This is a genomic window from Paraplanobispora takensis, assembly GCF_016863195.1.
Classification (GTDB): Bacteria; Actinomycetota; Actinomycetes; order Streptosporangiales; family Streptosporangiaceae; genus Planobispora; species Planobispora takensis.
This window is the reverse complement of record NZ_BOOK01000003.1, coordinates 1-53921: the sequence shown is the minus strand read 5'-3', so window position 1 is coordinate 53921 and position 53921 is coordinate 1. Positions and strand designations below refer to the sequence as shown.

Annotated in this window: 43 protein-coding genes, 2 tRNA genes and 2 pseudogenes; 27 read left to right on the top strand and 20 right to left on the bottom strand. The window is 71.6% G+C overall.

The genetic code is table 11. From position 1 onward, the window contains the following. Positions 1 to 167 precede the first annotated feature (167 nt). Positions 168 to 2525 carry a putative bifunctional diguanylate cyclase/phosphodiesterase gene (locus Pta02_RS02625; protein ID WP_203873016.1) on the top strand — a complete coding sequence of 786 codons (2358 nt, stop codon included), beginning with the start codon at positions 168 to 170 and terminating at the stop codon, positions 2523 to 2525. 46 nt (positions 2526 to 2571) lie between these two features. Here Pta02_RS02625 and Pta02_RS02620 read toward each other — a convergent pair whose 3' ends face one another. Beyond that, entirely contained in the window at positions 2572 to 3870 is a 1299-nt protein-coding gene (locus tag Pta02_RS02620; RefSeq protein WP_203873015.1) for a Glu/Leu/Phe/Val family dehydrogenase, read from the bottom strand. Between the two features lie 393 nt (positions 3871 to 4263). On the opposite strand from Pta02_RS02620, the gene Pta02_RS02615 reads away from it, so the two are divergent. The 3 genes from Pta02_RS02615 (at position 4264) to Pta02_RS02605 (ending at position 7663) form a co-directional block, all read left to right on the top strand. Then, positions 4264 to 4875 (top strand): Ohr family peroxiredoxin, encoded by a 612-nt coding sequence (locus Pta02_RS02615; RefSeq protein WP_203873014.1) that lies wholly within the window; start codon positions 4264 to 4266, stop codon positions 4873 to 4875. A 216-nt stretch (positions 4876 to 5091) separates the two neighbouring features. Further along, on the top strand, positions 5092 to 6654 hold the full coding sequence (locus Pta02_RS02610; RefSeq protein ID WP_203873013.1) for an alkaline phosphatase D family protein: 1563 nt from the start codon (positions 5092 to 5094) through the stop codon (positions 6652 to 6654). A gap of 700 nt (positions 6655 to 7354) precedes the next feature. After that, positions 7355 to 7663, top strand: a complete 309-nt coding sequence (locus tag Pta02_RS02605; RefSeq protein WP_203873012.1) for a DUF234 domain-containing protein — start codon at positions 7355 to 7357, stop codon at positions 7661 to 7663. A gap of 174 nt (positions 7664 to 7837) precedes the next feature. Here Pta02_RS02605 and rocD read toward each other — a convergent pair whose 3' ends face one another. From rocD to Pta02_RS41780, 5 genes are all read right to left on the bottom strand, one after another. Continuing rightward, complete coding sequence (gene rocD, locus Pta02_RS02600) at positions 7838 to 9049, bottom strand: ornithine--oxo-acid transaminase (RefSeq protein WP_203873011.1); 1212 nt, start codon at positions 9047 to 9049, stop codon at positions 7838 to 7840. Positions 9050 to 9119: 70 nt separating this feature from the next. Then, positions 9120 to 9914, bottom strand: a complete 795-nt coding sequence (ddaH, locus tag Pta02_RS02595) for a dimethylargininase (protein WP_203873010.1) — start codon at positions 9912 to 9914, stop codon at positions 9120 to 9122. Between the two features lie 111 nt (positions 9915 to 10025). Further along, the gene (locus Pta02_RS02590) at positions 10026 to 10499 is read right to left on the bottom strand and encodes an Lrp/AsnC family transcriptional regulator (protein WP_203873009.1); all 474 of its coding nucleotides are present in this window, start codon (positions 10497 to 10499) and stop codon (positions 10026 to 10028) included. 182 nt (positions 10500 to 10681) lie between these two features. After that, entirely contained in the window at positions 10682 to 11401 is a 720-nt protein-coding gene (locus Pta02_RS41785) for a DUF5941 domain-containing protein (protein WP_203873008.1), read from the bottom strand. Then, positions 11398 to 12978, bottom strand: a complete 1581-nt coding sequence (locus tag Pta02_RS41780) for a CDP-alcohol phosphatidyltransferase family protein (protein ID WP_203873007.1) — start codon at positions 12976 to 12978, stop codon at positions 11398 to 11400. Before Pta02_RS41780 ends, Pta02_RS41785 begins: the two co-directional genes overlap by 4 nt. A gap of 167 nt (positions 12979 to 13145) precedes the next feature. Between Pta02_RS41780 and recO the strand changes: the two genes are divergently transcribed. From recO to Pta02_RS02565, 3 genes are all read left to right on the top strand, one after another. Further along, positions 13146 to 13883, top strand: a complete 738-nt coding sequence (gene recO / locus Pta02_RS02575) for a DNA repair protein RecO (protein WP_203873006.1) — start codon at positions 13146 to 13148, stop codon at positions 13881 to 13883. Then, positions 13880 to 14656: an isoprenyl transferase gene (locus Pta02_RS02570; RefSeq protein ID WP_203873005.1), complete on the top strand. Its 777-nt coding sequence runs from the start codon at positions 13880 to 13882 to the stop codon at positions 14654 to 14656. The genes recO and Pta02_RS02570 overlap by 4 nt, the downstream gene beginning before the upstream one ends. A gap of 84 nt (positions 14657 to 14740) precedes the next feature. Continuing rightward, positions 14741 to 15094, top strand: a complete 354-nt coding sequence (locus Pta02_RS02565) for a cupin domain-containing protein (protein WP_203873004.1) — start codon at positions 14741 to 14743, stop codon at positions 15092 to 15094. A 114-nt stretch (positions 15095 to 15208) separates the two neighbouring features. Here the strand turns inward: Pta02_RS02565 and Pta02_RS02560 are convergent, their stop codons facing one another. From Pta02_RS02560 to Pta02_RS02535, 6 genes are all read right to left on the bottom strand, one after another. Beyond that, on the bottom strand, positions 15209 to 15757 hold the full coding sequence (locus Pta02_RS02560) for a CGNR zinc finger domain-containing protein (protein ID WP_203873003.1): 549 nt from the start codon (positions 15755 to 15757) through the stop codon (positions 15209 to 15211). Positions 15758 to 16009: 252 nt separating this feature from the next. Further along, positions 16010 to 16402 carry a Fur family transcriptional regulator gene (locus Pta02_RS02555; protein WP_203873002.1) on the bottom strand — a complete coding sequence of 131 codons (393 nt, stop codon included), beginning with the start codon at positions 16400 to 16402 and terminating at the stop codon, positions 16010 to 16012. Beyond that, positions 16399 to 17232: a metal ABC transporter permease gene (locus Pta02_RS02550; protein ID WP_203873001.1), complete on the bottom strand. Its 834-nt coding sequence runs from the start codon at positions 17230 to 17232 to the stop codon at positions 16399 to 16401. Before Pta02_RS02550 ends, Pta02_RS02555 begins: the two co-directional genes overlap by 4 nt. Positions 17233 to 17431: 199 nt before the next feature. Then, positions 17432 to 18184 (bottom strand): metal ABC transporter ATP-binding protein, encoded by a 753-nt coding sequence (locus Pta02_RS02545; RefSeq protein WP_203873021.1) that lies wholly within the window; start codon positions 18182 to 18184, stop codon positions 17432 to 17434. Between the two features lie 36 nt (positions 18185 to 18220). Further along, positions 18221 to 19141, bottom strand: coding sequence for a metal ABC transporter substrate-binding protein (locus tag Pta02_RS02540; protein ID WP_239129370.1), 921 nt, complete (start codon positions 19139 to 19141; stop codon positions 18221 to 18223). A 174-nt stretch (positions 19142 to 19315) separates the two neighbouring features. Next, positions 19316 to 20233, bottom strand: coding sequence for an alpha/beta hydrolase (locus Pta02_RS02535; RefSeq protein ID WP_203873000.1), 918 nt, complete (start codon positions 20231 to 20233; stop codon positions 19316 to 19318). A gap of 178 nt (positions 20234 to 20411) precedes the next feature. On the opposite strand from Pta02_RS02535, the pseudogene Pta02_RS42250 reads away from it, so the two are divergent. Beyond that, positions 20412 to 20582, top strand: a pseudogene (locus Pta02_RS42250) (aldehyde dehydrogenase family protein); the annotation flags it as partial. Next, positions 20577 to 21260: an aldehyde dehydrogenase family protein gene (locus Pta02_RS40955; protein WP_373872334.1), complete on the top strand. Its 684-nt coding sequence runs from the start codon at positions 20577 to 20579 to the stop codon at positions 21258 to 21260. The pseudogene Pta02_RS42250 and the gene Pta02_RS40955, both read left to right, overlap by 6 nt. Here Pta02_RS40955 and Pta02_RS02530 read toward each other — a convergent pair. After that, positions 21155 to 22849: pseudogene (locus tag Pta02_RS02530) on the bottom strand (TlrC/CarA/OleB/SrmB family ABC-F type ribosomal protection protein); the annotation flags it as partial. The gene Pta02_RS40955 and the pseudogene Pta02_RS02530 overlap by 106 nt on opposite strands. Before the next feature lie 446 nt (positions 22850 to 23295). Here Pta02_RS02530 and Pta02_RS02525 point away from each other — a divergent pair. Beyond that, the gene (locus tag Pta02_RS02525) at positions 23296 to 24318 is read left to right on the top strand and encodes a methyl-accepting chemotaxis protein (protein WP_203872998.1); all 1023 of its coding nucleotides are present in this window, start codon (positions 23296 to 23298) and stop codon (positions 24316 to 24318) included. A 206-nt stretch (positions 24319 to 24524) separates the two neighbouring features. Here the strand turns inward: Pta02_RS02525 and Pta02_RS02520 are convergent, their stop codons facing one another. Further along, positions 24525 to 24890 (bottom strand): DUF6703 family protein, encoded by a 366-nt coding sequence (locus tag Pta02_RS02520; protein WP_203872997.1) that lies wholly within the window; start codon positions 24888 to 24890, stop codon positions 24525 to 24527. A 481-nt stretch (positions 24891 to 25371) separates the two neighbouring features. Between Pta02_RS02520 and Pta02_RS02515 the strand changes: the two genes are divergently transcribed. The 5 genes from Pta02_RS02515 to Pta02_RS02495 all read left to right on the top strand — a co-directional run bounded on the left by Pta02_RS02515 (position 25372) and on the right by Pta02_RS02495 (position 33018). After that, positions 25372 to 26634, top strand: coding sequence for a BtrH N-terminal domain-containing protein (locus Pta02_RS02515; RefSeq protein WP_203872996.1), 1263 nt, complete (start codon positions 25372 to 25374; stop codon positions 26632 to 26634). A gap of 162 nt (positions 26635 to 26796) precedes the next feature. After that, the gene (locus Pta02_RS02510; RefSeq protein ID WP_203872995.1) at positions 26797 to 27075 is read left to right on the top strand and encodes an antibiotic biosynthesis monooxygenase family protein; all 279 of its coding nucleotides are present in this window, start codon (positions 26797 to 26799) and stop codon (positions 27073 to 27075) included. Between the two features lie 182 nt (positions 27076 to 27257). Further along, on the top strand, positions 27258 to 28643 hold the full coding sequence (locus tag Pta02_RS02505; protein ID WP_203872994.1) for a glycine--tRNA ligase: 1386 nt from the start codon (positions 27258 to 27260) through the stop codon (positions 28641 to 28643). A gap of 396 nt (positions 28644 to 29039) precedes the next feature. Next, positions 29040 to 31682: a pyruvate, phosphate dikinase gene (ppdK, locus tag Pta02_RS02500; RefSeq protein WP_203872993.1), complete on the top strand. Its 2643-nt coding sequence runs from the start codon at positions 29040 to 29042 to the stop codon at positions 31680 to 31682. A 103-nt stretch (positions 31683 to 31785) separates the two neighbouring features. Beyond that, positions 31786 to 33018, top strand: a complete 1233-nt coding sequence (locus tag Pta02_RS02495) for a deoxyguanosinetriphosphate triphosphohydrolase (RefSeq protein WP_203872992.1) — start codon at positions 31786 to 31788, stop codon at positions 33016 to 33018. Positions 33019 to 33097: 79 nt separating this feature from the next. On the opposite strand, the gene Pta02_RS02490 is transcribed toward Pta02_RS02495, so the two are convergent. Then, the gene (locus tag Pta02_RS02490) at positions 33098 to 33925 is read right to left on the bottom strand and encodes a M23 family metallopeptidase (RefSeq protein WP_239129364.1); all 828 of its coding nucleotides are present in this window, start codon (positions 33923 to 33925) and stop codon (positions 33098 to 33100) included. Positions 33926 to 34143: 218 nt separating this feature from the next. On the opposite strand from Pta02_RS02490, the gene dnaG reads away from it, so the two are divergent. From dnaG to Pta02_RS02465, 5 genes are all read left to right on the top strand, one after another. Next, positions 34144 to 35994 (top strand): DNA primase, encoded by a 1851-nt coding sequence (dnaG, locus tag Pta02_RS02485; RefSeq protein WP_203872990.1) that lies wholly within the window; start codon positions 34144 to 34146, stop codon positions 35992 to 35994. Between the two features lie 185 nt (positions 35995 to 36179). Next, complete coding sequence (gene rpoD / locus Pta02_RS02480) at positions 36180 to 37283, top strand: RNA polymerase sigma factor RpoD (RefSeq protein ID WP_239129362.1); 1104 nt, start codon at positions 36180 to 36182, stop codon at positions 37281 to 37283. A 360-nt stretch (positions 37284 to 37643) separates the two neighbouring features. Beyond that, positions 37644 to 38846 carry an iron uptake transporter deferrochelatase/peroxidase subunit gene (gene efeB / locus Pta02_RS02475; RefSeq protein WP_203872989.1) on the top strand — a complete coding sequence of 401 codons (1203 nt, stop codon included), beginning with the start codon at positions 37644 to 37646 and terminating at the stop codon, positions 38844 to 38846. 24 nt (positions 38847 to 38870) lie between these two features. Then, positions 38871 to 40169 carry an MGH1-like glycoside hydrolase domain-containing protein gene (locus Pta02_RS02470; protein WP_203872988.1) on the top strand — a complete coding sequence of 433 codons (1299 nt, stop codon included), beginning with the start codon at positions 38871 to 38873 and terminating at the stop codon, positions 40167 to 40169. Positions 40170 to 40233: 64 nt separating this feature from the next. Next, positions 40234 to 40695, top strand: coding sequence for a hypothetical protein (locus Pta02_RS02465; RefSeq protein ID WP_203872987.1), 462 nt, complete (start codon positions 40234 to 40236; stop codon positions 40693 to 40695). Between the two features lie 155 nt (positions 40696 to 40850). Here the strand turns inward: Pta02_RS02465 and Pta02_RS02460 are convergent, their stop codons facing one another. Beyond that, complete coding sequence (locus tag Pta02_RS02460) at positions 40851 to 41081, bottom strand: YtxH domain-containing protein (RefSeq protein ID WP_373872332.1); 231 nt, start codon at positions 41079 to 41081, stop codon at positions 40851 to 40853. Between the two features lie 210 nt (positions 41082 to 41291). Between Pta02_RS02460 and Pta02_RS02455 the strand changes: the two genes are divergently transcribed. The 3 genes from Pta02_RS02455 (at position 41292) to Pta02_RS02445 (ending at position 43668) form a co-directional block, all read left to right on the top strand. Next, a tRNA-Asn gene (locus Pta02_RS02455) sits at positions 41292 to 41364 on the top strand. Between the two features lie 302 nt (positions 41365 to 41666). Beyond that, a complete protein-coding gene (locus Pta02_RS02450) occupies positions 41667 to 42860 on the top strand; it encodes a nitric oxide synthase oxygenase (protein WP_239129359.1) in 1194 nt (397 codons plus the stop codon). A 34-nt stretch (positions 42861 to 42894) separates the two neighbouring features. Further along, a complete protein-coding gene (locus tag Pta02_RS02445; RefSeq protein WP_203872985.1) occupies positions 42895 to 43668 on the top strand; it encodes an enoyl-CoA hydratase-related protein in 774 nt (257 codons plus the stop codon). 28 nt (positions 43669 to 43696) lie between these two features. Here Pta02_RS02445 and Pta02_RS02440 read toward each other — a convergent pair whose 3' ends face one another. Beyond that, positions 43697 to 45580 (bottom strand): ABC transporter ATP-binding protein, encoded by a 1884-nt coding sequence (locus tag Pta02_RS02440; protein WP_203872984.1) that lies wholly within the window; start codon positions 45578 to 45580, stop codon positions 43697 to 43699. Between the two features lie 302 nt (positions 45581 to 45882). Here Pta02_RS02440 and Pta02_RS02435 point away from each other — a divergent pair, with 302 nt between their 5' ends. After that, on the top strand, positions 45883 to 47280 hold the full coding sequence (locus Pta02_RS02435) for a glycoside hydrolase family 16 protein (protein ID WP_203872983.1): 1398 nt from the start codon (positions 45883 to 45885) through the stop codon (positions 47278 to 47280). A gap of 66 nt (positions 47281 to 47346) precedes the next feature. On the opposite strand, the gene Pta02_RS02430 is transcribed toward Pta02_RS02435, so the two are convergent. After that, a complete protein-coding gene (locus tag Pta02_RS02430) occupies positions 47347 to 47847 on the bottom strand; it encodes a DUF402 domain-containing protein (RefSeq protein ID WP_203872982.1) in 501 nt (166 codons plus the stop codon). 352 nt (positions 47848 to 48199) lie between these two features. Between Pta02_RS02430 and metG the strand changes: the two genes are divergently transcribed. Then, entirely contained in the window at positions 48200 to 49702 is a 1503-nt protein-coding gene (gene metG, locus Pta02_RS02425) for a methionine--tRNA ligase (protein WP_203872981.1), read from the top strand. Positions 49703 to 49729: 27 nt separating this feature from the next. Here the strand turns inward: metG and Pta02_RS02420 are convergent, their stop codons facing one another. Further along, positions 49730 to 51079 carry a 2-isopropylmalate synthase gene (locus Pta02_RS02420; RefSeq protein WP_239129356.1) on the bottom strand — a complete coding sequence of 450 codons (1350 nt, stop codon included), beginning with the start codon at positions 51077 to 51079 and terminating at the stop codon, positions 49730 to 49732. Positions 51080 to 51244: 165 nt separating this feature from the next. Here Pta02_RS02420 and Pta02_RS02415 point away from each other — a divergent pair, with 165 nt between their 5' ends. Then, positions 51245 to 51952, top strand: a complete 708-nt coding sequence (locus Pta02_RS02415; RefSeq protein ID WP_203872980.1) for a FadR/GntR family transcriptional regulator — start codon at positions 51245 to 51247, stop codon at positions 51950 to 51952. 320 nt (positions 51953 to 52272) lie between these two features. On the opposite strand, the gene galK is transcribed toward Pta02_RS02415, so the two are convergent. Then, positions 52273 to 53391, bottom strand: coding sequence for a galactokinase (gene galK, locus Pta02_RS02410; protein ID WP_203872979.1), 1119 nt, complete (start codon positions 53389 to 53391; stop codon positions 52273 to 52275). 150 nt (positions 53392 to 53541) lie between these two features. Between galK and Pta02_RS02405 the strand changes: the two genes are divergently transcribed. Then, positions 53542 to 53615: transfer RNA gene (locus Pta02_RS02405), tRNA-Ile, on the top strand. Positions 53616 to 53921: the final 306 nt, after the last annotated feature.

The window sequence follows — 53921 nt, the reverse complement described above, 5'->3', positions numbered from 1 at the left end:
GGGCGCGGAGAAGACCCAGGGCGCGGAGAAGACCCAGGGCGCGGAGAAGGCCCAGGGCACGGAAAAGACTCAGGGCCGCCCTCATGCAGCCGATGGGACGCTCGACCGGTCGACTCGTCGCGTCGACCGGCCGGCACGCCCGCGACCGGAGGAAAAGGGGGACAGCCTTGTCCACGGCGTTCTTCGGCGTCCTGTCACGTCTGGTCCGCGGTCCCCGGAGCTGGGCGGCCTTCCTCCTGCTCGGCGCCGCGCTGACCGCCGCCACCCCCTACCTCGCCTCCGTCTCATCGGGGCTGGAGGTGTTGTCGTGGGTGGTGCTCCAGGGAGCCTCGGCCGCGGCCGTCTTCGTGAGCATCCGCCGGTACGGCCTGACCGCGCTGTGGCCGTGGCGGCTGTTGTGCACGGCGGCCGTGGCCGCGTGGGTGAGCACCACCGTCGCCTGGGGGGTGGGCTCGGTCTGGCTGCAGCTCTCCGGCGCCATGGGCCTGTACCGGGCCGGCACCGTGGTGACCTATCTGCTGTCGCTGGTCGCCCTGACACTGCTGAGCATGCGGACCGAGGGCTCGCGCGGAGCCGGGCTGCTGGACGCGGGCATCATCACCGTCGGCGTGGCCATGCCGTTCTGGACCTTCCTGCTCGGCCCGATGGTCGGCGGGAGCGGACGGACCGGCATGGACCTGGCGTTCGCCGTCGCCATTCCCGTCATCGACCTGTTCACGTTCGGCCTCCTCATGCGGCTGGCCCTCGACAACGGCCGCGCACGGTGGCTGCTCCTGCTGAGCGTCTCCTATGTCTCCCTGTTCACGGGCGACAGCGCCTACATGATCGACCAGATCGCGGGCCGGTCCTCCGGCGTCGTCTCGGCGATCGGCTGGCTGGGTTTCTCGGTCCTGGTCGGCGGGGCCGTGCTGCACCCGAGCATCGCCGCCGCACCGAGCCGGCTGCGCAGCCCGGCCGTCTCCGGCAGGGGACGGGTCGTGATGTTCCTGGCGCTGGCGCTCCTGAGCCCGCTGATCTCAGGGTTCGGGCAGATGCTCCTGGAGTCGCGGGGCATGGAGCACTCCTCCAACGAGATGGTGATCATGGTGCTGACCGTGGTCCTGGCCGTCCTGCTGGTGCTGCGCCTGAACACCGTCGCCCGCCTGGCCGAGGACCACGCCGCAGAGCTGGGCATCGCCCTGCGCCAGCGGGAGGTCCTGCAGCGCAGCCTGTCGTATCGCGCGCTGCACGACCCGCTGACCGGGCTGGCCAACCGCACCCTGCTCGGCCAGGCCATGCAGCACGCCATCGCCGACACCGCCCCCGGCGCGGAGCCGCCGGCGTTGCTCCTGCTGGACCTGGACGGCTTCAAGGACGTCAACGACAGCTTCGGCCACCCGGTCGGCGACGAGCTGCTCACCCACGTCACCCGGCGCCTGACCGGCCTGCTGGCCTCCGGCCAGACACTGGCCCGGCTGGGCGGCGACGAGTTCGCGCTGGTGCTGCCCGGGACCGGCCGACAGGACGCGCTCGCCGTGGCCGAGCGCATCCTGACCGCGCTGCAGGCGCCCTACCGGCTGAGCAGCCGGGAGGTGTACCTGACCACCAGCATCGGCGTGCTGGCCGGGCTGCCGACGGCCACCCCGTCGGAGGCGCTGCGCGATGCCGACCTGGCCCTGTACGCGGCCAAGAACGCCGGCAAGAACCAGATCACGGCCTTCGACCCGGCCCTGCGCCACGCTCATCTGGAGCGCACCCGCCTGCTCACCGGCCTGCGCCGGGCACTCGCCCACGGCGAGTTCACCCTGAACTACCAGCCGGTCGTCGACCTGGTCAGCGGGGACATCCGCGCGGTGGAGGCGCTGCTGCGCTGGAACCCGACCGGCTCGCGTCCGGTGCCGCCGGATGTGTTCATCCCGGTCGCCGAGGAGAGCGGGCTGATCGTGCCGATCGGCACCTGGGTGCTGGAGCAGGCCTGCGCCGACGCCCGGCGCTGGTACGAGCGGCACGGCGTCTCGGTGACCGTCAACGTCTCGGGCCGTCAGCTGCGCGAGCCCGACTTCGCCGAGACGGTGCTGGACATCCTGGCCCGGCACGGCCTGCCCGAGCAGGCGCTGGTGCTGGAGATCACCGAGAGCATGCTGCTGGCCACCACCCCGGCCGAGACCGCCCGCATCATCGCGGCCCTGGCCACGCTCCGGGAGCACGGCGTGCGGGTCGCCCTGGACGACTTCGGCACCGGCTACTCCTCGCTGTCGTACCTGCGCACCCTCCCGGTGGACATCCTCAAGATCGACAAATCCTTCGCGGCCCCGGCCGGGCACGCCGACCACCACCAGATGCGCGCCTTCACCAAGGCGATCCTGGAGCTGTCGTCCAGCCTGCGCCTGGACACCATCGTCGAGGGCGTGGAGTCGCAGGAGCAGGCGGCCCTGCTCCAGCGGATGGGCTGCCCGCTGGTGCAGGGCTACCTGTTCTCCCCGCCCGCGCCCGCCCGGCAGATCGACGGCCTGCTGACCATCACGCCCTGGCAGGACGCGGCTTGACCGTCACACCCCGGCGGGACGCGGCCCGGCCCTCGGCGCCGCGGCGTCAGGGGTACAGGCCCCGCAGCCGGTGGGCCTCGGCGACCCGGTCCACGCCGATGATGTGGGCGGCCTGGCGCAGGGTGACGCCGTGCTCGGCCGACATCGCCGAGACCGCGTCGAAGGCGCTCTCCATCAGGTCGCGCAGCTTCATCTCCACCTCGCCCGCGCTCCAGGAGTAGGCCTGCGTGTTCTGCACCCACTCCAGGTAGGAGACGATCACACCGCCCGCGTTGGCCAGGATGTCCGGGACCACCGTGACGCCGGCGTCGGCCAGGACGCGGTCCGCCTCGGGTGTGGTGGGGCCGTTGGCGCCCTCCACGACCAGGCGGGCCCGGATCCGCGGGGCGTTCTCCTCGGTGATCACGCCCTCCAGCGCGGCGGGGACGAGGACGTCGACGTCCAGCTCCAGCAGCTCGGCGTGGGACAGGGCCTCGGCGTGGCGGTAGCCGTACACGCCGCCGCTCTCCCGCACCCAGGCCCGCAGGTCGTCGACGTCGAGACCGGAGCGGTTGACCACCGCGCCGGTGACGTCGGAGACCGCGACCACGCGGCAGCCCGCGTCGGCGAGGTAGCGGGCGGCCAGGGCGCCGACCTTGCCGAAGCCCTGGACCGCGACGGTGCGGCCCTCGGGCGAGCCCGGAAGGGCTCTCAGCGCGCAGATCTGCACGCCGCGGGAGGTGGCCCCGGCTCTGCCCAGGGAGCCGCCGAGGGTCATGGGCTTGCCGGTCACCACGCCGGGGACGGGATAGCCGGCGTTCACCGAGTAGGTGTCCATGATCCAGGCCATGGTCTGCTCGTCGGTGCCGACGTCGGGGGCCGGGATGTCCTTCTCCGGGCCGATGATCGGCAGGATCTCGTTGACGTAGCGCCGGGTGACCCGCTCCAGCTCGCGCGAGGTCAGCGAGGCCGGGTCCACCGCGACGCCGCCCTTGGCGCCGCCGTACGGGATGCCGACCAGCGCGCACTTCCAGGTCATCCACATCGCCAGCGCGGTGACCTCGTGGATGTCGGTGGAGGGGTGGAAACGGATGCCGCCCTTGGCCGGGCCGCGGGTGATGTTGTGCTGGACCCGGAAGCCCTGCACCACGTCCATGCGCCCGTCCTCGCGGCGCACGGGCACCGCGACGGTGAGCGAGCGGCGCGGGGTGGCGAGCATCGTGCGCAGGCCGTCGTCCAGGCCGAGCCGGTCGGCCGCCTGGTCGAGCTGGAAGAGGGCGGAGTCGAGGGCCTGCCGGCCCGGGGTGATCAGAGAGGTGGTCGGGGAGGTGGTTGCCGGCGTCGTTGACGGCACCGTGATGGACATGAAGGAGGTCCTCCATACGCTGAGCGGAGCGCCGTTGCTCCACTCTGGGTGGTTTGTCATGATCAGCGTAGCTATGGGGTTTTGTCGCACCAAGGTGGAGACGTTGCGATCCGGCGCCCGATCTTTGTGCGTTGTCCCACTTACCCGCTGATCCGTTGCTACCGAGGAAAGCGCCCGGGCGGTGGGAAGGGAACCCGCCAATCCGGCGGTTCGCGGGTGGGAGGCGCGCCGCTTTGGAGCGGCGCCGGTCCGCGGCCATGATCGCGATCCTGTGTCGCCCGCTCGCGCCCGGGTACGTAGCCAGCGTTTCCGCCGTGTCACGCAACGTGAGTCCCGGGCGGGGCACGGTGGCACTCCATCCGTCCCGGGCGTCGAAACAGGGGGCGAAACTCAATGAGCCAGGACGCGCGACCCGCGACGGACAGGCGGGGGACCACGGCGGCGGACATGTCGCAGGGCCGGACGGTGGGCCCTGACTACTCGGGGCCGGGGGTCGAGGCCGAGATCGGCGGGGACGGGCACTCGGGTGAGACCGGGCAGCCCGGCGGGGACGGCCACTCCGGTGAGGACGGCCACTCCGGTGAGGACGACTACGACACCATGTACACCGCGCGCGCATCGTCCAGGAGCGACGGGGGCGGACGGGTCATCACGGAGGACGGGCTGCTGGACCTGAAGGTCAGGGCCCCGCGGCAGCTCGGCGGGACCGGCGAGGGCACGAATCCGGAGCAGCTCCTCGCCGCGGCCTACGCGACCTGCTTCCACAACTCCCTGGAGCTGGTGGCCGGACGGGGAGGAGCGGACACCGCCCACGCCAGGGTCGATGCGGCCGTACGGCTGCGCAAGCACGGCAAGAGCGACGACTACACCATCGGCGTCGAGCTGGTCGTGCACCTTCCCCAGGTGGATCCCGAGACGGCCGGGAGACTGGCCGAGCAGGCCCACCGGCACTGCCCCTACTCCAAGGCGCTGACCGGTGCGGAGGTCGGGGTGCGCGTCGCGTGAGGCGCCTGAGGGGTCCCCGGTGATCCCGTCGCGGTCCCCGGTCCTCACCGACGCACGGGCGGTTGGCCGGACTTTTACCTGTATCTAGGATTTTTTCGGCCCCTCAGGTAGGTCTGTTGTTATCGACCGGATCGGGAGGGCAGCGGAGGAAAGCGCGTTTCTGTGCAAAGCTTTCCGGAAGATGCCCGCTGATGGGGAATGGCTAGGGAGATGGACGTGCCAGAACTTGTCGTCGGACCGATGCTGCGGTACGTGGACGACAAGAATGCCTCCGTCTGGGTGGAGACCAGCGAGCCGTGCGAGGTGACGGTCGAGGCCGGGCGGTCGCGGGCGAGTGGGCGGACCTTCACCGTCCACGGCCACCACTACGCGATCGTCGACGTGACCGACGGCGGGACCTACGAGGTCCGCCTGAACGGGGAGGTGGTCTGGCCGCTCCCGGACCACCCGCCCAGCCGCATCCGCCTGCTCGGCTCGGACGGCCCCCGGAAGGTGATGTTCGGGTCCTGTCGAACCAGCGTGCCGCACGACGTGATCCACACGATCTCGCACGGCGTGGACGTGCTGCGCTCGTACGGCTGCCGCATGATGGCGGCCCCCGAGGAGGAGTGGCCCGACATGCTGCTGCTGCTCGGCGACCAGGTCTACGCCGACGAGCCCTCCAAGGAGATGCTGGAGTTCATCAAGAACCGCAGGGACACCGAGCCGAAGACCGAGATCGCCGACTTCGAGGAGTACGCGGAGCTGTACCGGGTGGCCTGGACCGACCCCGAGATCCGCTGGCTGCTGTCGACCGTGCCCACGGCGATGATCTTCGATGACCACGACCTGCGCGACGACTGGAACACCTCCCAGGACTGGCGGCAGATGATGGCCGAGGTCGAGTGGTGGCCGCGCCGGGTGATCGCGGGGCTCGGGGCCTACTGGGTCTACCAGCACCTGGGCAACATGTCGCCCGCCGATCGCGACGCCGACGGCCTGCTCGGCAAGCTGTGCGCCTCGGAGGCCGACGGGGCCGAACTCCTCGACGCCTTCGCCGAGCACGCCGACGCCGTCCCCACCGACAGTCGCTGGAGCTACGCCCGCGACCTGGGCTCCACCCGCCTGATCATGGTCGACTCGCGCTGCGCCCGGCAGCTCACCCCCGGGGACCGGCGGATGCTCGATCCGGTGGAGTGGGAGTGGCTCATCGAGCAGATGAACCGGGGCGGCGCCGAGCGCTTCCTGATCGGCACCTCGGTGCCCTTCCTGCTGCCCGCCGGCATCCACCACGTCCAGAACTGGAACGAGGCCCTGGCCCAGGGGGCCTGGGGCAGGAGGGTCGCCCGCTGGTCGGAGTGGCTGCGCCAGACCGTCGACCTGGAGCACTGGTCGGCCTTCCGCCGCTCCTTCGAGGACCTGGCCAGACTGCTGACCAGGGCGGAGAAGCCGGTGATCATCCTGTCCGGCGACATCCACTACTCCTACGCGGCCAAGGCCAGGAAGTACCCGATCCACCAGCTGGTCTGCTCGCCCATCCGCAACCCGCTGAGCCGCACCCTCCGCCTGGCCAACATCGTGGCCCAGTTCGGCATCGCCACCCTGATCGGCGGCCTGCTCTCCCGCCTGGCCAAGATCCCCCGCCCCCCGATCAAGTGGCGGATCACCGACGGCCCCTGGTTCTCCAACGCCATCGCGACCCTGTCCCTGGGCTCCCCGGGCGAGCAGATCTCCGTCCGCTGGGAGACCGCCAGCACGACCGAGGTCATGGAGGTCGCCACCGTGGAGCTCTCCGCCTGACCGGTTACTCTCATCAACGAAAGTGTCAGCGAAGTTACTGACATCGATGAGAGTACGCCGTGGACGCGGGCTTCGAGGGCACCCTGCAACGGGCGTGGGACCGGTACTCCGAGGGGAAACCGGTCCTGCTCATCCTCATCGGCTCGGACCTGTCGGTCATGGGGGCGCTCACCGGATACGGGCGGCCGTTCTACCAGCGTGGACGAGAGATGAAACTCGGCCCGCTCACGCCCGGGGAGGTCGGCCGGATGCTGGGCCTCCCCCCTGCGGAGACGTTCGACGCCTGGCTGGTAACCGGCGGCCTCCCGCTGATCTGCGCGGAGTGGGGGAGCGGAACGGGGCTGTGGGACTTCCTGGAAAGCGCCCTGGCCGATCCCACCTCACCGCGGCTGGTCTCCGCGGAACGCTCGCTCGCTGCGGAGTTCCCCCGGCAGACGATCGCCAAGGACGTCCTCGGGGTCATCGGGTCAGGCGAGCGGAGCTTCGCCAACATCTCCAGGGCGTCGGGAGGGCTCTGCGCCGCGACGACGACCCGCTCGCTGGACCTGCTCGGCACCAAGAGAGTCGTGGCCGCCGAACTCCCGCTGAGCACCCGGCCCTCGAAGGACAGGCGTTACCGGATCGCCGACCCCTACCTGCGGTTCTGGACACGCTTCCTGGATCCCGCCTGCCGCTGCTGGAACGCGGGCGCTCCGACGCGGTGCTCCGCCGCATCCGCGACGGCTGGACGTCCTGGCGGGGGCGGGCGGTGGAGCCGGCGGTCCGCGAGGCGCTGGCACGGCTGCTGCCCGACCACCGCTTCCCCGACGTCGTGGAGGTCGGTTCCTTCTGGACCCGGACGGATGATGTGGAGATCGACCTCATCGCCGCCGATCGTGAGCCGATCGCCGAGCGGCTGTTCTTCGCCGGGTCCGTCGAGTGGCTGGAGGATCGCCCGTTCGACAATCACGATCTCATCGAACTGGCTCGGGCGCAGGCAGCCGTGCCGGGCGGGGGGATCTGCCGATGATCGCCGTGTCGAGGGCGGGATGCGTCACAGGCGGTCTGACGGCCGTCTACGGGCCGGAGGATCTCATCCGCGCGTGGGAGACCGGCTGATCTCCGGTACGGCGTGAGCCGTACCGGGAAGTGGGGGTACGGCCCGAGCCGGGGGAGACCGCGGTGCGGGCCGTACCGGTGAAGATCAGCCGTCGAGGTCGTCGATGGCGCCGGCCAGCTGGTCGACGGCCCAGAGCAGGTCCTCCTCGGAGATGACGATCGGCGGGGCCAGGCGGATCGTGGAGCCGTGGGTGTCCTTGGCCAGGACGCCGCGGCGCATCAGGGCCTCGGAGATCTGGCGGCCGGTGCCCAGGGACGGGTCGATGTCCACGCCCGCCCACAGGCCGCGCCCGCGCACCGCCACCACGCCGCGGCCGACCATGCCGCCCAGCCGCTCGTGCAGGACGGCGCCGAGCCGCTTGGCCCGGGCCTGGTACTCCCCGGTGTTGAGGATGTCGATGACCGCGCAGGCCACCGCGCAGGCGAGCGGGTTGCCGCCGAAGGTGGAGCCGTGCTGGCCCGGCCTGATCACGCCGAGCACGTCCCGGTCGGCGGCGATGGCCGAGACCGGGACCACGCCGCCGCCCAGGGCCTTGCCCAGCACGTAGACGTCGGGGACGACGCCCTCGTGGTCGCAGGCGAAGGTGTCGCCGGTGCGGCCGAGGCCGGACTGGATCTCGTCGGCGATCATCAGGACGTTGTTCTCGGTGCAGATCTCGCGGAGCTGGCGCAGGTAGCCCTCCGGCGGCACCAGCACGCCGGCCTCGCCCTGGATCGGCTCGACCAGCACCGCGACCGTGTCGGCGTCGACGGCGTCGCGGACCGCGTCCGCCGAGCCGTACTTCACGATCTTGAAGCCGGGCGTGTAGGGGCCGAAGCCGTCGTGGGCGTCGGGGTCGGTGGAGAAGCTCACGATCGTCGTGGTGCGGCCGTGGAAGTTGTCCTCCATGACGATGATGTTCGCGCGGTCGCGGGCGACGCCCTTGACCTCGTAACCCCACTTGCGGGCCACCTTGATCGCGGTCTCCACGGCCTCGGCGCCGGTGTTCATCGGCAGGACCATGTCCTTGCCGGTCAGGTCGCCCAGCCCGGCGGCGAAGGCGGCGAACTGGTCGTGGAAGAAGGCGCGGCTGGTCAGGGTGAGCCTGCCGAGCTGCTCCCGGGCCGCCTCGATGATCTTCGCGTTGCCGTGGCCGAAGTTGAGCGAGGAGTAGCCCGACAGGCAGTCCAGGTATCGCCTGCCCTCGACGTCGGTGACCCAGGCGCCCTCCGCCTCGCGGATCACGACGGGGAGCGGGTGGTAGTTGTGCGCGCTGCGGCGCTCGCTGAGCTCGATGAGCTCCGCTGTGTCGGTCATCCGGACATCACCGCTTCTCTGGTCGGAAAGTCTGCGGCCGGAAGATCCGCCGCCTGCCTGTATCCCGAGGTCATCCCCGTATCTCCAGCGTGCAGCACTTGGGGCCGCCGCCCGCCTTGCGCAGCTCGGACAGCTCGACCGGGACGACCTCGAAGCCGCGCCGCTTGAGCTCCAGCTGCAGCCCGGCCGCCTCGGCGCTGATCACCACGTTGGAGCCGTCGCTGACCGCGTTGAGTCCCAGCACGGCCGCGTCCTCCTCCTCGGCGATGACGGCGTCGGGGAACAGGTGGCGCAGCACCTCCTGGCTGCCGGGCGAGAAGGCCCCGGGGTAGTAGGCCACGTTGCGCCCGTCCAGCGGGAACAGCGCGGTGTCCAGGTGGTAGAAGCGCGGGTCCACCAGGCGCAGGGTCACCACCGGGCGGCCGAGGAACTCCTGGGCCTCGCCGTGCGCGGCGACCTCGGTGCGGAAGCCGGTCCCGGCCAGCACGAGGTGGTCCAGGGTGAGGAAGTCGCCCTCGCCCTCGTTGACGAAGACCGGTTCGTGCACCCGGTCGTAGCCGTGGTCGGTGAACCACTTCAGGTAGGCGGGGCCCTCGGCCGTCCGCTGGGGGTGGGCGAAGCGCGCGCCGAACACCCGGCCGCCGACCACCAGCGCGCCGTTGGCGGCGAAGACCATGTCGGGAAGGCCCCGCACCGGGTCGATCAGGCTCACCCGGTGGCCCAGCTCCTCGTAGGCGCTCTTGAGCCCCTCCCACTGCCGGATCGCCACCTCGCGGTCGGCGCCGGCCTCGGGATGCATCCACGGATTGATCGCGTATTCCACCGCGAAGTACTCGGGCCGACACATGAGGTAGTGCCTCGTCATCAACAACCCCCGCAAAAGGACGTCGTGGTGGGAACGGCATCAGCCTAGGAAGCGGGGTTCACGCAGGCCAAGAGGGTGATCGTGCGCGTGAGCGCAGGTTCTTTGCGTCCTTCAGGCAGGAGACGCCGATTCGTTGCGGGCGAGCGCCGGGGGAGCGTCGATCAGCCGCGAGAGCACCACGGAGCTCTTGGTCCGCACCACGAACGGCTCCGCCGCCAGGCGTTCGATCACCCGCTCCACGTGGCGCACGTCCGTCGCCCGGATGTGCAGGAGCGCGTCGGCCTCACCGGTGATCGTGCACGCCGAGACCACCTCGGGGTGCCGGGCGATGGCGACCCCGATCTCCGCCGGGGAGGTCTTGCCCGCGCAGAACAGCTCGACGTACGCCTCGGTGGTCCAGCCGAGCGCCGCGGGCTGCACCCGCGCGGTGAAGCCGGTGATCGCGCCGGTCTCGCGCAGCCGGTCCACCCTGCGTTTGACGGCCGAGGCCGACAGCCCCACCCGTTGCCCGATCTCGGCATAGGTGGCCCGGGCGTCCTCGATGAGCGCCCCGATGATGTCACGGTCCAGCCGGTCCAACTCCACGCTGCTTTGTAACACAGTCCGTGAGATCGGCGTGCGGAGTTGTCACGCCGAGCCACCGCTCATGCGCAGGGGCCGCTCATCTCATGCGGAGGGACCGCTCAGCGGCGGGAGCCGCTCATGCGAGAAGGGCCGCGGTCGGCGGACCACGGCCCTTCGGTGCGTCGTACGGCGGGAGCCGGATGTCAGGCCGGCTCGGCCTCGCCGGTCGCCTGCTCCAGGGCCTCCTCCGGAGAGGCCTCCAGGTCGGCCTCGGCCTCGGCGGAGGCGCGGGCCGTCGCCGACTGCTTGTCCAGGCGGACCCAGCTCGTCACGCTCTCGACGGCGAACATCACGCCGAGGTAGAGCGTGAGCGCACCCAGCACCCAGGTCAGCACGCCCAGCGCGGCGCCCGCGCCGATGAGCAGCAGCCGCAGCTCCCAGCCCAGACCGGCCCGGAACACCCACTCGGGCGGCCAGATGCTCTGACGGGTCCGGTAGACCGTGTCGTAGGTGTGGTAGCCGATCACGTAGATCAGCACGAACGCCAGCCACTTGGGCGCGCCGGCGGCCAGGGTCACCAGGACGATGATGAGGAACTCGGTGCCCCGGATCAGCGGCGGCACCAGCCAGTCGAGCTTGCCGAGGTGGTCGCGGGGCGCGGTGGGCAGCACCAGCGCCACCATGACCAGCGACGGGACGATCAGGACCGGGCCGTCCTCGAGCATCCCCGCCACCGCCATCGCGATGACCGCCAGCAGGGCGGCGAGCGCGGCCGGCACCGGGGGCAGGCCCCGGCCCATCCTGCGCCCGACCAGGGTGACCAGGGGGCCGTCGTCGCGGTAGGCGAGCAGGCGCGCGGTCTGCACGCGCAGCCGCTCCTCGTACGGGTCCGGGACGGGCGTGGCCTGCGGCTGGGTGATCATGCGAGCGACCTCATCAGACGTCCGGTGAGAGAGTAGACGGCGCCGATCCCGCCCCAGATGATCAGCGTAAGGAAGGTGATCCGGGCGTCGAAGAGGGCGCCGACGATGGCGATGACGGCGAACCGCTCGCCGATCGGGAAGACGATCATCTTGCGGGCCCAGTGCACGGCGCGGTACTTGCCCGCCTTGCTCCACATCTTCAGCAGGCTGCGGATGGTGCCGCCGTTGCGGGCGACCTTGCGCTCCTCCAGCGCCGCGCGGAGCGGGGTGTCGGGGCTGATCGTCAGCGGGATGCCGGGCAGCGGCGAGGGCGGCTTGCGCCGGTTGGCCGCGCCGAAGGAGAAGTCGAGCAGGTGCCGGATCGACTGGATGCCGAGCGCGATCAGCGCCAGCGTCCACACGTCGCCGATCCCGGAGACGGCCGCGCCGACCGCCAGGCCGGCGAAGACGACGTACTCCTTGAAGCGGTCGAAGGTGGCGTCCAGCCAGGCGCCGAGCACGCCGAACTTGCGGGCGTATCGCGCGACCTGGCCGTCCACGCAGTCGAACACGAACGCGAAGTAGATCAGGATGCCGCCGGCGACCATCCCGGGGCGCTCGCCGGTGGCGAAGCAGGCCGCCGAGGCCACGCCCAGGGCGATGGAGATCAGCGTGACCTGGTTGGGCGTGAGCCCGCGCCGGGCCGCCCAGCGGGCGATGAAGCGCGAGTAGGTGCTGACGAAGAAGGTGGTGAAGAAGCCGTCGGCGCCCTTGACCGCGTTGTTCAGCCGGGCGCGGTCCTCGTCGAAGGCCGCCATCTCGGTCACGAACTGCCCGGCCTCGGCCTGCGTGCTCACCCGGCGGTAGAACAGGTCGCGGCGGCCGCGGATGCCGACCGAGACGCCCCGCCGCACCAGGCCCAGGACCAGGAGCTGGAGCAGGTCGTCCTCGGGGCCGAACAGGTGGGCCATGTCGGCGAGCTCGCGGGCGGCCTCGGCGAGGGTGGGCGCGTGCCTGACGTTCAGGTGCAGGGGGCCGAGCAGGACGGCGTTGGGCCGGGTCACCGCGTGGTAGGCGGAGCCGACCGAGATCACCCGGGACTTGGCGGCGCGGGTCCTGACCGGCAGGCCCTCGAAGAACCGGTCGCCGATCTCCGGTTCGGCCTCGTCGACGGGGACGTCGGGGACGATGAAGTCGCCGTTCTCGTCCTCCTCGCGGGGCTCCTTGGCGATCAGCGCCAGCGCGCCGCGCTTGGACTTGGTGATCTGGTAGAGCAGCTCGTCGTGGACCAGCGAGTTGGCCGGGAGGATGAGCAGGTTCTCCGTGGCGCGCTCGGCGGCGTCGGCCACGGCGCGCAGGTCACCGGCCAGGTCGGAGGTCTCCACCAGCGTGCCGGGGAAGCCCCGGTAGGCCGTGGCGGTCTCCGCGCGGGTGATTGTCACCGGCGCCGAGTCGAGCGAGGCGAGCTGGCCGTGCAGCTTGCCGATCACCGTGGGACAGCCGGGAAGCGCGGGCAGAGTCAGCGCTGCGGGCGGCGCGGACGGGCCGGAGGCGGCATCGTGGCCGGGCGATGAGCCCAGCAGGACCACGCGGGGCATGGCACCCTTTCGTGCGGGGGTGGATCCGGGTTCGAACATGGCGGGGATGGCGCCAGAGGTCAAAGTTTAGTGAGTTCCAGGTGAACAGCACGCATCCACGACGCCTCAGTGCCGCCTGATCACGATTGAAGGCCTTCCACGCAGGACAACGGACTAAACTGGGGAAAGTGAGTCTGTACCGTGACGAGGGCGTTGTCTTGCGCACTCATAAGCTGGGCGAGGCCGACCGCATCGTCACGATCCTCACCAAACGGACGGGGAAGATCCGCGGCGTCGCCAAGGGCGTGCGGCGGACCACCTCGCGCTTCGGCGCCCGGCTGGAGCCGTTCACCCACGTCGACCTCCAGATGCACACCGGCCGCACGCTGGATGTGATCACCCAGGCCGAGACCATCCGCCCGTACGGCGAGGCGCTCGTGGCCGACTATCCGCGCTACACGGCGGGCAGCGCGATGCTGGAGACCGCCGACCGGCTGATCGCGGGCGAGAAGGAGCCCGCGCTCCGCCAGTTCCTGCTGCTGGTGGGGGGCCTGCGCGCCCTGGCGGCCGGGGAGCACGAGGCCCGGCTGGTGCTCGACGCCTACTTCCTGCGCTCACTGGCGGTGGCCGGATACGCCCCCGCCCTCGACACCTGCGCCCGCTGCCAGGGCACGGCCGTGCGGGCGTTCGCCATCGTGGCCGGCGGCGTGGTGTGCGGCAACTGCCGCCCGGCCGGCGCCGCCGTACCCGAGGGGGAGACCCTCGCGCTGATGCTGGCGCTGCTGAAGGGCGACTGGGCCACGGCCGACGCCTCCCTCGCCCGGCACCGCACCGAGTGCAGCGGTCTGGTCGCCGCCTATCTGCAGTGGCACCTGGAACACGGCATACGCTCTCTTCGACACGTAGAAAGGGAGCCCGCCACGTGAACGTCCGTCCGCCCACCCCTCACCCCTCCGGCGCCGTCCCGCCCCCGATCCCCCGGGACCTGGTGCCCCGGCACGTCGCGATCGTGATGGACGGCAACGGCCGGTGGGCCAAGCAGCGCGGCCTGCCGCGCACCGAGGGGCACAAGGCGGGCGAGGCCTCGCTCTTCGACGTGATCGAGGGCGCGATCGAGCTGGGCATCCCGTACCTGTCGGCCTACGCCTTCTCCACCGAGAACTGGAAGCGTTCGCCCGACGAGGTCCGCTTCCTGATGGGCTTCAACCGCGACGTCATCCGCCGCCGCCGCGACCAGCTGCACGCGATGGGCGTGCGGGTCCGCTGGGCCGGTCGCCCCGGACGGCTCTGGAAGAGCGTCATCTCCGAGCTCCAGGACGCCCAGGAGATGACGGAGCACAACTCCACGCTGACCCTGCAGTTCTGCGTCAACTACGGCGGCCGCGCCGAGATCGTGGACGCCGCGCTCAAACTGGCCGAGGACATCGCCGCCGGCCGGGTCAAGGCCGGCCGGGTCAAGGAGGAGACCTTCGCCCGCTATCTGGACGAGCCGCAGATCCCGGATGTGGACCTGTTCGTGCGCTCCTCGGGCGAGCAGCGCATCTCCAACTTCCTGATCTGGCAGACGGCCTACGCCGAGATGGTCTTCCTCAACCGGCTCTGGCCCGACTTCGACCGTCGTGATCTGTGGGAGGCGTGCGAGACGTACGCCAAGCGCGACCGGCGCTACGGCGGGGCCGTCCCCAACGAGGTCGGTTAGTCCCCCCGGCGGTTCTCCGCGCAGGTCACGGCCTTGTGGCGGCTCTCTCCCGGTGCGAGACTGAAGCTGACGAAGGGGGACGTCATGATCGAAGTGAAGAGCATCGACAAGCCCGACGAACGCCGGGACTTCCCGAAGGGGCACCTGGAGCTGTGTGAACTGACGGGGCTGAGTTTCGGCGTCGCCACGTTCGAACCGGGGTGGCGCTGGTCGGAGTCGGTCAAGCCGATCGCCGGCACCGACTCGTGCGAGGTCCACCACAACGGGTTCGTCGTGCGGGGCACGCTCCACATCCGCATGGACGACGGCACGGAGGCGGAGGTCGGTCCGGGAGAGGTCTTCGTCTGCACGCCCGGGCACGACGCCTGGGTCGTGGGCGACGAGCAGGCCGTGGTCTACGACTTCGCGGGCGGCGCCTCGGAGTACGCCAAGGCCTAGCGTCAGAGGCCGTCCGGAGGCAGGGCGCGGGAGACGCCGGGCGTCGCAGGGGGCCGGGCCGCGGTGCGGCCGGAAGGGCTCCGGCCCGCCCGGCGGGTTCCCGCGCCGTCCGCCTCAGGCGCGGCGGCGGGCGCGGTAGGCCGCGACGTGCATGCGGTTGCCGCAGGTACGGCTGTCGCAGTAGACCCGGGAGCGGTTGCGGGACTCGTCGACGAACACGCGCTCGCAGTCGGGCGCCGAGCAGGTGCGCAGGCGCTCCCACTCGCCCTCGACGAGCAGGTGCGCCATGGCGACGCCGAGGTCGGCCGCGAGGTGCTCGCACAGGGAGGCGCCGGGGGCGAAGTAGTGCACGTGCAGCGCGTGGCCGTCGTGCTCGGTGAGGCGGGGGGTGATGCGGGTCCGGCTCAGCAGGGTGTTCAGCCGGATGACCGCGGTGGCCTGGTCGGGGGCGGTGAAGACCTTGTGGAAGGCCTCGCGCAGGGCGCGCACGCGGCTCAGGTCGTCGGCGCCGAGTTCGTCGACGCCGCTCACCTCCCACCGGTCCACGAACTCTCGCAGTCCCGCCAGATCGCCCAGCCCGTCCTGGCCCCCGGTCGCGGGGGAGGTGTTGACCAGGTCGACGGCGGTGGCGAGTGAGTGCACCATGTCATGTCCGAATGGCATGTTGACTCCTGTGGTAGGCGGTTACGGGCGTGGTCGCGCGCGTACGGCGACTCACCGTCCCGGAAGCGTATCTCTCCGGAGCACCCCGGGGGTTCTCCGTTACAGGACATCGCCGTATCGTTCGCGTCACCGTGACGGGAACTCCCGGACATCACAGGACGATCCGGCTGCCCGCTGCCCGTCTGTCCCCGGGATCCGGAGGCCGTACGGCTGCCGCGGGCGGGGCCGTACGGCGTGAGCGGGCGGGCGGGGTCAGCCCGCCTTGACGTTCGCCGAGCAGGACGGGCAGGTGCCGAAGACCTCGACGGTGTGGGTGATCTCGGTGAAGCCGTGCTCGGTGCCGACCGCCTCGGCCCAGCGCTCCACCGCGGGGCCGGCGACCTCCACGGTGCGCCCGCAGCGGCGGCAGACCAGGTGATGGTGGTGGTCGCCGCTGGCGCACGCCCGGTAGACCGACTCCCCCTCACCGGTCCGCAGGACGTCCACCTGGCCGTTGTCGACCAGTGCCTGCAGCGCCCGGTAGACCGTGGTGAGGCCGATCTTGGCCCCCTCGGCGCGCATCTCGGCGTAGACGTCCTGCGCGCTGCGGAAGCCCTCGCTCTGGCGGAGGACTTCGTGAACGGCGTCACGGCGCCTGTTGCTCATGGCTGGGACTCCCGGGGTCGGCTTCGGCGTACGAATCTACCCAGAGCGAGGGCCAGAACGAACCCTCCCAGCGCGACGAGCACGATGAGGGCGCCCGGCGGGACCTCGATGTAGAACGACGAGCTTAGACCGCCGACCGTGGCGATCATGCCGAAGAGCATGGCGAGCAGCATCGTGCTGCGGAACCCCCGGGTGAGCTGCTGGCCGGTCGCCACCGGGACCACCATCAGGGCGCTGACCAGCAGCAGCCCCACCACCCGCATGGCGATGACCACGGTCAGCGCCGCGGTGACCGCGATCAGCAGGCTGAGGAACCGCACCGGCAGGCCGCTGGCCTTGGCCACCTCCTCATCCTGGCAGAGCACGAACAGCTCACGGCCGAAGATCGTCACCACACCGAGCACGGCCGCCGCGAGCAGGGCGATCACCCACACGTCCTGGACGGTGACGCTGCTGATCGAGCCGAACAGGTAGGACATCAGGGTGGCGTTGCTCCCGCCGGGAGCGAGCGAGATGAGCAGCACGCCTCCGGCGATGCCGCCGTAGAACAGCAGCGCGAGCGCCACGTCGCCGCCGGTCCTGCCGCGCTCGCGGACCAGCTCGATGGCCACGGCGCCGAGGATCGAGACCACCACGGCGGTGAGCACGGGGGCGGTGCCGGTCAGGAAGCCCAGCGCCACGCCGGTCAGCGCGACGTGCCCGATGCCGTCGCCCAGCAGGGCCAGGCGGCGCTGCACGATGAAGGTGCCGATGGCCGGGGCGGCCAGGCCGACGAGGAGTGCGGCGATCAGCGCCCGCTGCATGAAGTCGAACTGGAGAAGATCGATCACCGCGTCGCCTCCGGACGGACGGGAACGGGGGCGGGCACGCGGCGGCCCCGCGAGGGGGAGGACAGGCGGGAGGCCGGAGTGGGCACGCGGCCCCGGAAGCGGAGGGCCGGGGTGGACACGCGGCCACGGAAGGGGGAGGACGTGCGGGAGGCCGGAGCGGGCACGCGGCCCCGGAAGCGGAGGACCGGGGTGGAGGGGGTCATGCGGTCGGCCTCCATTCGAGCGGGCCGACGGGCTTCTCCGGGGCGTGCGGGTGCACGTGGTCGTGGCCGGGCAGCGCGTGGGCGCCGACGGCCTTGGGCGGGGAGCCATCATGGCACACGCAGCCGTCCTGCATGACCACCGCCCGGGTGATCAGCGGCTCCAGCGGGCCCAGCTCGTGGGCCACCAGCACGACCGTCCTGCCCTGGGAGACGAGGTCGGCCAGGGTGTCGGCCAGGAGCTGCTGGCTGGCGGCGTCGACGCCCGCGGTGGGCTCGTCCATGACGAAGGTGTCGGGCTCACCGGCCAGGGCGCGGGCGATGAGCACCCGCTGCTGCTGCCCGCCGGACAGGGCCTGGACCGGGTCGCCGGCCCGGTCGGCCATGCCGACCGCCTCCAGCGCCCGGTCCGTCGCGGCGGCGTCGGCCGCGCCGGACAGGCGCAAACGGCTCTGCCTGGCGATCCGGCCGGAGGCCACGACCTCGCGGATCGTGGCGGGCACGCCGCCGCCCACCGAGAGGCGCTGGGGCACGTAACCGATCCGCCACCACTGGCGGAAGCGGGCGGGCGGCGCGCCGTACAGGAGGGTGGATCCCGCCGACAGGGGCGTCAGGCCCAGCAGGGCGCGCACGAGGGTCGACTTGCCCGACCCGTTGGCGCCGAGAACGGCCACGACCTCGCCGGAGCGGACCGTCAGGTCGACTCCGCGCAGCACCGGGCGGCGGTCCAGGTGAACCTGGCCGCCGCGCATGGTGAACGCTTCTTCTGTGTCTTTCACATGGTGCCTTTACGAGCAGCTGAGCGCCGCCCTGAGTGTCGTGAGGTTCTGGCGCATGGCGGACAGGTAGTCGCCGGTGGCGGGCCGGCTCTCGATCGGGTCGAGAACCGCCGTCTTGGCGCCGACCTCCTGGGCGAGAACCTCGGCGACCTTCGGGCTGACGAGGGTCTCGGTGAAAATGGTAGTCACTTTTTCCCGCTTGGCGACTTCGGCCACCTCGGCCAGCCGGGCCGGGGAGGGCTCGGCGTCCGGGTCGACGCTGATCCCGATCTGGCGGAGCTTGTAGCGGTCGGCCAGATAACCGAAGGCCTGGTGGCCGGTGACGAGGGTCTGGGAGGCGCAACCGGTCAGCCCCCCGGCCAGCTCGCCGTCGAGGGTCTTCAGCTCGGCGGCGACCTTCGCGGCGCGGTCCTTGTACCCCTGGGCGTGGGCCGGGTCGGCCGCGGCGAGCCGGTCGCCGAGGTGGGTCGCGACGGTGGCGAAGCGGGTCGGGTCGAGCCAGAGGTGCGGATCGTAGGAGACCTCGTGGGCGTGCTCCTCCTCGTGCCCCTCCTCCTCGTGCTCCCCGGGGGCCGCGGCGATGGTCGGGACCACGGTGGCCGCGTCGAAGCCGCGGTCGGCGGCGTGCTGCTCGACGGCCTCGTCCACCGCGGGCTGCACGCCCTTGATGTAGAAGACCAGGGAGGTCTGCTCCAGCCCGGCGACCGACTGCGGCGACAGCTCCACGTCGTGCGGCTCGACGCCGGGCTTGGTCAGACCGGTGACGGTGACGTCGGACCCGCCCACCCGCTCGGCCAGCCACTGCAGGGGGTACATGGAGGCGGTGACCCCGGACGCGCCGCCCGTGGCGGCCGAGTCGGCGGCGCCCGCGCTGCAGGCGGCGGTGGCGGCCAGAACGGCGACCCCGGCGAGGAGGCCGGTAACACGCATGGGGATACGTCGGGAGGAGTCGGACATCATGCACTCAGTATGCGCGTAAATGAAAATGGTTGTCAAAATCGGGTGAGGAATCGGAGAGGTGGCCGTGGAGACCTGCCGCGCCAGGTGACCGCCTCCCGGCCCGCCCGCGGAGCGTGCGCCCCGGTCAACCGGGGCCGAGGCCCTTCACGGCCGGGCGATGCGGTCGAGCAGCCAGGACTCGACGCCGCTGAGCGCCGTCCGGGCCATCGCCGTGGGGTGCCCGGTGAAGCCGTGGGGCGCCTCCGGATAGATCCGGAGCTCGACGCGGTTCCCGGCGGCGGAGAGCCGTCCGGCCATCGCGAGGTTGTCCTCCAGCAGCACGTCCGCACTCCCGACGACCAGCAGCGCCGGGGGGAGACCGCGGAGGCCGCCGTAGACGGGGGAGATGTCGGGGAGGGTGCGGTCTGCGACGTGGCCGGCGTAGGCCTGGATGAAGTACTCCTCTGCGATCCGGCGTCCGGCCGGTGTCCGCGCGCTCAGGTCGTAGGTGCCGAACTGGAGGACGGCGCCCGCGAAGTCGTCGACGGCTCCCGCGTCCCTCAGTCGGAGCAGGGTCGCCAGTGCGAGTGTCGCTCCCGCCGAGCTCCCGCCGATCGCCAGCCGGGCTGTCCCGAAGCGGTCGCGAGCCTGTCCGGCGAGCCAGAGCGCCGCCGTTTCACAGTCGTCGGGTGCAGCCGGCCAGGGATGCTCGGGGGCCAGCCGATAGTCGACGCTGACGACCGCGAGGCGCAGGGCGTCCGCGAGCCGGCGGTTGCGCACGTCCCCTCGCGCCGCGGAGTCCATGTAGAAGCCGCCGCCGTGGATGTCCAGATAGACGCCCCGCGCCGGCCCGCCGGAGGGAGTGAAGATCCGCACCGGGACACGCGCCCCCCGCGCTTCGGCCGTCTCTTCGACGGCCGGTGGATCGGCAGGAGCGGGCGCGGACCTCTTCGCGCGTGCCTCCTTCAACTCCTCCGGAGTGCCGGGACCGCGACCGGCCACCCTCGAACCGTAGAAGTCCCGGGCCTCATCGATCTGCTCTGCCGGCAGGTCGGCGAACAGCTCGTTCAGCGAGAATCGCACGCGGCCCTCCTCATACGCCAAGGGATCTTGCCCCCACGCTATTACAGGCGCGTCCGGCGGGCGGGGGTGATGTCATCCCGGAGGGCGGGGCCGGGGGTGGGAGCGCCGGGGGTGGAAGCGCCGGGTTGCCGAGGGATCGGACGGCAGGGGGCGAAGCGCCGCCCGGTCCCTCACCGCCGAGCGCAGGGCGCGGGTGACGGCGGCGCCGGACGCCCTGCAGGCCCATCGCGACCTGCTGGTCCTGCTGCTGGTGTGGGAGATCGGCAAGCCCTGGAAGCTGGCCGCCGCCGACGTCGACCGGTGCGTGGAGGGCGTGCGCTGGTACGTCGAGGAGATCGAGCGCATGCTCGCCGGCCGACCTGGGCCGCAGGCACATCCTGGAGCAGGGGGGGCTCAACTGCTGGGGGTGTGGGAGTACGGCGACCGGGAGACGCTGACCGGGCAGATCCGCAAGAGCTTCGACTACGCCAAGCAGCGCTGTACGGCCTACCCGCGCTTCGTGGTGCAGCGCTCGTCGTTCCACGACTTCCTGACCGCCTACCTGCCCGCGGTCCGCTCGGTGCGGTTCGGCCACCCGCCGGCGGTGGAGTCCCCCGGCGACCCGCCGCCCGACCTCGGCTTCGGCCCGCTGATCGCGGGAGCCAAGGCCAAGGAGCTCACCGACCAGATCGACGAGGCGATCGCCAAGGGAGACATCCCGCTGCACCGGGGCTCGGTGGCCGAGGGCCGGTTCCTGCGGGGCCAGGACACCTCCGCCTACCTGGCGCCCACCACGATCCTCGCCCCGCCGCCGTCCTCGCCGCTGTTCCGCGCCGAGCCGTTCGGCCCCGTCGACACCGTCGTCCTGGTCGACACCGAGGCCGAGCTGCTGGCCGCGATGAACGCCGGCAACGGCGCGCTGGTCGCCACGATCTCCTGCGGGGAGGAGGAGACGGCCCGCCGGCCGTCGCGCAGTTCCAGGCGTGAGCCGGTGAAGCGGGAGCGCATCCGGCGGTCGTGGGTCACCACCACCAGCGCCCCCGCGTAACCCGCCAGGGCCTGTTCGAGCTCCTCCACCAGCGCGGGGGACAGGTGGTTGGTCGGCTCGTCCAGCAGCAGCAGGTCCACCGGCTCGCTCACCAGGCGGGCCAGCTCGATCCTGCGCCGCTGGCCGTACGACAGCTCGCCGATCCGCAGCCGCAGGTCGGCGGGGCGGAACAGGCCCAGGGACAACAGCGCCCCGGCGTGCTCCCCGGCGGCGCCCGGCCGCCCGGCGGCGAAGGCCTGGAGCACGGTCAGCCCGGCTCCCCAGGCGGACTCCTCCTGACGCAGGCATCCCACCGTGCCGGACACCCGCGCCGAGCCGGTGTCCGGCCGCAGCTCACCGGCCAGGACCCGGATGAGCGTGGTCTTGCCCGCGCCGTTGGGCCCGGTGACGAGCAACCGTTCTCCGGCCCCGATCCGCAGGTACGGCAGGCGCAGGCGGTCGCCCACCCGCACGTCCACCAGCTCGGCCCGCGGGCCGGCGGATGCTCCGGCGCGGCCGGAGACGACTTCCCCGGTATGACCGGAGACGACGCGCGCGGTGAAGCGCAGAGGGTCGGGCGGCGGCGCGACGGGGGCGTCCGTCAGCCGCTCCACCCGTTCCTTCGCGTTGCGGATCCTGCTCATGGCGCCGTGCCCGCGCCCGCGGGCCCGGAACGGCCCCGCCGCGAAGACGGCCAGCGGCAGCTTGCGCGGGATGGCCTCCAGCCGCGCCACGGCGGACTCCGCCAGCCTCCGGTTGCGCGCCAGCTCGGACCGCCACTCCTCGTACTCCCGCAGCCGCCTGCGCCGGTCGGCGGCCTTGGCGGCCAGGTAGCCGTCATAGCCGTCACCGTGCCGGGTGACGGCGCCGGAGTCGACTTCGAGGATCGTCGGGGTGATCCGTTCGAGGAACACCCGGTCATGGGTGATCACGATCACCGTGCCGCGGTGCGCGCGCAGGTACTGCTCCAGCCAGGCCACGGCCTGGTCGTCCAGGTCGTTGGTCGGCTCGTCGAGCAGGAGCAGCTCCGGTGCGGAGGCCAGCGTGGCGGCCAGCGCCAGGCGGGAACGCTCTCCCCCGGAGAGGGTGCCGAGCGTCCGCTCACGGTCCAGGCCGGGCAGGCCGAGCCCGTGCAACGCGATGTCCACCCGGGCGTCGGCCCGGTAACCGCCGCGCGCCTCGAACCGGGCGACCAGCTCGCCGTACGCCTCCAGGCTCTCCTCGGTCAGCTCGGCCTCGGCCCGCCGCATCCGGGATTCGAGTTCGCGGATGTCGGCCAGGGCGAGGTCGACGGCGTCGCGTACGGTGGCCGACGGCGGCAGGTCCAGCGTCTGGGGCAGGTAGCCGACGCCCCCGGGCGCGACCACGGTCACCTCCCCGTGGTCCGGCCGCTCGCGCCCGGCGATGACCTTGAGCAGCGTGGACTTGCCGGAGCCGTTGTCGCCGACGACGCCGACCTTCTCACCGGGCCTGACGGCGAACGAGACGCGGTCGAGCACGACGCGGTCGTCGTAACGCCTGGTGACGCCGGTGAGGGTCAGCTGGGAGGGCTGGGCCGAGGGGGCGGAACGGGCGGAGTGGGTGGGATGGGCGGAATGGGCGGTACGCATGGGGCGTCCTCCTGTTCCCGGCCGGGCCGATCGGAATGGGTGAGGGGGATCCGCGCACGGGAGCGGCGCGCCCGGCGGCGGGCGGATCGCGGGGAGGTGCGCGGACGGGCGCCGACGGCGGAGCGGAGCTCTACGCGGCCGTGCGCATGGCGGTCACGGGAACGATCACAGGAAGCGGTAACCCATGCATGGAACTGTAGGCGAACGGCGGGCAGATTGCAAGACGGTACGTCTCGTCTCGTTTGCCCTCGTTACGTGCCGGTCCGGAATGAGCTCCCGCTGACCCGAAACGGGGTACGGCCCGCCTCACCCAATCGCTCAGGACCACGCCGCGCCGGACGATGAGATCGGAAAGCCCGCTCGCGCGGGCCCGGCCGGCGAGACCGCACGGCTCGGCAACGATCGGCTCCGGCGCCCCGCCGGCCGTCCCACTCTGAGGAGACCCGGTGTCCTTGACCGTGCTGGCATGCATGCTGGCGAGCGCTGTAGCAGGCATGATCCTCGGCGTCGTGGTGACGCGAGGGCGGGGGGCTCCCCTCCGGCGCGCCGTCGACGTCCTCGGCCGGGTGGCCGAGGGCGACCTCACCGCACGGGTGGAGGTGAGCGGCTCGGGCGAGCTGTCCCGTATGGGAACCTCGCTCAACGGCACTCTCGACCGGGTCGCGGACGTCGTCCGCGTCGTCAACGGCTCGGCCGCCCGGCTCTCCGACTCCAGCAGGCACCTGTCCGCGCTCGTGGAGCAGATGACCGAGTCGTCCGACAAGTCGGTGAAGGCCTCCGCCGCCGTCCTGAGCGCGGCGGAGGAGGTGTCCGGGAACGTCTCCAACCTCGCCGGGGGCTCCGAGGAGATGGGAGCGAGCATCAGCGAGATCTCCCGCAACGCCACCGAGGCGGTGTCCGTGACGCTGGACGCCATGAAGGTGTCCACCGAGACCAGCCGCACCATGGCCAGGCTCAGCGACTCCTCGTCCGAGATCGGGGACGTCGTCAAGGTGATCACCGCGATCGCCGAGCAGACGAACCTGCTGGCGCTCAACGCCACCATCGAGGCGGCGCGCGCCGGGGAGATGGGCAAGGGGTTCGCCGTGGTCGCCAGCGAGGTCAAGGACCTCGCCCAGGAGACGGCCAGGGCGACCGAGCAGATCACCGGCCGGATCGCCGCCCTTCAGGCGGACACCGACGGGGCGGTCAAGACGATCAGCCAGATCACCAGCGTGATCGAGCAGGTCAACGGCTACCAGACCACCATCGCCCACGCCGTGGGACAGCAGAACACCACCACCGGCGAGATGGGCCGCAGCATCACCGAGGCCGCGTCGCGGGCGGGCGAGATCGTCCGCACCATGACGGCCGTCGCCCAGAAGAGGAAGCAGGCCAAGGCCACGGCGGACGAGACGCAGGCCGTCGCCCGGGACCTCGAGGGCATGAGCGCCGAGCTGGCCGAGGCCGCGGCCCGGTTCCGGGTCTGAACGGGCGAGCCTCGAGGCCGGGAGCGGACGCGGACCGGTTGACAGACCCGCCCATGAGGCGGATCCGTCCAGGACGGGCCCGCTTGCAGGGCACGTCCGGAGGCGCCGGCCGGGTGTTGCCCGCGTGTGGGGTGGGCAGCACCCGGCCGGCTCCGGACGCGACCCACGGGTGGGGCCGTCACCCGGCACGCGTCGCCGTACCGGCCTCAGAAGGCTCCGAAGCGGTCGGCGATGAGCAGCAGCAGGAAGGTGAGCAGGGCGACCCGCAGGATGCGGCCCCTGACGCTCAGCGACGGCCACGACATGTAGGCCAGCCAGCCCACGAAGGCGGCCACCACGAGCGCCGCCAGGCCGCCCCACACCGACTGCACCGCGAAGCCGACCAGCAGGAGGATCACCAGCAGCGCCGGGGCGATCCAGCGCGGAAGCTGGAACAGGAAGACCAGGGGCGCCGCGCTGAGGCGCTCGATCTTCTGCCGCAGCCCGGTGGCGCCGGGGGTGAAGAACTGCTCGCCCGGGGGCAGCGGACGCTGGGAGGGCACCCGGCCGGGGCCGCCTCTCGCGCCTTTCATCCCTCTCCCGCCTCGTCCGGGGCCGTCGGCACGACCCGGCGGGCGTCCGGGCGCGGAACGCCGGGCGAGGGGATGCGCGGGCCGCCCGGGGCGGTCGTCGGAGCTGCTCTTGTCGGCCACGGCCAGAGCCTAATGCCGGGACGTCCCGGCGCGGCAGGCTTACGCGCTTCCGGCACCCGTGCACCGCACGCCCAGCATCCGACATCCGGATCCTGGCACCTGGCACCTGGCATCGCGAGCTCCCGGACGCCCGCCGTACGCCGCTTGTGTGCCGTGGCGGGCCGTACCTAAACTTCAGAGGACGGCGAGTTCCGGCGCCGAACCTCCTTGATCGGGTGCCCACGCTGCCCGTGATCCGCGGAGGCAAAGGGGACATACGTGCCTTCGGAAGACTGCGGGTCCCGTGCGCCGACCGATGTCGCGGCGGGCTGACCGGCAGGCGTGGGCTGGGGGTCGGCCGGATGCCGCGAGCGGAGCCACCATGACCGGAAAGAAGCAGCTCAAGTCCCGCATCCGGGCGCGTATGGCCAAGACCGGCGAGAGCTACACCGCCGCCCGCCTGCACGTCGTCGAGCGGACCGAGCTCCCGTCCGACGGCGCCTGGACCTTCCACGGAGGGCGCCACCCGAACAGCGCGACCATCGCCGGCGTCCTGGCCAACCAGGGCGTCACGATCAGCGAGCCGATGGTCTTCCTCGCCGGGGGCGGCCTCGGGGCCGGATACATCCTGTGGGAGTTCAAGCACGACGACAGCCGTCACCTCGTGCTCGGCTTCCGCAACCAGTGGCAGTACCACGACCGCTGGATGGCCAAGACCCTCGGCCGCCTCGGCGTCGCCTTCACCGCGCACACCACCTCGGGGGCCAAGGGCGCGGCGAAGCTGCTGGCCGGGGAACTGGACGCCGGGCGGCCGTGCATCGTGCTGCCCGACCGCCACCACGTCGGCTACTGGGGCTTCCCCGCCCACATGGACGGGTACGGCGGGCACCCGGTGGTCGTCTACCGGCGCGACGAGACGCATGTGTTCGTCGACGACCGGGGCACGGTCCCGATCCGGGTCCCGCACGCGCGGATGGACGCGGCGCGGGCCCGCGTGTCGTCCTACGAGAACATCGCGCACGTCCTGGAGCCCGCGCGGATCGACTCCGGGAGGCTGGCCGAGGCCGCGCTGGCGGGCCTGCGCGACGCCGCCGCCCACCTGAGCGCGACCTCCGGCTCGTTCTCGCTGCCCGCCTGGCGCAAGTGGTCGCGGATGCTCGTCGACACGAGGAACGCCAAGGCGTGGCCGAAGGTGTTCGCCGACGGGCGCGGTCTGGCCGGGGCGCTGCTGTCGCTGTGGGAGGGCGCCGAGCCGGTCGGCATGGACGGCGGCAACCTCCGCGACCTGTTCGCCGACGCCCTGGACGAGGCGGCCGGCCTGCTCGGTCTCCCGCTGGGCGGACTGGCCGGGGAGTTCCGCCGGATCCACGGCCTCTGGCACGCCCTGGCCGAGACGGCGTTCCCGTTCGACGTCCCGGAGTTCGCCCGGATGCGGGAGCTGACCGCCGGGATCCGCGAGTCGCTCCTGTCGGAGGGCGTGCCGGCCGACGGCGGCACGGAGCTGTGGGCGCTCAGAGCGGAGGTGGACCGGATTCCGCCGATCAAGGACGTCGAGGCCCTCTTCGCGGACCTGAGCGGGCGCATCACGGAGATCTACCGGGCGGAGACGGAGGCGGTCGCCGCCCTGCGGGAGATCGTCTCCTGACGCGCCGTACGGCCCGCGCCGGATCTTCACCGTCGTCCCGCCTCACCGCGTCCCGCCTCACCGCGTCCCGCCTCACCGCGTCCCGCCTCACCGCGTCCCGCCTCACCGCACCGGCGCGGTGAGGCGGGACGGCTCGGGGCGGGGGTCTGACATGCTGTGCGGATGCTTGCTCTCATCCGCTATTCGGTGCCCGCGGGGCAGACCGAGGAGTTCCTGGCCCAGGCGCACGACATCGTCGACACGCTGGCCGCGCAGCCGGGGTACGTGCGCGGCCGTGTGTCGAGGTCGGTGGACGAACCGGAGTTGTGGGCGCTGGTCAGCGAGTGGGAGGGGGCGGGGTTCTACCGGCGGGCCCTCGGCGCGGCACGGCTGGCGATGTATCCGCTGATGACGTTGATGATCAATGAGCCCAGCGCGTTCGAGGACGTCGAGCGGCCCTGACCGGGGTCGCGGTCGCCGGACGGGGGAGTGCGGCGGGCGCCGGCCGGCCGGGCGGTGGAGATCGGCGGAGCGGGCGCCGGCCGGCGGGGATGGGCGATGCGCGCGACCGCTCGTCTCGACCTCCCCTAAGCTGGTCTCGACCTATTCCTCGCCGACCTCCAGCCGGATGGAGACTTTCCCTTATGGCACGCCGTACGGACATCATGGACACCATCGTCAGCCTCGCCAAGCGACGTGGGCTCGTCTATCCCTCCAGCGAGATCTACGGAGGCCTGCGTGCGTCGTGGGACTACGGTCCGCTGGGCGTCGAGCTGAAGAACAACGTCAAGCGCGAGTGGTGGAAGTCCATGGTGCAGGGGCGGGAGGACGTCGTCGGCCTCGACTCCTGCGTCATCCTCGCCCGTGAGGTCTGGCAGGCCAGCGGCCACGTCGAGACCTTCACCGACCCGCTCACCGAGTGCCAGTCGTGCCACAAGCGCTATCGGGCCGACCACCTCGAAGAGGCCTACCAGGAGAAGCACGGCAAGCCCCCGGCCGAGGGCCTGTCCGACATCGCCTGCCCCAACTGCGGCACCAAGGGCGCCTTCACCGAGCCCAAGCAGTTCAGCGGCCTGCTGAAGACCTACCTCGGCGCGGTCGAGGACGAGTCCGGCCTGGCCTACCTGCGCCCGGAGACCGCGCAGGGCATCTTCATCAACTACCTCAACGTGCAGCAGTCGGCCCGCAAGAAGATCCCGTTCGGCATCGGCCAGATCGGCAAGTCGTTCCGCAACGAGATCACCCCGGGTAACTTCATCTTCCGCACCCGCGAGTTCGAGCAGATGGAGATGGAGTTCTTCGTCAAGCCCGGCAGCGACGAGGAGTGGCACCAGTACTGGATCGACGAGCGCATGCGCTGGTACGTCGACCTGGGCGTCAACCAGGACAACCTCCGGCTCTACGAGCACCCCAAGGAGAAGCTGTCCCACTACTCCACGCGGACCGTCGACATCGAATACCGCTTCAACTTCACCGGCAGCGAGTGGGGCGAGCTGGAGGGCATCGCCAACCGCACCGACTACGACCTGTCCACCCACTCGAAGGTCTCCGGCACCGACCTGAGCTTCTTCGAGCAGGACACCGGTGAGCGCTACATCCCCTACGTGATCGAGCCCGCGGCCGGCGTCGACCGCACCGCGCTGATGTTCATGATCGACGCCTACAGCGAGGACGAGGCGCCCAACGCCAAGGGCGTCATGGAGAAGCGCACGGTCATGCGCCTCGACCACCGCCTCGCGCCGGTCAAGGCCGCGGTGCTCCCGCTGTCGCGCAACGCCGACCTGTCGCCCAAGGCCAAGGACCTGGCCGCGCGGCTGCGCAGGCGCTGGAACGTCGAGTTCGACGACGCGGGCGCCATCGGCCGCCGCTACCGCCGCCAGGACGAGATCGGCACGCCGTTCTGCATCACCGTCGACTTCGACACGCTGGAGGACCAGGCGGTGACCATCCGCGAGCGCGACTCGATGGCGCAGGAGCGCGTCTCCCTCGACCAGGTCGAGTCCTACCTCCGCCAGCACCTCAACGACTGAGTCCCGCTCTCCGGCGACGGCCGGCGGCCCCGGTGGGGCCGCCGGCCGTCGTCCGTTTTCCGGGAAGTCCCGGAGAGCCCGGGGGAGTCCACGGAAGCTCCGGAGGGTTCAGGGAGAGGAGACGGGGGAGACGCAACGGCCCCCGTTGAACCTCCTGTGAACGCGACTGAATACTGAGATAATTGGTATAAACCAATTGGTTTATACCAATTCCTTGAGTGATCTCTATCACCGAACATTTGGCCTTGATTTCAATTGGATTAGACCTGATGATGGGCGTTGACGTGCGTAAATGCGCATCTGTGCCATAGGTGATGTTTCGTCGCCGACAACATCGGTAGAGTCCGCAGGGAGGCGGAAGCCGGACGTCATTTTTGAAGTCGCAGAGGAGCAGCCGTGCCCAAGTACGTTTACGACTTCACCGAGGGCAACAAAGATCTCAAGGATCTGCTCGGCGGTAAGGGAGCCAACCTGGCCGAGATGACCAATCTCGGACTGCCGGTCCCTCCCGGCTTCACGATCACCACCGAGGCCTGCCGGAGCTTCCTGTCCGACGGCGTCCTCCCGCCCGGTCTGGAAGAGGAGATCGGCGAGCACCTCACCGCGCTGGAGAAGCAGGTCGGCCGCCGGCTGGGGCAGGCCGACGACCCGCTGCTGGTGAGCGTGCGCTCCGGGGCCAAGTTCTCCATGCCGGGCATGATGGAGACCGTCCTCAACATCGGCCTCAACGACGAGTCGGTGCACGGCCTGGCCAAGCAGGCGGGCGGTAACGAGCGCTTCGCCTGGGACTCCTACCGCCGCCTCATCCAGATGTTCGGCAAGACCGTCCAGGGCATCGACGGCGAGCTGTTCGACGACGCCTTCGAGGAGCTCAAGAACGGCCGCGGCGACCTCGACCTGGACGCCGCCGAGCTGCGCGGCCTCGTCGAGACCTTCAAGGGCATCGTCCGCGCCGAGACCGGCCGTGACTTCCCCGCCGACCCGCGCGAGCAGCTGCGCATGGCCGTCATGGCCGTCTTCGAGTCGTGGAACGCCCCGCGCGCCATCCTCTACCGCCGCCAGGAGCGCATCCCCGCCGACCTGGGCACCGCCGTCAACGTCTGCACGATGGTCTTCGGCAACTGCGGCATGGACTCCGGCACCGGCGTCGCCTTCACCCGCGACCCCGGCACCGGGCGTCAGGGCGTCTACGGCGACTACCTGCAGAACGCCCAGGGCGAGGACGTGGTGGCGGGCATCCGCAACACCATGCCGCTGCAGGAGCTGGAGACGATCGACAAGACCTCCTACGACGAGCTCATGCGGATCATGGAGAAGCTGGAGAACCACTACCGCGACCTGTGCGACATCGAGTTCACGATCGAGACGGGCAAGCTGTGGATGCTCCAGACCCGCGTGGGCAAGCGCACCGCGGGCGCCGCGTTCCGCATCGCCGTACAGCTGGTGGACCAGGGCCTGATCGACCTCGACGAGGCGATCACCCGGGTCACCGGCGACCAGCTGGCCCAGCTGATGTTCCCCCGCTTCGCCAAGGACGAGAGCCGCACCCGCGTCACCAAGGGCATGAACGCCTCCCCGGGCGCGGCCGTGGGCAAGGCCGTGTTCTCCTCCGAGCGGGCCGCGGAGCTGGCCGCCCGGGGTGAGGACGTCATCCTGGTCCGCCGCGAGACCAACCCCGACGACCTCGCCGGCATGATCGCCGCCAGGGGCATCCTCACCTCGCGCGGCGGCAAGACCTCCCACGCGGCCGTGGTCGCCCGCGGCATGGGCAAGACGTGCGTCTGCGGCGCCGAGGAGCTGGAGGTCTCCACCAAGGAGCGCCGCTTCACCGCCCCCGGCGGCGTCGAGGTCGCCGAGGGCGACGTCATCTCCATCGACGGCTCCACCGGCGAGGTCTTCCTCGGCGAGGTCCCCGTGGTCGCCTCCCCGGTCGTGGAGTACTTCGAGGGCGCCGACGACACCGAGGACGAGCTCGTCCAGGCCGTGCACCGCCTGATGACCCACGCCGACGCCGTACGCCGCCTGCGGGTGCGCGCCAACGCCGACAACGCCGAGGACGCCGCCCGCGCCCGCCGATTCGGCGCCCAGGGCATCGGCCTGTGCCGTACCGAGCACATGTTCCTCGGTGAGCGCCGTCAGCTGGTCGAGGACCTGGTCCTGGCGACCACGGACGAGGAGCGGGAGCGGGCGCTGGCGGCCCTGGAGCCGCTGCAGAAGGCGGACTTCACAGAGATCTTCCAGGCGATGGACGGCCTGCCCGTCACCGTCCGCCTGATCGACCCGCCGCTGCACGAGTTCCTGCCCGACTACACCGAGCTGTCGGTCAAGGTCGCCCTGGCCGGGGAGCAGGCGACCGACAAGGACCGCAGGCTCCTGGCCGCGGTCAAGCGCCTGCACGAGCAGAACCCGATGCTCGGCCTGCGCGGCGTACGGCTCGGCCTGGTCATCCCCGGCCTGTTCGCCATGCAGGTACGGGCGATCGCCGAGGCGGCCAAGGCCGTGCCCGGCGCCCGCGCCGAGATCATGATCCCGCTCGTGGGCGCCGTCCAGGAGCTGGAGCAGGTCAGGGATGAGGCCGGCAGGATCCTGGCGGAGACCGGGGTCGACGCGCTGGTCGGCACGATGATCGAGGTGCCGCGCGCCGCGCTGACCGCCGGTCAGATCGCCGAGGCCGCGCAGTTCTTCTCCTTCGGCACCAACGACCTCACCCAGATGACGTGGGGCTTCTCCCGCGACGACGTCGAGGCGGCGTTCTTCTCCAAGTACCTGGACCTGGGCGTCTTCGGGGTCTCCCCGTTCGAGACCCTGGACCGCGACGGCGTCGGCCGCCTGGTGCGCATCGCCGCCGAGGAGGGCCGCCGCACCCGCCCCGACCTCAAGCTGGGCATCTGCGGCGAGCACGGCGGCGACCCCGACTCCATCCACTTCTGCCACGAGGTGGGCCTGGACTACGTCTCCTGCTCGCCGTTCCGCATCCCGGTCGCCCGGCTGGAGGCCGGACGCGCGGCGCTGACCGGCACGGGCTCCGACACCCGCTGAGACGCCCGCAGGGCTGGGGGTCCCCTGACGGCCACAGGGGTCCCCCAGTGTTTGCCCGCCGTTCGGCATGAACTCTTCCGCCGTGGATACACTCACTGGACCTATGTACGGCTACGACGAGCATGACCAGGCCAGATGGGTGCCGGAACCGCCCGGCAACCCGGTGCGGAGCCCGTTCGAACGCGACCGGGCGCGCGTGCTGCACAGCGCCGGACTGCGCAGGCTGGCCGCCAAGACCCAGGTGGTCGGGCCGGGGGAGACGCTCGGCAGCGGGCAGCAGGTACCGCGCACCCGGCTGACCCACTCGCTGGAGTGCGCACAGATCGGCCGGGAGATGGGCGAGGTCCTCGGCCGCGACCCCGACCTGGTGGAGACCGCCTGCCTGGCCCACGACCTCGGGCACCCGCCCTTCGGGCACAACGGCGAGACCGCGCTCAACGAACTGGCCGCCGGGTGCGGCGGGTTCGAGGGCAACGCGCAGAGCCTGCGGCTGCTGACCCGGCTGGAGGCCAAGATCCTCACCGAGGACGGCCGCAGCGCCGGGCTCAACCTGACCAGGGCGTCACTGGACGCCGCGATCAAATATCCCTGGACCGCCGAGACCGGACCGAAGTTCTGCGCCTACGCCGAGGACCTGCCGGTCTTCGACTGGATCAGGGAGGGCGCGCCCGGGGGGAGGGTCAGCTTCGAGGCGCAGATCATGGACTGGGCCGACGACGTCGCCTACTCGGTGCACGACCTGGAGGACGCCCTGCACTCCGGTGACGTCGTGCTGGAGGCGCTGCGCGACCCGGCCGAGCGCCGCGACGTCTGCGCGACCACCCGCCTCTGGTACGCCCGGGACGCCCGCCCCGGCGAGCTGGAGGAGATCTTCGCCCGCCTGGTCGCCCAGCCGTTCTGGCCCCGGCACTTCGACGGCTCCCTGGCCGGCCTCGCCGAGCTCAAGGGCCTGACCAGCATTCTCATCGGCCGGCTGTGCCGGGCCGCCGAGGCCGCCACCGCCGAGGCGTACGGCCCGGCCGCGGGACGTTACGGCGCCGAGCTGATCGTCCCCCGGGAGACCCGGCTGGAGTGCGCGGTGCTCAAGGGGGTCACCGCCCACTACGTGATGACCCGCGCCGAGCACAACGCCAACCAGGCCAGGCAGCGCGAGCTGATCCACGACCTGGCCCGCCTGATCACGAAGGGCGCCCCCGGGACGCTGGAGCCGGCCCTGCGGCCCGCCTTCGTCCGGGCGGACGACGACGCCGGGCGGCTGCGCGTGGTCGTCGACCAGATCGCCTCCCTCACCGACACCTCGGCGGTGGCCTGGCACCAGCGGCTCACCGGGCGCTGAGGCCCCGGGTCCCGCGCCCTCGTCCCGAGTCCCGGTTTCCGCGCCCTGAATCCCGGGTCCCGGGCCCGCCCGCGGGCGGTCAGCCGCCGGCGGGGTCGGCGGCCCCGATGTCGATGTTCTCGTCGCGCGGCTTGCGCGGCTTCCTGGTGGGCTCGGGCGTCGGCTTGGACGCGCACAGGATCGTGCACCGGGGCGTCGCGCCGGTCTGCGACATGACGGCCCGCGTCTCGTCGGCCGGCGACAGGGTGCGGTTGCCCTTCAGCCAGGCGTTCAGATAGTTCCACGGCTTGACCATGCCGCGCCGTACCCACCACAGGGAGGGGTCGGTCTTCCAGGAGACGGCGAAGTAGAGGTTGCTGGCGGTGTCGCGGGCGTTGCCCGAGTTGCCGACCTGCCCCAGCTGCTGGCCGGAGCTGACCCGCACGCCGGGGGCGATCCCCGGGGTGATCGCGTCGAGGTGGCCGCCGAGGTACAGCACGCCGTCGTCCCCGGCGATCGTCACGAAGCGGCCCTCGCGGTCCCGGCCCCGGTCGGTGGAGGGCCTCCAGCGGTTCTTGTCGTTGACCTCGTGGACCACCCCGTCCACCGGCGAGACGAACGCGCAGCCCTTGCCCGTCCAGATCGTGGTCTTGGGCAGCACCAGCAGCCTGCTCTGGTAGGAGACCGAGCAGCCCTTGACCGGGAAGGTGTAGGTGAACCTGGAGACCTTCGGCGGCGGCACCGGCACGGGCTCCTCACCCTTGGGGATCTCGACCGGCGTCTGGGAGGAGGCCGCAGGGGGGATCGTCGCGGTGACCGGTCCCTCGGCCGCCATCGCCTCGGCGGCGGGGGCCGGCGGCTCGGTGTTGATGCCGGCCACTCCGCCCGGTGACGAGCATGCCCCCGTCAGGAGGATGGCGCCGGTCACGACGGCCAACCGTGTTATATGCCCCGATCGCATGGTGTCCACCCGCATAAGGTACCGAGAATCCGTCTTCTCCTTTGTAACGAACCACATCATCGTTCTCGACCGGTTCGGCCGAGGCGGTTGCACGACGTCCCTGCTCGCAAGCCCTGCTCGCAAGCCCCGCCCGGGAGCCCGTCCGCCGGGGCCCGGCTGTCGGAGGTCCGCAATAGACTCACGGCGTGGCAGGCCGGATCAGTGACGAGGACATCGCGCTCGTGAGAGAGCGCTCGCCGATCGCAGACATCGTGGGGGAGCACATCCAGCTCCGCAACGCCGGCGGGGGCAATCTGAAGGGCCTGTGCCCCTTCCACGACGAGAAGAGCCCGTCCTTCAACGTCACCCCCGCCCGGGGTTACTGGTACTGCTTCGGCTGCGGCGAGGGCGGCGACGTCATCACCTTCGTGCGACGGCTGGAGCACCTGTCCTTCGGCGAGGCCGTCGAGCGGCTGGCCGGCCGGGCCGGGATCCACCTCCGCTACGAGCAGGGCGGTTACGTCCCCGGGCGCGAGCAGGGCGAGCGGAGCCGGCTGATCGAGGCCCACCGGGCCGCCGCGGAGTTCTACGCCGCCAAGCTGTCCGACCCCGAGGCCGCGCCCGGCCGGAGGTTCCTGTCGGAGCGGGGGTTCGAGCGGGTCGACGCCGAGCGTTTCGGCGTGGGCTACGCCCCCGCCGAGTGGGAGGCGCTCTCCCGCCACCTCATGGCCCGGGGCTTCACCTCCGCCGAGCTGATCAAGGGCGGGCTGGCCAAGGAGGGCCGCCGGGGGCCGATCGACCGCTTCCGCGGCCGGCTGGTCTGGCCGATCCGCGACATCACCGGGGATGTCATCGGGTTCGGGGCGCGCAAGCTCAACGACGCCGAGGACGGCCCGAAGTACCTCAACACCCCCGAGAGCCCGCTATACAAGAAGAGCGAGGTCCTGTACGGCGTCGACCTGGCCAAGCGGGAGATCTCCAAGCGCTCCCAGGCCGTGATCGTCGAGGGCTACACCGACGTGATGGCCTGCCACCTGGCGGGCGTGCCGACGGCGGTGGCCACCTGCGGCACCGCGTTCGGCGCCGAGCACATCAAGGTGCTGCGGCGGCTGCTGCTGGACCAGTCGGGCTCCCGGGGCGAGGTGGTCTTCACCTTCGACGGCGACGCCGCCGGGCAGAAGGCGGCGCTGCGCGCCTTCGCCGACGAGCAGAAGTTCGTCACCCAGACCTACGTGGCGGTGCAGCCCTCCGGGCTCGACCCGTGCGACCTGCGGGTCCGGCACGGCGATGCGGCGGTGCGGGACCTGGTCGCGAGCAAGGAACCGCTGTTCGCGTTCGCGATCCGCAGCGTGATCTCCCGCTACGACGTCAGCACCAACGAGGGGCGGCTGTCGGCGCTGGACGCCGCCGCGCCGATCGTGGCCGGGATCAAGGACCGGGCGCTGCGCCAGCTGTACGCCGTCGACCTGGACCGCTGGCTCGGCTTCAACAACGAGCGGTTCGTCATGGAGCGGATCGCCGAGATCGTCGCCACCGCCGCCCAGCCGCGCCAGGACAGGCCCGCCCCCCGGCGGGTCGCCGACCTCACCGACCCCGGGGTGCGGACCGAGGCCGAGGTGCTGAAGCTGGCCGTGCAGCGCCCGGCGCTGCTCGGCGAGCGGTTCGACGCGATCGGCCCGGAGGCCTTCACGCTGCCCGAGCACGTCGCCCTCTACACGCTCATCGCCCGGGCGGGGGGCGTCGTGGCGGCCGGCGAGGGCGGGGGCGCGTGGGTGGACCGCCTGCTGGCCGACGCGGACGAGGGACTGCGCGGGATGGTCACCCGCCTGGCGGTGGAGGAGCTGCGCGCCGACCTCGCCGGCGAGGAGCGCTACGCCGCGGCGATGCTCGCCGCCCTGGAGCTGATCTCGCTGAGCCGGACGATCGAGCAGCTGAAGTCGCGGCTGGAGCGCACCAGCCCGGCCGACTCCCAGGAGGAGTACAACCGCCTGTTCGCCGAACTGTTCGATCTGGAACGGCAGCGGCGCATGCTGAAGGAACGCGCGGCCGGAAGCTGATCACGTAATCGGTTTTAATTTCCTGAATCGCATTCGGCCAAACCGTAATAAGGTCTCGGTTTGATAATGATCCCGGCCTTACCTTGGGTGACAAAAATAGGTCTGCCGTTTTGGGTGACTAATACAGCAGACTGTGTCCCGTGGGTGCATCGGTGCTGCCAAGTGGGCCGCCTTCGGTAGACCAGGTGGCCGACCTCGTCGCGAAGGGAAGGGAGCGCGGCAGCGTCACCGTCGATGACGTGGCCGCCGCTCTCGACAAATCCGAGCTGCCGTCCGACGCGCTCGAACGCGTCGTCCGCATGCTCGCCGAGAACGGAGTGGAGGTCCTCGAGCCCCAGGGCGACGAGGAGACCGCCAAGTCCGATGAGGAGGATGTCGGTAAACGGGCGCCGACCAGCGATCTCGTCCGCATCTACCTGCGGGAGATCGGCAGGGTGCCCCTGCTCACGGCCGAGGAGGAGGTGGAGCTCGCCAAGTCCATCGAGGCGGGACTGTTCGCCGAGGACAAGCTGACCAACGTCGCCTCGCGCCTGGCCTTCCCGGAGTTCGCAGAACTCGTCTGGCAGGGCACGCGCGCGAAGCAGCGGCTGATCGAGGCCAATCTCCGGCTGGTCGTCTCGATCGCCAAACGTTATGTGGGACGCGGGATGCTGTTCCTGGACCTGATCCAGGAGGGCAACCTCGGGCTCATCCGCGCCGTCGAGAAATTCGACTACACCAAGGGTTACAAGTTCTCCACTTACGCCACGTGGTGGATTCGCCAGGCGATCACCCGGGCCATCGCCGACCAGGCGCGCACCATTCGTATTCCGGTGCACATGGTGGAGACGATCAACAAACTCGTCCGGGTGCAGCGTCAGCTCCACCAGGATCTCGGCCGCGAACCCGCGCCCGAGGAGATCGCCCTGGAGATGGACCTCCCGATCGACCGCGTGATCGAGATCCAGCGCATCGCGCAGGAGCCGGTCTCCCTGCAGTCGCCGATCGGTGAGGAGGACTCCGACCTGGGCGACTTCATCGAGGACGCCGACGCGGTCGTGCCGATGGAGGCCGCGGCCTTCATCATGCTGCAGGACCAGCTCGACGAGATCCTCGCGACGCTGTCCGAGCGGGAACAGCGCATCATCCAGCTGCGCTTCGGCCTCGCCGACGGCCACCCCCGGACGCTGGAGGAGGTCGGCCGGGAGTTCGGCGTGACGCGCGAGCGCATCCGCCAGATCGAGTCCAAGACGCTGGCGAAACTGCGTCACCCGACGCGGGCGCAGATGCTGCGCGACTACCTCGACTGACGGGCCGCCCCCGGCCGGAGAGGCGGTCCGATCGAGGGGGAGGAACCAGCAGGGCCCCGGAACACCGTTCCGGGGCCCTGGTCGTTGCGGGGGGAGCGCGGGGAGAGCGCCGGGGGAGCGGGGCCGGCAACCGCCGCCGGGCCGCCCCGCGGGCCGTACGGCCGCCGCCGTACCGGGCGCTTGAAAGCGGCCCCGGATTGGCGATATGAGGTAAGGGAAAGCTAAGTTAGGGACGCCTAACCGATCGTCAGGAGCCTTCGATGTCTCCCGATTCCCTGCCCGCCGCCGGGAGCCCGCACGCACCCGCCGGTCCCCCGACCGCCCCCGCCGCGGGCTGACCCCACAACGGAGGAGACCAACATGGCCGACCTCAGCCGCCGCCGGCTTCTGACCGGCGCGGGCCTGGCGGTGGGCGCCGGTGCCGCCGCCGGAGCGGGCCTGGTACGGCTCGCGCAGCCCGAACCCGTGCAGGCCGCCGTCCCCGGCGGTCCGATCGCCTTCCACGGCGCCCACCAGGCCGGCATCGCCACGCCCGTCCAGGACCGCCTCCACTTCGCCTCCTTCGACCTCGGCTTGGACGATCCGAAGAAGGTGGCGGAGCTGATGCGCCGCTGGACGGCCGCTGCCGAGCGGATGACCACCGGGCAGGAGGTCGGCACCGGGGCCACCGGCGCCGAGCTGGCCCCGCCGGACGACACCGGGGAGGCCCTCGACCTGCCCGCCTCCCGGCTGACGCTGACGGTCGGCTTCGGCCCCACCTTCTTCGAGAAGCTGAAGCTGCCCGCGCCGGACCGGCTCAAGGAGCTGCCGCACTTCCCGGCCGACAAGCTCGACCCGGCCCGCAGCGGCGGCGACATCTGCGTGCAGGCGTGCGCGGACGACCCCCAGGTCGCCGTGCACGCCGTACGGAACCTGGCGCGGATCGCCTTCGGCGCGGCGTCGGTGCGCTGGTCGCAGCTCGGCTTCGGCAAGACCTCCTCCACCACGCCGGAGGCGCAGACCCCGCGCAACCTGATGGGCTTCAAGGACGGCACCCGCAACATCGCCGGCAGCGACCGGGCCGCGCTGGACGCCCACGTCTGGGTGGGTCAGGAGGGGCCCGAGTGGCTGCGCGGCGGGTCCTACCTGGTGGCCCGGCGGATCAGGATGCACATCGAGACCTGGGACCGGACCTCCCTGAAGGAGCAGGAGGACATCTTCGGCCGGACCAAGCGGGAGGGCGCGCCGTACGGTGCCGCCCGCGAGCACGACCCGGTCCCGCTGGACAAGCTCCCCGCCGACGCCCACGTGCGGCTGGCCCATCCCGACTCGCTCGGCGGGGTGACGATCCTGCGCCGGGGCTACTCCTTCACCGACGGCAGCGACAACCTGGGGCGGCTGGAGGCCGGGCTGTTCTTCCTGGCCTACCAGCGGGATCCGGAGAAGGGGTTCATCCCGATCCAGCGCGCGCTGGCGGCCAGGGACCCGCTCAACGAGTACATCCAGCACGTCGGCTCGGGCATCTGGGCCTGCCCCGGCGGGGTACGCCAGGGATCGTTCTGGGGCGAGGCACTGTTTTCTTAGCCGATACCGGCGCAGACTGGACGGATGGAGGCGCGGCCGGCCGTAGACGACGCCGCGCTCGGGCGCGAGGCATGGTCCGTGCTCGACGCGAACCGCACGGGGTCCGCCACCGTGCCCGCACCCGGCCTCTATCCCCACCAGTGGAGCTGGGACTCCACCTTCATCGCGATCGGGATGGCCCGCCTGGACACCCGCCGGGCGGGCGCCGAGCTGCTCAGCCTGATGGCCGGGCAGTGGCGCACGGGCATGGTGCCGCACATCGTCTTCCACCCGGCCCACGCCGAGGCCTACTTCCCCGGGCCGTCCGTCTGGCGCTCCCACGACCATCCCGCGGCGCCCGTCGAGGTGCTCACCTCCGGCCTGACCCAGCCGCCCATGCACGCCCTGGCGGTGTGGCAGGTGTGGCGGCACGCGGTGGACCGCGACGTGGCCGCGGCCCTGGTCCGGCGGACCTACCCGATGCTGGTGGCCCAGCACGGCTATCTCGCCGGGACCAGGGACCTGGGCGGGGCCGGGCTGGCCGCGATCGTGCACCCGTGGGAGTCGGGGATGGACGACAGCCCCGCCTGGGACGACTCGCTGGAGGCGCTGCCCGCGGTCCGCTACTCCTACCGGCGCGAGGAGCTGCCCGAACGCCATCCCGACAGCCACCACGACCGCTACGTCTGGCTGGCGCTGCGCTATCGGGACTCCGGCTACGACGGGACCTACCTGCGCCTGGAGCACCCCTTCGCGATCGAGGACCCGATGTTCAACGGGATCTGGCTGGCCTCCTGCCAGGCGCTCGCCGAGCTGGCCCCGGTGGCCGGGGACGACCCGCGGCCGCACACCGAGGCCGCCGGGCGCATCCGCGCGGCGATGGTGGACCGGCTGTGGGCCGACGGGCTGTTCCACGCCCGCGACCTGCACCGCGACCGGCTGATCCCGATCCGCACGGTCGGCGGCTTCGGCCCGATGCTCGACCCCGGGCTGTCCCCGGCGCTGGTGGACGCGCTGATGGACACCCTGGAGTCGCCCCGGTTCATGGGCGCCGCCGGATATCCGGTGCCGAGCTGCGAGATCCGGGCCCCGCAGTTCGACCGCTCGCGCTACTGGCGCGGGCCGTCGTGGGTGAACACCAACTGGCTGCTGCGCCACGCGGCCGCCGTGCACGGCCGGACGGAGCTGGTCCGGCAGCTCGGCACCTCCACCCTCCGGCTGGTCCGCCAGTCGGGCTTCCGCGAGTGCTTCGACCCCTTCGACGGCAGCGGCCGGGGCGGGCGGGACTTCTCCTGGTCGGCCGCGCTCACCCTCGACCTGCTCGCCGATCCGGTGGAGACGTGACCGCGGCCGTACGGCGGGCCGTACCGGCACCGTGGGGGCCGGGCGGCACGGATACCGTGAGGGCATGAGGCTCTTCAACCGCACGCCCGCCGAAGTGCGCGCCGCCGTCGACCCGGCCGACCGGGTGCTGACCCACGCCGAGGGACCCGACGGCCGGGTGATCGCCACCGATCGCGCGCTCTATCTGTCGGGCACCAGACTGCCGTGGTACCAGGTGGATCGCGGCGTGTGGGACGAGGAGGGGCTGACGGTCCTGACGACGGCCGGGCGGGAGCACCGGGCGCGGCTGCCCGAGCCGGGGCGGGTGCCCGAGGTCGTGCGGGAGCGGGTGGTCGCCTCGATCGTGGTCAGCCAGTACGTCCCGCTGGACGTGCGCGGGGGAGTGCGGCTGGTGGCCAGGCGGGCCGAGGACGACCGGATGATCTGGGAGTTCGTCTTCGACGCGGGGCTCGACCCGCAGGATCCGGGCCTGCGGGCTCTGGCCGAGCAGGCGCTGGAGGGAGTCCGCCGCAGCTTCGGCATCTGAGGACCGGCGGCGGGCGTCTGCGGGCCGCGAGTGACCGGAGGCCGCGGGTGGCCGGGCACCGGCGACGGTACGGCCGCCTGCCCACGCCGTCCGGAGACGCCGGGGGCAGGCGGCCGTACGCCTGCTCGGTTCAGCAAGGCCGGGAAAGGCCGTGATCAGTACGGCGAGGCCGTCTTGACCTCGTCCGGCCAGCCGGTGCCGGTCTCGTCGTGCGAGCGGCCGTTGGGCAGGTGAGCGGCCACCTGCTCCTTGGCCATCGTGGTCACTCTGGAGACCTGCGCGCCCACGAGGCCGGCGGCCTCCTGGACGGCGGGATTGTCGGTCACCCGCTGGGTGACCCGCTTGATCTGCTCGTAACGCTCCCGACCGGCCCGGCTACCGAGCACGTAACCTACGGCCACTCCTACGCCGAACACCAACCGATAACGCATATCCACCTCCACAGGCATGCTCAGCCGGGACCCTACCCACGGATCACGATCCCTCTCCGCCCTACCCGGAGCTGTCGATGCGACACCTACTGCCAGAGTGCGCTAATCTATTCATGCGCCGCAGGGAGCGGGGGAAACCCCCGGTCAGGGCGGTGCGACGCACGATCCCGTGTAGCTCAATCGGCAGAGCAGCCGGCTGTTAACCGGCAGGTTATAGGTTCGAGTCCTATCGCGGGAGCAGCGGAGAAGAGCCCCAGAAGCAATGCTTCTGGGGCTCTTGGCGTCTCATGTCCATGTTTGGCGGACAAACTTATGGTGAATCACACAAAATGATGGACACCGCACACTGCGTTGCCGGGTTCGCGTCGGGAGAGGCGTTCACGGAATCGCGGAATGCGGATGCCGCGGACAACAGCGATCGCAGCGGGTGAAGGGGCCGCTGCGGCAAGGGCACCGCACCGCCCGGAACGGTCGTCGTGCCCGTGAGCCACGCATGGGTGGTTGTGTTCAGTGCTGACCTGGCGGAGGTCCCGGCGGAGCGTGCCGGATCTGGTCCATGGTGTCCACGGTCTCCACGAGGGAGTCCCCGAGCGTCCGGCCCCGCATGTCGATCCGGCGGAGGCCGAAGAGTTCCTGACGTTGTTCCACGCCGAGAACCCGTCGGCGGGACCGGTCAAACCACGCCTGCGGGAGGTGAGAGCCGAGATCACCAAGACGGGGACCTACACCCACACCCCCGGTGAGCTGGTCTTCGGCGCCCGGGTGGCCTGGCGCAACAGCGGCAGGTGCATCGGCAGGCTCTACTGGCGGTCCCTACGCGTACGCGACCTGCGGCACATCGACACCCCCGAGGGGGTCGCGGCGGAGTGCGTGAGCCACCTGCGGGACGCGGCGCCCGGGCGCCGCATCCGCCCGACGATCACGGTGTTCGCCCCCGACCGACCGGGTAGGCCCGGCCCGAGGATCTGGAACGAGCAGCTCATCCGGTACGCCGGGTACGAGATGGACGACGGCTCGATCGTCGGCGACCCCCGGTACGCCGAGTTCACCACCGTGCTGCGCAAGCTCGGCTGGGCGGGCGGTCCCGGCACGCCGTTCGACGTCCTCCCGCTGGCGGTCTCGATGGGCGACGGGCCGCCGCTGGTGACGCCCGTCCCCCCGGACGCCGTGCTGGAGGTGCCGCTGTCGCACCCCTCCTACCCCTGGTTCGAGCAGCTGGGGCTGCGCTGGCACGCCGTACCGGCGATCTCGAACATGTGCCTGGAGATCGGCGGGATCTGCTACCGCGCGGCGCCGTTCAACGGCTGGTACATGGGCACCGAGATCGGCGCGCGCAACCTGGCCGACGCCGACCGCTACAACCTGGTGCCCGTCGTCGCCCGGGCCCTGGGCCTGGACACCAGCACCGACCGCTCGCTCTGGCGCGACCACGCCCTGGTGGAGATCAACGTGGCGGTGCTCCACTCGTTCGAGCGGGCGGGGGTGACCATGACCGACCACCACACCGAGTCCCGGCGCTTCCTGACCCACGTGGACCGCGAGGAACGGGCCGGCCGGGTCTGCCCGGCCGACTGGAGCTGGATCGTTCCTCCCATCTCGGCCGCGGCCACCCCCGTCTTCCACCGTTACTACGACGACGAGCAGCTGTCGCCGAACTACGTCCACCACCCGGACTCGCTGGAGCGGGGCCTGGGACGCTCCTGTGACCTGTCGCCGGGCGAGGAAAGGGTGTAGAACGTTATTCTGTAGCGTGAGGGAAGGGGCGTACATGCTGGATCTGGTGCTGTCATCGCTCGATGAGGGCGTGCTGACGTTGACGCTCAACCGTCCGGACCGGCTCAATGCCTGGACCGAGGCGATGGGGCGGCGTTACTTCGACCAGCTGGCGGAGGCGGAGGAGAACCCGGAGGTCCGGGTGATCGTCGTCACCGGCGCGGGGAAGGGCTTCTGCGCCGGGGCCGACTTCCAGACGCTCAACGCCATCCAGGACGGCTCGTACGAGAGCGAGCCCGACAAGCGCCCCCACTCCTTCCCGACCACCGTCGGCAAGCCGGTCATCGCCGCGGTCAACGGCGCCTGCGCCGGGCTCGGCATGGTCCACGCCCTCTACTGCGATCTGGTCTTCACCGCGGCGGAGGCCAAGTGGACCACGGCCTTCGCCCGCCGCGGCCTGATCGCCGAGTACGGATTGTCCTGGGTCCTGCCCCGGCTGATCGGCCAGGGCAGGGCCATGGACCTGCTGCTGTCCGGCCGGACCTTCACCGGGGCCGAGGCGTTCGCCCTCGGCCTGGCCGCCCGGTCGGTGCCCGGCGAGAGCCTGATGGGGGAGACCCTGGCCTACGCCAGGGAGCTGGCCGTCCACAGCTCCCCGTCCTCGATGGCGGTGATGAAGCGCCAGATCTGGGGCGACTGGAACACCACCCTGGAGTCGGCGGAGTCCGCGGCCTCCCGGCTGATGCTGGAGTCCTTCGCCCGTCCCGACTTCGCCGAGGGCGTCGCCAGCTTCCTCGAACGCCGTCCCCCTCGCTTCCCTCCGCTGTGATCCGGCGCCGCCGTAGGGCGGCGCCGGGTCAGGCGGCGGTCTCGAGGTCGTCCCGGGGGTCGAACTGGGTCCGGTACAGCTCCTCGTAGCGGCCCCCGGCGGCGAGGAGCTCCGCGTGCGTGCCGCGCTCGACGATCCGCCCGTCCTCGACCACCAGGATGAGGTCCGCGGCGATGACCGTGGAGAGCCGGTGCGCGATCACCACCGCCGTCTGCCCGGTCAGCGCCTCCTCCAGCGCCGCCTGCACCGCCGCCTCGGAGGTGGAGTCCAGGTGCGCGGTGGCCTCGTCGAGGATCACCACCCGGGGGCGGGCCAGCAGCAGCCGCGCGATCGTCAGCCGCTGGCGCTCGCCGCCCGACAGCCGGTAGCCCCGCTCGCCCACGACGGTGTCCAGGCCGTCGGGCAGCGCGGCGACGAGGTCGGCGAGCCGGGCGCGGCGCAGCGCCTCCCACAGCTCGTCCTCCTCCGCCTCCGGCCGCGCCAGCAGCAGGTTCTCGCGGATCGACTCGTGGAACAGGTGGCCGTCCTGCGTCACCATGCCGACCGTCTCACGGATCGACTCGGCCGACAGGTCCCGCACGTCCACCCCCGCCAGCCGTACGGCGCCGCCCTCGACGTCGTACAGGCGCGGCAGCAGCTGCGCGATCGTCGACTTCCCGGCGCCCGACGAGCCCACCAGGGCCACCATCCGCCCCGGCTCTGCCCGGAAGGACACCCCGTGCAGGACCTCGGCGCCGCCCCGCGTGTCGAGGGCCGCCACCTCCTCCAGCGACGCGAGTGAGACCTTGTCCGCCGAGGGGTATCCGAAGCGCACGTCCTCGAACTCCACCGACACCGGCCCGTCCGGCACCCGCCGGGCGTCCGGCCGGTCGGCGATCATGGGCGTGAGGTCGAGGACCTCGAAGACCCGGTCGAAGCTCACCAGCGCGCTCATCACGTCCACGCGCGCCCCGGCCAGCGCGGTCAGCGGCGCGTACAGGCGGGTGAGCAGCAGCGCGAGCGCGACGACGGAGCCCGGGTCCAGCTGCCCGCGCAGCGCGTAGAAGCCGCCCAGGCCGTACACCAGCGCCAGGGCCAGCGCCGAGACCAGGGTCAGCGCGGTGACGAACGACGACTGCACCATCGCCGTGCGCACCCCGATGTCCCGCACCCGCCCGGCCCGCGCGGCGAACTCCGCCGACTCCCGGGCCGGCCGGCCGAAGAGCTTGACGAGCATCGCGCCGGGCGCGGAGAACCGCTCCGTCATCTGCGTGCCCATCGCGGCGTTGTGGTCGGCCGCCTCGTGCCTCAGGCGCGCCAGCCGCGCCCCCATCCGCCGCGCGGGCAGCACGAACACCGGCAGGAGCACCAGCGCGAGCAGGGTGATCTGCCACGAGAGCTTGATCATGACCACCAGGGTGAGCACGAGCGTCACCAGGTTGCCCGCCACGGTGGACAGGGTGTCGGTGAAGGCCCGCTGCGCGCCGATGACGTCGTTGTTCAACCGGCTGACCAGCGCACCGGTCCGGGTCCGGGTGAAGAAGGCCACCGGCATGCGCTGCACGTGGTCGTAGACGGCGGTGCGCAGGTCGAGGATCAGGCCCTCGCCGATGCCCGCCGACAACCACCGCGTCAGCAACCCGAGCCCGGCCTCCGCCACCGCGATGACCGCGATGAGCGTCGCGAGCCCGGTCACCACGCCTGTCTCCGCGCCGTCGACGATCGCGCCGACGGCCTGGCCCGCGAGCACCGGCGTGGCCACCGTCAGGATCGCCGTCACGACGCTGAGCACCAGGAAGGCCGCCAGGCGCCGCCGGTGCGGCCGGGCGAACGCGCCGATCCGGCGCAGTGTGGTCATCGACAGCGGTCTCCGGTCGTTCTGGGCGTTCATGGTCCGGTACAACATGTTCCAGGCGGTCACCTCCATGCTCATCGCGCACCGCCCGTCAAGAGTCCGGGGTACGAGACGGAGTGCCGCCCGTTCATGGGAAGTCCCTCATGTGTCCTCATGGAGAGGACCCTAGAACCTAAACCTTTGTTGAGGTCAACCGCCATCCGGGGTGCCCGGCTGACCTGCGACCCGCCGAATGAAACGTTCCAGGCTTAGAGAGCGCTCTCTTAAATCCGACTTAAAGTATTGACTTGGGTTGACTGAGGCGACACAGTGACCACACCCGGTCTCCACGCTGCAGCGCTTTCCGACCGTCTCCCTCGTTCCCCGGAGAGGGGCCCCTCATGAGCCACCCCCCGTCCAGAAATCGCTCTCTTGCCTGGATCCCGATCCTCCTCGCGGCACTGGTGCTGCCGGTGACCGCGCTCGCCGCCCACGCCGCGGTCCCGCCGACCCCCTCGGGCTGGTCGCTGGTCTGGAGCGACGACTTCAACGGCAGCGCCGGATCCCCGCCCTCCTCCGGCAACTGGATCGTCGACACCGGCCACAGTTACCCCGGCGGCCCGGCCAACTGGGGCACCGGTGAGATCCAGCGCTACACCGACAGCCCGTCCAACCTCAGCCTCGACGGCGGCGGAAACCTCCGCATCACCCCGCTGAAGAGCGGGAACGAGTGGACCTCGGCCCGCATCGAGACCCGCCGTTCGGACTTCAAGCCCGCGGCCGGCCGCATCCTGCGCATCGAGGGCCGCATCCAGATGCCCAACGTCACCGGCAACGCCGCGCTGGGCTACTGGCCCGCCTTCTGGGCGCTCGGCGCGCCGTACCGCGGCAACTACCAGAACTGGCCCGCCATCGGCGAGTTCGACATCATGGAGAACGTCAACGGGATCAACTCCGTCTGGGGCGTGCTCCACTGCGGCGTGAACCCCGGCGGGGCCTGCAACGAGTCCACCGGTCTCGGCGCCAGCAGGGCCTGCCCCGGGGCGTCCTGCCAGTCGGCCTTCCACACCTACCGCTTCGAGTGGGACCGCAGCGTCGCCCCGAACCAGCTGCGCTGGTACGTCGACGGCCAGCTCTTCCACAGCCTCAGCCAGTCCCGCTTCGACGCCACGACCTGGAACAACATGACCGGCCACCAGGGCTACTTCCTGCTGCTCAACGTGGCCATGGGCGGGGCGTTCCCCAACGCGCTGGGCGGCCAGACCCCGACCGCCGCCACCGTCTCCGGCCGGCCGATGCTCGTCGACTACGTGGCCGTCTGGCAGAGCGGCTCCGGCTCCACCCCCGGTCCGACCCCCACGGTCACCCCCACCGGTAACCCCGGCGGGGTGGACGCCCGCTCCACCATCCAGGCCGAGCGCTACCAGGCGCAGTCGGGCACCGTCGTGGAGACCACCACCGACACCGGCGGCGGGCAGAACGTCGGCGCCATCGGCAACGGCGACTGGCTGCGCTTCGACAACGTGCGCTTCGGCGCCACCGCGGCCACCCAGTTCAAGGCGCGCGTCGCCTCCGGGGCCCCGGCCGGGGTCAGCGGACTGGTCCAGGTGCGCCTGGGCAGCCCCACGGCCGCCCCGATCGGTGACTTCGCCGTCGCCGGCACCGGCGGCTGGCAGAGCTGGCGGACCGTCCCGGCCAACATCACACCGGTGACCGGCACCCACACCGTCTACGTCACCTTCAGCAGCGGCCAGCCGGCCGACTTCGTCAACCTCAACTGGTTCAGCTTCGGAAACTGAGTCCCCGGGACCCGGTACGGCTCCCGCACCCCACCGCGGGAGCCGTACCGCCCGCAGGACCGGCGCTCAGCTGACCCGGGCCAGCCAGCCGGGGCCGGCGGCGAAGGGGGCGGCGCGGGTGGCCACGGCCTGCAGGAGGTGCTCGGCGGCGGCGCGGGCCGAGGAGATGACGTGCGGGGGATAGGCGTAGCGGACCTGGTGCTCCTCGAACTCGTCCTCGTCGTCGAGGAAGACACGGCCGTCGCGCAGGCGGATCACGTCGAGGTCCAGGTCGACCATGGTGACCTCCCCGTCGCGCCACTCGGGCACGGTGGTGATGTCGCAGTAGATCTCGGTCTTGTCGGGCCGGGCGTTGAAGACGGCCGTCCACCACTGGTCACGGGGGAAGAGCATGACGAACGCCTGGGGCCACACGACCGGGGGCTCGTGGCCCCGGCTGCCGCTGGAGCCGGGCACGCAGCCGGTCCAGACGCCGTGCTCGTCCTCGCCGAGGAGCAGGGCGCGATGGTGCCAGTGCAGGGAGCCGTCGTACTTCCGGTAGACCACGTTCACGCTTTCGAAGGGCATGCCCCGACCTTAGGGTGTGTTTTCTGGATCTTCTCGCCTACTGCGGTCGCCCGGACGGCGCCCCGCCGCGTTGTCGTCGTCGGCCGTAGGCTCCGCTACGGCCTCCTCCTCCGCCTTGCGAGGCATCCGCCCGGCCGATCCTCGCCGCGGCAAAGATCCAGAAAACACACCCCAGGAGTTCCCTCCGGTCCGGAGCCTCCGATTATCCGCTCGCGCCGGCTCGCGGGGCGTGCATATCCTGGCCGCATGACTGCCCAGGTGATGACGACCCGCTGACGCGGGTCCGTCATGCCCAGGCCCCGACACCAAGGGGCCCCACCTGGCCGCGGAGCCCCGTTCCCGGAGGTTTCCGATGACCCGGCTCCTGCTGAGCACCACGATCCCCTACGTCAACGGCCGTCCCCACCTCGGCTTCGCCCTGGAGCTGGTCCAGGCCGACGTCCTCGCCCGGCACCACCGGCTGCGCGGTGACGAGGTCCGCCTGCAGACGGGGACCGACGACAACTCGCTGAAGAACGTGCAGGCGGCCGACGCCGCGGGCGTCGCCGTACGCGATCTCGTCGACCGCAACGCCGCGGAGTTCGCCCGGCTGGCCGGGCCGCTCTCGCTGCGCTTCGACGACTTCCTGCGCACCAGCGCCGACCCCCGGCACCGGGCCGGGGTCGAGCGGTTCTGGCGGGCCTGCGCGCACGACCTCTACCGCAAGCACTACGAGGGCCTGTACTGCGTGGGCTGCGAGCACTTCTACCGGCCCGGCGAGCGATGTCCCGAGCACGAGGCCCCGCTCCAGCGCGTGTCGGAGGAGAACTGGTTCTTCCGCCTGTCCCGCCATCAGGAGCGGCTGTACGACCTGATCGCGGACGGGCGCATCCGGATCGAGCCCGCCGAGCGCCGCAACGAGGTCCTCGCCTTCATCGCGGGCGGCCTGGCCGACTTCAGCGTCTCGAGGTCGAGGGCCAGAGCGCGCGGCTGGGGCATCCCGGTCCCGGGCGATCCCGATCAGGTGATCTACGTGTGGTGGGACGCGCTCGGCTACTACCTGACCGCCCTGGACTACGGGACCGGCGGGCACGGCCGCTGGTGGGGGCGGGCCGACCGGCGGGTGCACCTGCTCGGCAAGAGCGTGCTCCGCTTCCACGCGGTCTACTGGCCGGCGATGCTGCTGTCGGCCGGGGAGGCGCTGCCGACCGACATCCTGGTCCACGACCACCTCACCGTGAACGGCCGCAAGATCAGCAAGTCCGGCGGACCGGCGGTGGACCCGCTCGGCCTGGTCGCGGACTACGGGGTGGACGCGGTCCGGTGGTGGCTGCTGCGCGACGTGCCGCGGGTCGGGGACGCCGACTTCACCGTGGAACGCCTCATCGCCCGGCACGACGACGAGCTGGCCAACGGGGTGGGCAACCTCGTCAGCCGGGTGGCGGGGCTGGTGCACCGCTATCGGGACGGGGTCGTGCCCGCCGTACGGGCCACCGAGCCGGTCCCCGGCCGGGTCCCGGAGCCGGACTCGGAGCCGGACTCGGAGCTGGAGGCGGCACGGCGGCGCGCTCCGGGCGCGGTGGCCGGGGCCCTGGACGCCTTCGACTTCCGCCGGGCCGCCGGCGCGGTGTACGAGGTGGTCGAGGCGGCCAACCGCTATGTGAGCCGGACCAGGCCGTGGCAGCTCGCCCGGGAGGGCTCCGCCCACCTCGACCCGGTCCTCGGCACGCTCGCGGAGACCTGCCGCGAGGTGGCCGGTCTGCTCACGCCGTTCCTGCCCGACGCCGCGGCCCGAATCGCCGCCCGGTGTGCGGGTCCGGGCGGGCGCCTGCCCGCCCCGGCTCCGGTCTTCCCCCGGCTGGGAGGCACGGCATAACCGGGACGGGCGGGCGAGGTGCTCCGGTCAGTCCTGGTAGGTGGCGTTGTAGAGCTTCCACAGGTCCTCCGGCGTGAGCTCCAGGCCGCTGTCGTCGGCCGCGGCCTGGACGACGCGGGAGAAACCGGCCCGCCGCTCCTCGGGCAGTTCCAACCCGTAGTGCTCGCGGAGCAGGTAGGCCACGCCGCCCTTGCCCGACTGGCTGTTGACCCGGATCACCGCCTCGTAGGTCCGGCCCACGTCGGCGGGGTCGATCGGCAGGTACGGCACGGACCAGTGGGAGTCCTCGCCGGCGCGGGCCAGGCCCTTGCCGATGGCGTCCTGGTGGGTGCCGGAGAAGGCGGTGTAGACGAGCTCGCCGCCGTAGGGGTGGCGGGGGTGGACCGGCAGCCGGATGCACTCCTCCACGGTGCGGCGGACGCGGTCGATGTCGGAGAAGTCGAGCATCGGGTCCACGCCCTGGGAGTACAGGTTCAGGGCGAGGGTGACCAGGTCGACGTTGCCGGTGCGCTCGCCGTTGCCGAACAGGCAGCCCTCCACCCGCTGGGCGCCGGCGAGCATGGCCAGTTCGGCGCAGGCCACCCCGGTTCCCCGGTCGTTGTGCGGATGGACCGAGAGCACGACCGAATCGCGCCGCTCCAGATGGTGGTGCATGTACTCGATCTGGTCGGCGTAGACGTTCGGGGAGCCGATCTCCACGGTGGCGGGCAGGTTGTGGATCACCGGCCGGTCGGGGGAGGCGTCCCAGAGCTCGGTGAGGCCGTTGCAGATCTCCAGCACGAAGTCCGGCTCGGTCATGTTGAACACCTCGGGCGAGAACTCGAACCGGGTGCCCGCGCCCGCCAGCCGGTCCATGCGCGCGGCGGCCTGTCTGATCATGGCGTGGACCTCCGCCCGGCCCCGCCCCAGGACCACCTCGCGCCAGACCGGGGCGGTCGGGGTGTAGAGGTGGACGATCGTCCTCGGCAGGCCCTCGACGGCGGCGAAGGTCCGGTCGATCAGGTCGGCGCGGGCGCCGGTGAGCACCGAGACGGTCACGTCGTCGGGCACCGCGCCGGTGTCGGCCAGGTGCCGGACGAAGTCGAAGTCGGTACGGCTCGCCGCGGGGAACCCGGCCACGATCTCCTTGAACCCCAGTCCGACCAGCAGGTCGAACATGCGGCGCTTGCGCGGGGTGTCCATCGGCTCGGCCAGCGCCTGGTTGCCGTCGCGCAGGTCCTCGGCGACCCAGAGCGGGGCCTGCGTGATCCTGCGGGCCGGCCAGGTGCGGTCGGTCAGGGCGATCTCGACCCGTTCGTGGGCGGGCAGGTACTTGCGGTACGGCATGCCGCTGGGGCGTTGCGGATTCGCCGGCGTGTTCATCGAGTCCGTGTTCATCGAGTCTGTCCTTTCGGCGGTCGGGGGAGTGACCGGCAGCACGGCACCCGCGGCGGGGCGCCGGTCGGATCAGACCCCGCCGCGGCAGCCGAGAAGGAGACGGCGGAGCGACATGGCGGTATGCTAAGCACACCTCAGCTCCTCAGACAACCTGAGAGGTAGAAAATGACCTTAGGAGCCCTCCGCCCCAGCTCGCTCGTCGACCAGGCCACCGGCCGCCTGCGCGAGCAGATCACCTCGGGGGAGTGGCCGGTGGGCACCAAGCTGCCCGGCGAGACGACCCTGGCCAAGACCCTGGGCGTGGGCCGCTCCACCGTGCGCGAGGCCGTCCGCGCCCTGGCGGGGGCGGGCCTGGTGCAGGCCCGGCAGGGCTCCGGGGTCTTCGTCGTCGCCACCGAACCCGTGGAGGACTGGCCCGCCCGGCTCCGCCGCGCCGCCGTCGTCCACGTCTACGAGGTGCGCACGCTCGTCGAGGTGCAGGCCGCCCGCCTGGCCGCGGAACGCAGGACCGGCGCCGACGTCGCCGCCCTCCACGAGGCGCTGGCCGCCCGCCGCGCCGCCGCCGCGGGCGACGACGCCGCCTTCGTCGACGCCGACATCGCCCTGCACGCCGCAGTCGTGGCGGCTGCGCACAACCCCGTCCTCACCGACCTGTTCGCAGAGTTCGTCCCCGCGCTCCGGCAGGGACTGATCGACCTGGTGGACCTGCTCGGCCTGCGGCATCACGACGGCAACCCCGGCGACGACAGCCACGCCGCCCTGGTCGAGGCCGTCGAGAAGGGAGACGCCGAGGCGGCCTGCCGCACCCTCCAGGACGAACTGGACCACACCCTGGCGCTCCTGAGAGAGGCGGCACAAGGCGCCGGGGCGTGAGCCTGGACAGGACGGTGACCGGGGTGCAGGCCCGAGCGGGAGGCCGCCGGAACCGGCCCGGGGCATGAGGCGGGTGGCGCGGCCAGGCGACCGGTGGTGGGGGCGACCGGAGCCTCAGACCGGGCGCCGGGCTCCGGCGGTCGGTGGTCGGGGCGGCCGGGAGTTCGGGCCGGGATCGAGATGGCCGGGGCCCCGGACCGGGCGCCGGATTCCAGTGGCCGGTGGTCGGGGCGGCCGGGAGTTCGGGCCGGGATCGAGATGGCCGGGGCCCCGGACCGGACGCCGGATTCCAGTGGCCGGTGGTCGGGGCGATCGGAGCCTCAGGTCAGGCGCCGGGCTCCGGCGGCCGGGGTCGCCGGATAGATCTCCGGGACGGCCCAGCCGCGCTCGGCGTAGGCCGACGTCACGGCCTGCCGTACGGACTCCACCTTGTCGTCGGCGACCAGCGCGATGGCCGAGCCGCCGAACCCGCCCCCGGTCATCCGCGCGCCCCTGGCCCCGCCGCGGACGGCCGATTCCACCGCCACGTCCAGTTCCGCGCACGACACCTCGAACTGGTCGCGCAGCGACAGGTGGGAGGCGTTCAGCAACGCCCCGATCTCCCGGACGGCCCCGGCGCGCAGCAGTCCGATGAGCGCCTCCACCCGGTGGTTCTCGGTCACCACGTGCTGCACGCGCTTGCGCTCGTCCCCGGTCAGCTTCGCCAGCGCGCCCGCCAGGTCGGTGACGTCGCGCAGCGCGTCCACGCCAAGACGCTTGGCGGCGTTCTCACAGTCCTCACGCCGCCTGGCGTACTGCCCGTCGGCGAGCTCGTGGTGGACCCCGGTGTTGATGATCAGCAGCTGGAGACCCTCCGCCGTCAGGTCGAAGGGAATCGTCCTGCTCGCCAGACTCCGGCAGTCCAGGAACAGGGCCCTGCCCTCCTCGCCCAGCGCCGACGCCGCCTGGTCCATGATCCCGCACGGCATCCCGACGAAGTCGTTCTCCGCCTTCTGGGCCAGCAACGCGATCTCCATCTTGGCGAGGCCCAGGCCGTACAGCTCGTCGAGCGCGGTACCGACCACCACTTCCAGCGCGGCGCTCGACGACAGCCCGGCCCCCTGCGGCACGTCCCCGTCGACCACGATGTCCGCCCCCCGCACCGGATGCCCGGCCGCCCGCAGCGCCCAGACCACCCCCACGACGTACCGGACCCAGCCCTCGGCGCGGTCGAGATCGTCGACGGTCACCGGCTCGCCGGCCTGGAGCGAGCGCACCCGTACGACCCCGTCCTCCCGCCGCGAGACCGCCGCGGTGACCCCCCACGGCACGGCGAACGGCAGCACGAACCCGTCGTTGTAGTCGGTGTGCTCCCCGATCAGGTTCACCCGCCCGGGCGCGTGCCACACCCCCTGCGGCTCGGCCCCGAACGACTCACGGAAAGCGTCAACAACGCGCATGATCCAACACTCCTCAACATCGTCTCCCCGTACCATAGCGACCCCCGCACCCCCCGCCGCCGGGCAAAGGTCACATCTTGGCCCCGTCCGCCTGCCGGATGTGCGAACGGGGCGCACCTTTGGTTGAATGCGTCGGTACGGCTTGCGCGAGGGGCGGTAGCTCAGCCGGTTAGAGCAGGGGACTCATAATCCCTGGGTCGCGGGTTCGAGTCCCGCCCGCCCTACCCTCCACGGCCTCGACAAGAGCGCCTCTGACCTGCGTATTCGTCTTTTGGTGATCTTTCATCGTGTCCGGCGGTGTACGGCTGTCGCCGGACCGCTGCGACTTTCTCTTCCCAATGCCTTCCCACGGGATCATGCCTCCTTGGGCGCCTGGGAGATCAGATGTTGGACGGTCTCGTCCTGATTTACTATGCACTTGGCGTAGATCTGTAGGAGGGCGTCCATGCTGTGGCCGACCCGCTGGGCAACTCTGAGGCGCGGAGACCCCGAAGTTGCGTCAGATCGACACAGGTGTGTTGTGAGTCGTA

Excerpts from the sequence above, each read along its gene's own strand:
- ddaH (WP_203873010.1), bottom strand. The coding sequence starts at position 9,914 with ATGACGAGGCACTACCTCATGTGTCGGCCCGAGTACTTCGCGGTGGAA.
- Pta02_RS02540 (WP_239129370.1), bottom strand. The coding sequence starts at position 19,141 with ATGCGTGTTACCGGCCTCCTCGCCGGGGTCGCCGTTCTGGCCGCCACC.
- Pta02_RS02495 (WP_203872992.1), top strand. The coding sequence starts at position 31,786 with ATGTACGGCTACGACGAGCATGACCAGGCCAGATGGGTGCCGGAACCG.
- Pta02_RS02555 (WP_203873002.1), bottom strand. The coding sequence starts at position 16,402 with ATGAGCAACAGGCGCCGTGACGCCGTTCACGAAGTCCTCCGCCAGAGC.
- Pta02_RS40955 (WP_373872334.1), top strand. The coding sequence starts at position 20,577 with ATGCTCGCCGGCCGACCTGGGCCGCAGGCACATCCTGGAGCAGGGGGG.
- Pta02_RS02520 (WP_203872997.1), bottom strand. The coding sequence starts at position 24,890 with ATGAAAGGCGCGAGAGGCGGCCCCGGCCGGGTGCCCTCCCAGCGTCCG.
- Pta02_RS41780 (WP_203873007.1), bottom strand. The coding sequence starts at position 12,978 with ATGCCCCGCGTGGTCCTGCTGGGCTCATCGCCCGGCCACGATGCCGCC.
- Pta02_RS02435 (WP_203872983.1), top strand. The coding sequence starts at position 45,883 with ATGAGCCACCCCCCGTCCAGAAATCGCTCTCTTGCCTGGATCCCGATC.
- Pta02_RS02515 (WP_203872996.1), top strand. The coding sequence starts at position 25,372 with ATGACCGGAAAGAAGCAGCTCAAGTCCCGCATCCGGGCGCGTATGGCC.
- Pta02_RS02430 (WP_203872982.1), bottom strand. The coding sequence starts at position 47,847 with ATGCCCTTCGAAAGCGTGAACGTGGTCTACCGGAAGTACGACGGCTCC.
- Pta02_RS02615 (WP_203873014.1), top strand. The coding sequence starts at position 4,264 with ATGAGCCAGGACGCGCGACCCGCGACGGACAGGCGGGGGACCACGGCG.
- Pta02_RS02545 (WP_203873021.1), bottom strand. The coding sequence starts at position 18,184 with ATGCGCGGCGGCCAGGTTCACCTGGACCGCCGCCCGGTGCTGCGCGGA.
- Pta02_RS02465 (WP_203872987.1), top strand. The coding sequence starts at position 40,234 with ATGAGGCTCTTCAACCGCACGCCCGCCGAAGTGCGCGCCGCCGTCGAC.
- Pta02_RS02560 (WP_203873003.1), bottom strand. The coding sequence starts at position 15,757 with ATGCCATTCGGACATGACATGGTGCACTCACTCGCCACCGCCGTCGAC.
- Pta02_RS02620 (WP_203873015.1), bottom strand. The coding sequence starts at position 3,870 with ATGTCCATCACGGTGCCGTCAACGACGCCGGCAACCACCTCCCCGACC.
- Pta02_RS41785 (WP_203873008.1), bottom strand. The coding sequence starts at position 11,401 with ATGATCACCCAGCCGCAGGCCACGCCCGTCCCGGACCCGTACGAGGAG.
- Pta02_RS02415 (WP_203872980.1), top strand. The coding sequence starts at position 51,245 with ATGACCTTAGGAGCCCTCCGCCCCAGCTCGCTCGTCGACCAGGCCACC.
- rocD (WP_203873011.1), bottom strand. The coding sequence starts at position 9,049 with ATGACCGACACAGCGGAGCTCATCGAGCTCAGCGAGCGCCGCAGCGCG.
- Pta02_RS02420 (WP_239129356.1), bottom strand. The coding sequence starts at position 51,079 with ATGAACACGGACTCGATGAACACGCCGGCGAATCCGCAACGCCCCAGC.
- galK (WP_203872979.1), bottom strand. The coding sequence starts at position 53,391 with ATGCGCGTTGTTGACGCTTTCCGTGAGTCGTTCGGGGCCGAGCCGCAG.
- Pta02_RS02510 (WP_203872995.1), top strand. The coding sequence starts at position 26,797 with ATGCTTGCTCTCATCCGCTATTCGGTGCCCGCGGGGCAGACCGAGGAG.
- Pta02_RS02445 (WP_203872985.1), top strand. The coding sequence starts at position 42,895 with ATGCTGGATCTGGTGCTGTCATCGCTCGATGAGGGCGTGCTGACGTTG.
- Pta02_RS02505 (WP_203872994.1), top strand. The coding sequence starts at position 27,258 with ATGGCACGCCGTACGGACATCATGGACACCATCGTCAGCCTCGCCAAG.
- Pta02_RS02565 (WP_203873004.1), top strand. The coding sequence starts at position 14,741 with ATGATCGAAGTGAAGAGCATCGACAAGCCCGACGAACGCCGGGACTTC.
- Pta02_RS02440 (WP_203872984.1), bottom strand. The coding sequence starts at position 45,580 with ATGAGCATGGAGGTGACCGCCTGGAACATGTTGTACCGGACCATGAAC.
- efeB (WP_203872989.1), top strand. The coding sequence starts at position 37,644 with ATGGCCGACCTCAGCCGCCGCCGGCTTCTGACCGGCGCGGGCCTGGCG.
- metG (WP_203872981.1), top strand. The coding sequence starts at position 48,200 with ATGACCCGGCTCCTGCTGAGCACCACGATCCCCTACGTCAACGGCCGT.
- Pta02_RS02470 (WP_203872988.1), top strand. The coding sequence starts at position 38,871 with ATGGAGGCGCGGCCGGCCGTAGACGACGCCGCGCTCGGGCGCGAGGCA.